Origin of the sequence: Sporolactobacillus spathodeae (assembly GCF_016908935.1) — a bacterium.
GTDB lineage: Bacteria > Bacillota > Bacilli > Bacillales > Sporolactobacillaceae > Sporolactobacillus > Sporolactobacillus spathodeae.
Genome location: NZ_JAFBEV010000021.1, coordinates 1 through 53315 on the forward strand (window position 1 = coordinate 1; position 53315 = coordinate 53315).

At 43.9% G+C, this 53315-nt stretch carries 57 protein-coding genes and 1 riboswitch; of the genes, 17 read left to right on the top strand and 40 right to left on the bottom strand.

Annotation, left to right across the window (positions count from 1 at the left end):
- Positions 1-143: 143 nt before the first annotated feature.
- Complete coding sequence (locus tag JOC27_RS10295; RefSeq protein WP_205007261.1) at positions 144-1037, bottom strand: LysR substrate-binding domain-containing protein; 894 nt, start codon at positions 1035-1037, stop codon at positions 144-146.
- 141 nt (positions 1038-1178) lie between these two features.
- Here JOC27_RS10295 and JOC27_RS10300 point away from each other — a divergent pair, with 141 nt between their 5' ends.
- Both JOC27_RS10300 and JOC27_RS10305 read left to right on the top strand, forming a co-directional pair.
- Positions 1179-1556 (top strand): CidA/LrgA family protein, encoded by a 378-nt coding sequence (locus tag JOC27_RS10300; protein ID WP_205007210.1) that lies wholly within the window; start codon positions 1179-1181, stop codon positions 1554-1556.
- A gap of 3 nt (positions 1557-1559) precedes the next feature.
- The gene (locus tag JOC27_RS10305; protein WP_205007211.1) at positions 1560-2243 is read left to right on the top strand and encodes an LrgB family protein; all 684 of its coding nucleotides are present in this window, start codon (positions 1560-1562) and stop codon (positions 2241-2243) included.
- A gap of 297 nt (positions 2244-2540) precedes the next feature.
- Here JOC27_RS10305 and JOC27_RS10310 read toward each other — a convergent pair whose 3' ends face one another.
- From JOC27_RS10310 to JOC27_RS10320, 3 genes are all read right to left on the bottom strand, one after another.
- On the bottom strand, positions 2541-2810 hold the full coding sequence (locus JOC27_RS10310; protein WP_205007212.1) for a phosphocarrier protein HPr: 270 nt from the start codon (positions 2808-2810) through the stop codon (positions 2541-2543).
- Between the two features lie 477 nt (positions 2811-3287).
- Entirely contained in the window at positions 3288-3647 is a 360-nt protein-coding gene (locus tag JOC27_RS10315) for a 3D domain-containing protein (RefSeq protein ID WP_205007213.1), read from the bottom strand.
- Between the two features lie 236 nt (positions 3648-3883).
- Positions 3884-5728: a glycosyltransferase family 39 protein gene (locus JOC27_RS10320; RefSeq protein WP_205007214.1), complete on the bottom strand. Its 1845-nt coding sequence runs from the start codon at positions 5726-5728 to the stop codon at positions 3884-3886.
- Between the two features lie 496 nt (positions 5729-6224).
- On the opposite strand from JOC27_RS10320, the gene JOC27_RS10325 reads away from it, so the two are divergent.
- Positions 6225-7118, top strand: a complete 894-nt coding sequence (locus tag JOC27_RS10325; protein WP_205007215.1) for an effector binding domain-containing protein — start codon at positions 6225-6227, stop codon at positions 7116-7118.
- Positions 7119-7240: 122 nt separating this feature from the next.
- On the opposite strand, the gene JOC27_RS10330 is transcribed toward JOC27_RS10325, so the two are convergent.
- The 4 genes from JOC27_RS10330 to JOC27_RS10345 form a co-directional block, all read right to left on the bottom strand.
- Positions 7241-8521, bottom strand: coding sequence for an aspartate aminotransferase type Ic (locus JOC27_RS10330; RefSeq protein ID WP_205007216.1), 1281 nt, complete (start codon positions 8519-8521; stop codon positions 7241-7243).
- Between the two features lie 640 nt (positions 8522-9161).
- Entirely contained in the window at positions 9162-9422 is a 261-nt protein-coding gene (locus tag JOC27_RS10335; protein ID WP_205007217.1) for a hypothetical protein, read from the bottom strand.
- Positions 9423-9559: 137 nt separating this feature from the next.
- The gene (locus tag JOC27_RS10340) at positions 9560-10168 is read right to left on the bottom strand and encodes a TetR/AcrR family transcriptional regulator (RefSeq protein WP_205007218.1); all 609 of its coding nucleotides are present in this window, start codon (positions 10166-10168) and stop codon (positions 9560-9562) included.
- Positions 10140-11414: an MFS transporter gene (locus JOC27_RS10345; RefSeq protein WP_205007219.1), complete on the bottom strand. Its 1275-nt coding sequence runs from the start codon at positions 11412-11414 to the stop codon at positions 10140-10142. Before JOC27_RS10345 ends, JOC27_RS10340 begins: the two co-directional genes overlap by 29 nt.
- 338 nt (positions 11415-11752) lie before the next feature.
- Here JOC27_RS10345 and JOC27_RS10350 point away from each other — a divergent pair, with 338 nt between their 5' ends.
- The 3 genes from JOC27_RS10350 to JOC27_RS10360 all read left to right on the top strand — a co-directional run bounded on the left by JOC27_RS10350 (position 11753) and on the right by JOC27_RS10360 (position 12976).
- Positions 11753-12190: a hypothetical protein gene (locus tag JOC27_RS10350; RefSeq protein WP_205007220.1), complete on the top strand. Its 438-nt coding sequence runs from the start codon at positions 11753-11755 to the stop codon at positions 12188-12190.
- Between the two features lie 100 nt (positions 12191-12290).
- Entirely contained in the window at positions 12291-12632 is a 342-nt protein-coding gene (locus JOC27_RS10355) for a gluzincin family metallopeptidase (RefSeq protein ID WP_205007221.1), read from the top strand.
- A 47-nt stretch (positions 12633-12679) separates the two neighbouring features.
- Complete coding sequence (locus JOC27_RS10360; RefSeq protein WP_338062804.1) at positions 12680-12976, top strand: M1 family aminopeptidase; 297 nt, start codon at positions 12680-12682, stop codon at positions 12974-12976.
- 182 nt (positions 12977-13158) lie between these two features.
- Here JOC27_RS10360 and JOC27_RS10365 read toward each other — a convergent pair whose 3' ends face one another.
- Positions 13159-13329 carry a hypothetical protein gene (locus JOC27_RS10365; RefSeq protein ID WP_205007222.1) on the bottom strand — a complete coding sequence of 57 codons (171 nt, stop codon included), beginning with the start codon at positions 13327-13329 and terminating at the stop codon, positions 13159-13161.
- Positions 13330-13403: 74 nt separating this feature from the next.
- On the opposite strand from JOC27_RS10365, the gene JOC27_RS10370 reads away from it, so the two are divergent.
- The 5 genes from JOC27_RS10370 (at position 13404) to JOC27_RS10390 (ending at position 16936) form a co-directional block, all read left to right on the top strand.
- Entirely contained in the window at positions 13404-13637 is a 234-nt protein-coding gene (locus tag JOC27_RS10370) for an HAD family hydrolase (protein WP_205007223.1), read from the top strand.
- Entirely contained in the window at positions 13564-13806 is a 243-nt protein-coding gene (locus JOC27_RS13675; RefSeq protein ID WP_205007224.1) for a hypothetical protein, read from the top strand. The genes JOC27_RS10370 and JOC27_RS13675 overlap by 74 nt, the downstream gene beginning before the upstream one ends.
- 431 nt (positions 13807-14237) lie before the next feature.
- Positions 14238-14897, top strand: a complete 660-nt coding sequence (locus JOC27_RS10380) for a type 1 glutamine amidotransferase domain-containing protein (RefSeq protein ID WP_205007225.1) — start codon at positions 14238-14240, stop codon at positions 14895-14897.
- Positions 14898-14959: 62 nt separating this feature from the next.
- Positions 14960-15997, top strand: a complete 1038-nt coding sequence (locus JOC27_RS10385) for an NADH:flavin oxidoreductase/NADH oxidase (protein ID WP_205007226.1) — start codon at positions 14960-14962, stop codon at positions 15995-15997.
- A 54-nt stretch (positions 15998-16051) separates the two neighbouring features.
- The gene (locus JOC27_RS10390; RefSeq protein WP_205007227.1) at positions 16052-16936 is read left to right on the top strand and encodes a LysR family transcriptional regulator; all 885 of its coding nucleotides are present in this window, start codon (positions 16052-16054) and stop codon (positions 16934-16936) included.
- A gap of 122 nt (positions 16937-17058) precedes the next feature.
- Here JOC27_RS10390 and spo0A read toward each other — a convergent pair whose 3' ends face one another.
- From spo0A to spoIIIAD, 19 genes are all read right to left on the bottom strand, one after another.
- Positions 17059-17892, bottom strand: coding sequence for a sporulation transcription factor Spo0A (spo0A, locus tag JOC27_RS10395; protein WP_205007228.1), 834 nt, complete (start codon positions 17890-17892; stop codon positions 17059-17061).
- Between the two features lie 190 nt (positions 17893-18082).
- Entirely contained in the window at positions 18083-19372 is a 1290-nt protein-coding gene (spoIVB, locus tag JOC27_RS10400; RefSeq protein WP_205007229.1) for a SpoIVB peptidase, read from the bottom strand.
- 149 nt (positions 19373-19521) lie between these two features.
- On the bottom strand, positions 19522-21240 hold the full coding sequence (recN, locus tag JOC27_RS10405; protein WP_205007230.1) for a DNA repair protein RecN: 1719 nt from the start codon (positions 21238-21240) through the stop codon (positions 19522-19524).
- A 337-nt stretch (positions 21241-21577) separates the two neighbouring features.
- Positions 21578-22393 carry a TlyA family RNA methyltransferase gene (locus JOC27_RS10410; protein ID WP_205007231.1) on the bottom strand — a complete coding sequence of 272 codons (816 nt, stop codon included), beginning with the start codon at positions 22391-22393 and terminating at the stop codon, positions 21578-21580.
- Entirely contained in the window at positions 22390-24312 is a 1923-nt protein-coding gene (gene dxs / locus JOC27_RS10415) for a 1-deoxy-D-xylulose-5-phosphate synthase (RefSeq protein WP_205007232.1), read from the bottom strand. Before dxs ends, JOC27_RS10410 begins: the two co-directional genes overlap by 4 nt.
- A 14-nt stretch (positions 24313-24326) precedes the next feature.
- The gene (locus JOC27_RS10420; RefSeq protein ID WP_205007233.1) at positions 24327-24938 is read right to left on the bottom strand and encodes a hypothetical protein; all 612 of its coding nucleotides are present in this window, start codon (positions 24936-24938) and stop codon (positions 24327-24329) included.
- 790 nt (positions 24939-25728) lie between these two features.
- Positions 25729-26616, bottom strand: a complete 888-nt coding sequence (locus JOC27_RS10425; RefSeq protein WP_205007234.1) for a polyprenyl synthetase family protein — start codon at positions 26614-26616, stop codon at positions 25729-25731.
- Positions 26613-26870 carry an exodeoxyribonuclease VII small subunit gene (xseB, locus tag JOC27_RS10430; protein WP_205007235.1) on the bottom strand — a complete coding sequence of 86 codons (258 nt, stop codon included), beginning with the start codon at positions 26868-26870 and terminating at the stop codon, positions 26613-26615. Before xseB ends, JOC27_RS10425 begins: the two co-directional genes overlap by 4 nt.
- Positions 26863-28236: an exodeoxyribonuclease VII large subunit gene (xseA, locus tag JOC27_RS10435; RefSeq protein WP_205007236.1), complete on the bottom strand. Its 1374-nt coding sequence runs from the start codon at positions 28234-28236 to the stop codon at positions 26863-26865. The genes xseB and xseA overlap by 8 nt, the downstream gene beginning before the upstream one ends.
- A complete protein-coding gene (folD, locus tag JOC27_RS10440) occupies positions 28208-29080 on the bottom strand; it encodes a bifunctional methylenetetrahydrofolate dehydrogenase/methenyltetrahydrofolate cyclohydrolase FolD (protein ID WP_205007237.1) in 873 nt (290 codons plus the stop codon). The genes xseA and folD overlap by 29 nt, the downstream gene beginning before the upstream one ends.
- A 94-nt stretch (positions 29081-29174) precedes the next feature.
- A complete protein-coding gene (gene nusB, locus JOC27_RS10445; protein WP_205007238.1) occupies positions 29175-29585 on the bottom strand; it encodes a transcription antitermination factor NusB in 411 nt (136 codons plus the stop codon).
- Positions 29586-29896: 311 nt separating this feature from the next.
- Positions 29897-30313: an Asp23/Gls24 family envelope stress response protein gene (locus JOC27_RS10450; RefSeq protein WP_205007239.1), complete on the bottom strand. Its 417-nt coding sequence runs from the start codon at positions 30311-30313 to the stop codon at positions 29897-29899.
- Positions 30285-31682 carry an acetyl-CoA carboxylase biotin carboxylase subunit gene (accC, locus tag JOC27_RS10455; RefSeq protein WP_205007240.1) on the bottom strand — a complete coding sequence of 466 codons (1398 nt, stop codon included), beginning with the start codon at positions 31680-31682 and terminating at the stop codon, positions 30285-30287. Before accC ends, JOC27_RS10450 begins: the two co-directional genes overlap by 29 nt.
- 14 nt (positions 31683-31696) lie before the next feature.
- Positions 31697-32176 (bottom strand): acetyl-CoA carboxylase biotin carboxyl carrier protein, encoded by a 480-nt coding sequence (gene accB / locus JOC27_RS10460; protein ID WP_205007241.1) that lies wholly within the window; start codon positions 32174-32176, stop codon positions 31697-31699.
- A gap of 229 nt (positions 32177-32405) precedes the next feature.
- Positions 32406-32933 carry a SpoIIIAH-like family protein gene (locus JOC27_RS10465; protein WP_205007242.1) on the bottom strand — a complete coding sequence of 176 codons (528 nt, stop codon included), beginning with the start codon at positions 32931-32933 and terminating at the stop codon, positions 32406-32408.
- 18 nt (positions 32934-32951) lie between these two features.
- Positions 32952-33614: a stage III sporulation protein AG gene (spoIIIAG, locus tag JOC27_RS10470; RefSeq protein WP_338062802.1), complete on the bottom strand. Its 663-nt coding sequence runs from the start codon at positions 33612-33614 to the stop codon at positions 32952-32954.
- Positions 33615-33618: 4 nt separating this feature from the next.
- Entirely contained in the window at positions 33619-34245 is a 627-nt protein-coding gene (spoIIIAF, locus tag JOC27_RS10475; RefSeq protein WP_205007243.1) for a stage III sporulation protein AF, read from the bottom strand.
- Between the two features lie 12 nt (positions 34246-34257).
- Entirely contained in the window at positions 34258-35463 is a 1206-nt protein-coding gene (gene spoIIIAE / locus JOC27_RS10480; RefSeq protein ID WP_205007244.1) for a stage III sporulation protein AE, read from the bottom strand.
- A complete protein-coding gene (gene spoIIIAD / locus JOC27_RS10485; protein ID WP_205007245.1) occupies positions 35464-35865 on the bottom strand; it encodes a stage III sporulation protein AD in 402 nt (133 codons plus the stop codon).
- Between the two features lie 192 nt (positions 35866-36057).
- Between spoIIIAD and JOC27_RS10490 the strand changes: the two genes are divergently transcribed.
- A complete protein-coding gene (locus JOC27_RS10490) occupies positions 36058-36420 on the top strand; it encodes a hypothetical protein (protein ID WP_205007246.1) in 363 nt (120 codons plus the stop codon).
- Between the two features lie 130 nt (positions 36421-36550).
- On the opposite strand, the gene spoIIIAC is transcribed toward JOC27_RS10490, so the two are convergent.
- The 5 genes from spoIIIAC to JOC27_RS10515 all read right to left on the bottom strand — a co-directional run bounded on the left by spoIIIAC (position 36551) and on the right by JOC27_RS10515 (position 39811).
- Positions 36551-36754, bottom strand: a complete 204-nt coding sequence (spoIIIAC, locus tag JOC27_RS10495) for a stage III sporulation protein AC (protein WP_205007247.1) — start codon at positions 36752-36754, stop codon at positions 36551-36553.
- 51 nt (positions 36755-36805) lie between these two features.
- Positions 36806-37321, bottom strand: coding sequence for a stage III sporulation protein SpoIIIAB (spoIIIAB, locus tag JOC27_RS10500; RefSeq protein WP_205007248.1), 516 nt, complete (start codon positions 37319-37321; stop codon positions 36806-36808).
- Positions 37322-37325: 4 nt separating this feature from the next.
- Positions 37326-38267: a stage III sporulation protein AA gene (gene spoIIIAA / locus JOC27_RS10505; protein WP_338062803.1), complete on the bottom strand. Its 942-nt coding sequence runs from the start codon at positions 38265-38267 to the stop codon at positions 37326-37328.
- A gap of 234 nt (positions 38268-38501) precedes the next feature.
- The gene (efp, locus tag JOC27_RS10510) at positions 38502-39059 is read right to left on the bottom strand and encodes an elongation factor P (RefSeq protein WP_205007249.1); all 558 of its coding nucleotides are present in this window, start codon (positions 39057-39059) and stop codon (positions 38502-38504) included.
- A gap of 218 nt (positions 39060-39277) precedes the next feature.
- The gene (locus tag JOC27_RS10515; protein ID WP_205007250.1) at positions 39278-39811 is read right to left on the bottom strand and encodes a YqhR family membrane protein; all 534 of its coding nucleotides are present in this window, start codon (positions 39809-39811) and stop codon (positions 39278-39280) included.
- Between the two features lie 258 nt (positions 39812-40069).
- Between JOC27_RS10515 and JOC27_RS10520 the strand changes: the two genes are divergently transcribed.
- Positions 40070-41032: a DUF1385 domain-containing protein gene (locus tag JOC27_RS10520; RefSeq protein ID WP_205007251.1), complete on the top strand. Its 963-nt coding sequence runs from the start codon at positions 40070-40072 to the stop codon at positions 41030-41032.
- A 21-nt stretch (positions 41033-41053) separates the two neighbouring features.
- A complete protein-coding gene (locus JOC27_RS10525) occupies positions 41054-41446 on the top strand; it encodes an SA1362 family protein (protein ID WP_205007252.1) in 393 nt (130 codons plus the stop codon).
- Positions 41447-41709: 263 nt separating this feature from the next.
- Here JOC27_RS10525 and JOC27_RS10530 read toward each other — a convergent pair whose 3' ends face one another.
- Entirely contained in the window at positions 41710-42597 is an 888-nt protein-coding gene (locus JOC27_RS10530) for a patatin-like phospholipase family protein (protein WP_239530252.1), read from the bottom strand.
- A gap of 330 nt (positions 42598-42927) precedes the next feature.
- Positions 42928-43359 carry a transcriptional regulator MntR gene (gene mntR, locus JOC27_RS10535; protein ID WP_205007253.1) on the bottom strand — a complete coding sequence of 144 codons (432 nt, stop codon included), beginning with the start codon at positions 43357-43359 and terminating at the stop codon, positions 42928-42930.
- Between the two features lie 171 nt (positions 43360-43530).
- Between mntR and JOC27_RS10540 the strand changes: the two genes are divergently transcribed.
- Positions 43531-43911, top strand: coding sequence for a rhodanese-like domain-containing protein (locus tag JOC27_RS10540; protein WP_205007254.1), 381 nt, complete (start codon positions 43531-43533; stop codon positions 43909-43911).
- Positions 43912-44044: 133 nt separating this feature from the next.
- Here the strand turns inward: JOC27_RS10540 and gcvPB are convergent, their stop codons facing one another.
- The 3 genes from gcvPB to gcvT are packed head-to-tail and all read right to left on the bottom strand — an operon-like array spanning position 44045 to position 47981.
- A complete protein-coding gene (gene gcvPB, locus JOC27_RS10545) occupies positions 44045-45523 on the bottom strand; it encodes an aminomethyl-transferring glycine dehydrogenase subunit GcvPB (protein ID WP_205007255.1) in 1479 nt (492 codons plus the stop codon).
- Positions 45516-46871, bottom strand: a complete 1356-nt coding sequence (gene gcvPA / locus JOC27_RS10550) for an aminomethyl-transferring glycine dehydrogenase subunit GcvPA (RefSeq protein WP_205007256.1) — start codon at positions 46869-46871, stop codon at positions 45516-45518. The genes gcvPB and gcvPA overlap by 8 nt, the downstream gene beginning before the upstream one ends.
- Before the next feature lie 12 nt (positions 46872-46883).
- Entirely contained in the window at positions 46884-47981 is a 1098-nt protein-coding gene (gcvT, locus tag JOC27_RS10555) for a glycine cleavage system aminomethyltransferase GcvT (protein ID WP_205007257.1), read from the bottom strand.
- A 183-nt stretch (positions 47982-48164) separates the two neighbouring features.
- Positions 48165-48254, bottom strand: a riboswitch (glycine riboswitch).
- A gap of 132 nt (positions 48255-48386) precedes the next feature.
- Between gcvT and JOC27_RS10560 the strand changes: the two genes are divergently transcribed.
- Positions 48387-50063, top strand: a complete 1677-nt coding sequence (locus tag JOC27_RS10560) for a DEAD/DEAH box helicase (protein WP_205007258.1) — start codon at positions 48387-48389, stop codon at positions 50061-50063.
- Entirely contained in the window at positions 50041-50829 is a 789-nt protein-coding gene (locus JOC27_RS10565) for a YqhG family protein (RefSeq protein ID WP_205007259.1), read from the top strand. The genes JOC27_RS10560 and JOC27_RS10565 overlap by 23 nt, the downstream gene beginning before the upstream one ends.
- On the opposite strand, the gene comGB is transcribed toward JOC27_RS10565, so the two are convergent.
- Together comGB and comGA are read right to left on the bottom strand one after the other, a co-directional pair.
- Positions 50826-51857, bottom strand: coding sequence for a competence type IV pilus assembly protein ComGB (gene comGB, locus JOC27_RS10570; RefSeq protein WP_205007260.1), 1032 nt, complete (start codon positions 51855-51857; stop codon positions 50826-50828). The two genes, JOC27_RS10565 and comGB, sit on opposite strands and share 4 nt — an antisense overlap.
- Positions 51832-52938: a competence type IV pilus ATPase ComGA gene (gene comGA / locus JOC27_RS10575; protein WP_239530253.1), complete on the bottom strand. Its 1107-nt coding sequence runs from the start codon at positions 52936-52938 to the stop codon at positions 51832-51834. Before comGA ends, comGB begins: the two co-directional genes overlap by 26 nt.
- Positions 52939-53315: the final 377 nt, after the last annotated feature.

Genomic DNA, 53315 nt, shown 5'->3' on the forward strand with positions numbered 1-53315 from the left:
GAATAAAGGAACATGGCTGGAAGTAAGAACAGCGTCCCGATCCATCCTCAGGCGCTAATCCGAATTTAATTCTCCGAGAAACATTTTACACATAGTTATAAATTAATCAATCTATTGTTCGATTGAAACTATCAATTTATAACTCAATAATCTTTCGCAGGTAGACGCAAAGACTTTCTCGCCTCGTCAATCCAATTTCTCGCCGCAAATGATAAACAATGATTCTTTTTCCAAATCATCGACAACCGCCACCTTAACGCCTGTTCTTCAAGAGGTAATGAAATAACTCCTGACAAATCCGCCTTTTCCGCAATACCATTCGGTAATAGTGTAATTCCTAAACCTTTAGAAACAAGTTTCACCATCAGATCACGCTGCGAACTTTGTACAATAATATTCGGATGGAAACCTGCACGTTCACAATTCATTACAATCATCGAACGCAGTGAAAATTCTTCTGGAAAAAGAATAAACGATTCATTCTTCAAGTCGCCTAACTTTAGCTTCTTTTTTTCGCTTAAGGCATTGTTTTCAGGAATTATGGCGCTTAGTGGCTCATCGTGAAAAACAAATCCTTCTATTAATTTCTGATCATAAGGCTCCAGTGTCACGCCGACCTCCACTTTGCCTTCTGCAACTAGATCAGCAACCTTCTTCGCTCCGTGCTCAATAATCTGCAAATCAACATCAGGATACTTTAATTTAAAATTACGGATAAGATCCGAAAAAAAGTAAACGCCGATCATCGGCGGTAGACCAAGCTGCAGTTTTCCATTCCCGTTCTTTTTCAATTGATCAAGTGTATCAGAAAGATGATCAAAGGATGAAACAATTTTACAGGCTTGGTCATAAACGATTTTCCCGGCATCTGTGAGCGTCACGGTCTTGGCTGAACGGTCGAGTAAGATCACATTCAACTCTTCTTCTATATCTTTAACGATTTTACTAATTGTCGGCTGTGATACGTAAAGCTGATGTGCTGCCTTTGTAAAACTTCTGTAATTTGCCACTTCGACAAAATAATGGAGATGCTTGATATCCGTAAGCGCTCAGCTCCTATTCATTGTTTGAATAGCTATCATGCTTTATTTCTATTGTACCTTCAGCCGTTCCTTTTGTATAATACATTGTGACAAAAATCACGTCACACTTTTGTAAAAAAGAAGGGTCCATCAGTTTTGAAAAAAATATTTACTTTAGTCATGGAAGTAATGATTCTCTATCTTTTCGCAATCGCCGGCAATTTCATCGCCTGGCTGTTTCACTTGCCAATCTCCGGCAGTATCATTGGCTTATTCATCGTACTTATTCTCCTTCGTTTTCATTTATTGAACTTGTCGTTAATCGAAAATGGGGCTGCGTTCTTAATGTCCGAAATGCTCCTGTTCTTCGTGCCTTCCGCGGTGGCAATCATTCAATACAAAGAGCAAATTCTACAACACGGTTCTCAATTTCTAATCGTGATTGTGCTCAGTACAATCACGGTAATGGTTATAACTGGTTTGGTTGCCCAGTATTACATCCGCAAATGGGCCGTTAAAAAAGGAGAGATTTAATAGATGTTCGCCATTATATCAAGTATTTTTTTAACAATAGTTGTTTATATTCTTTCAAAGAAAATGTATAAAAAAACAAAAATCGCTTTGCTCTCGCCACTGCTTATTGCGCCATGTATTATTTCGTCGCTACTTGTTGGTCTGCATATCGATTATAACGATTATGACCGTGGCGGCCGCTATTTGAGCAATCTACTGCAACCTGCTGTCGTTGGCTTTGCTGTTCCATTGTACAAATATCGGAACGTCCTGAAGAAATACTTGAAAGTCATTGCTGTTAGCATGACAACCGGTGTAGTTGTCGCATTGGTTAGCTGTGGTATTTTCAGTCATATAGTCCGGCTACAGAACACCTATCTGCTTAGCTTACTGCCGCGGTCGATTACGACACCAATCGCCATGGCTGTCTCGTTTGATATTGGTGGCATGCCGACTATGACAGCCATTTTTGTTATCGTCACCGGTCTTTCCGGCTTGATTCTCGGTCCGCTTGTCATTAAATATTTGCGGATTAAGGAAAAACTGGCTCGTGGCTTGCTGCTTGGAATGGGCGCACACGGTGCGGGTACATCAAAAGCGCTTGAATTTGGTACTGAAGAAGGCGCTGCTGCAAGTCTTGCTATGGTTCTCGCAGCCATCTTCACGTTAATCTTTGCGCCGATCCTAACGCCTCTGGTTCTTCTGTAACCACTCGATATGAATATTTGAGCGCTAAATAATCATTGTCTATCTGTTTAAAATTCAGAAAAAGCGTTCATAATGGAAATATTCTCCCATAACCCATTTAAAAGGGCGTCCCAATATCGACTAACGTCGACCTTGAGGCGCCCTTTTCATTTATTCATTTCTCTCCTTACTTACTTTTGGGTTCAGAGCATACGAACCTTCTCAGTATGCTAAACTCGCCTAGACAAAAAGCGAAGGGATTAGCGATAATCGCTAACCCCTTCGCTTTTAAATATAACTGGTTTTCCGAAGGACGACTTATTTTTCCTGGCCAATTCCTTGCGCGCTAATTACATTGCCAATTGCCACAACTGCATCTTCAGCATCTGCACCTTCAGCAGATACAGAGAATTCAGCGCCTTTCATGATTCCCAGGGCCATAACACCCATGATACTCTTCAGGTTGGCTTTTTTGCCGTTATATTCGATCGAAACATTTGATTCGAATTTGCTTGCTTCGCTTACAAGCACGGTAGCCGGACGAGCATGAATACCAGTTTCATCAGTGACAACAAAAGTTTTTTCCATTTGATATCTCTCCATTCAAGACAAAATATTTATACAGAAACAACAATAATGTGCTCCTGAATCTACCTAACAAAATTCGACATACTTTTTATCACCTAATCATTTTAACATTTATCTTCCGCGCTGTCATGAGAAAATGTGAAATAAATGAGAGCGTTTTAGAAAAACTTGGCGAACCAATTCTTTTTTTGTAGGCTTTGTTAAAGTCTATTGTTGTTTTCAATCATATATCTACCCTATGTTCGCTTGCCGCGGGCGTAAAGTGGCCACCAAACACCCCTCGATTGTCAATAACTTATAGAATGGGCAGTTGTAATAACAAATATGTATAGCGACACAAAAAGATTAGAAAAACTTGGCGAGCCAAGTCTTTTGAAAAGTGGTGAAGCCTTAGTTTTTCTTATACTTAATTCCTTTGTAATCTTTATACTTTCTTAACGCACAAAAAAATGCCCGGTTATCCCGGACACTTCGCCTTTAAAATGTGTAGACATTGATCTTAACAGATCTTCTTCCCCATTGGAGTGCTTGATGCTTTGTTTTGAAATGCACATCGATGATCTTCCCTTTAATCCGACCACCTGTGTCCCGAGCAATTGCTTTACCATAGCCAGGGATGACAACTAAAGAAAACATCGGAATAACACGTGGATCAACCGCAATTACTTTCGCACCCGGGTTTTTATTAAAATTAAAGCCAGTAGCAGTGATTCCTTTTTCACAATACGCGGTGGATTGTACCCTAATCGTTTTCACACCTTTTGCAGATGCGTGGGATGCAAAGGGTACGGAAAAAATAAATGTCGCAATGAGCAAGGCAGTAATTAGTCTTTTCATAGTTTGGCATACCTTCTTTCCACAGTCTAATCTAACAGAGAAAGATAACAGGCATGTATCAAACGCATAGCTATTTGATTACAGCAAAATTACATTTTTCTTTTTTTAGCGTCCCTTCGTAGATACGGCGAATCCATTTGCGATAAATACACGGGGAAAATCCCATGATTTCAAAGACGATACTCTTTCGCACATCGCTGCAAGTTCATTGCAGTCCATGACATACCTTGGCTAAATCATTTGCCATGCGACTTAAATCTATCCTTGTTGGCTCTAAGTTGATAGAGGCTTCCCTTTGCTGCGAATCGTCCCGCCCATTGGCGTTTCGGAATCAGCTTGCCATGACTTCTGATCCATCTACTAACCGGTGTATCATTCATCCCCTTGTTCCCGGGGAAAAAGAAGTAACTTATTTTTCCGCTAGCAACATACCTTTTGAAAGAAACGGTGTTCAGTATCGGATCGGTTCCATTAAATCCACCGATTGCCATGACGGGTTTTTGCGTTTTTATAATATAGGGGGCGGCTGTTGGCGCATCAGTCGTCGCAAACAGATAAGCTTTTCTTCCTTCATGTGTCATTAAATAATGAAGCAACTGACCATTCACTTGCGGGATCGGCGCTTTAGAAGTTCTATCCGTATCAGCGAGCTGCGGTCCTGCTTCCGGCATGATATTGTCTCCCCCGTATAAAGCAGGCGTGAATGACCAATAAGCTGGCGCCAATAATAAAAGACAGAACAAGACAATAGGACCAATGCGAAGTGGTCTATCTGCTGCCTTTTGTGGCAAGAGTCGTTTTTCTTTCAAATAAAATGAAACAAACAAAAGAAGTCCGGCGCTTGCAAGGAGCAGTCCAGCCTTCGGATAATAATAGCTGACATAAACACATTCGATAATGAATGTTGCAGTCAATGAAATCGGCAGAACAAAGGGTCTGAAACCCGTCTTTTGTTTATAATTTTGAAACATGGTGTAAAAGCCAACAGCGCAAAGCACAGCGAGCGAAGGTGCCAGCATAATGAAATAGTAACGATGAAAAAAGCCAGCAAAACTAAAGATAATAAAAGATGGGACAAACCAGAAAAACCAAAAAACAAACGATCGTCCGCTCTTTGTTTGAAACCAAAACTTTCCCTCTTTCTTCCGATAGGCGATTAATAACGTCGGAATACTCAATAAACCAAGTGGCATCAGCCAGCCAATTTGCGTGCCGTAGCCGACACGGAACAGGCGTAATGGGCTGACTGTGCTGCTTTCTCCTTGAACAATTTGCGCGTTTCCATTTGCTTGTCCTATTAATCTTTGCGTTCCATTATAACCAAAAGCAAGGTCAGTCACCGAATTCGCTTGACTGCTGCCAACATAAGGACGGTGAATAGGTGAAATGGCATCAACGGTTAAAGCCCAGGCAAGCGATAAGACAACCATCAAAAGAATTGCAGGCATCAGCCGTAACACCTTTTTCCACCATTTCCCCTGAGTGGATAGAAAATAGAAGATCAGAAACGCAGGCAGAACCAAATAGGCTTGCATCATTTTAATGTTAAAACCAAGTCCGATGAACGCAAAGGCAAGCATCAGCCAGATATTCTGCCGTTTCTCATCATTGACGGATTTAAAAAGAAACAAGGTGGCTGTTAATAAAGTAAAAACAAGGATTGAATCCACATTGTTTGTCCGAGAGACCGCAACAGCTACAGGCGTGATTGTCATCAGCAATGCAGCAAGACGCGCAGGAATCACACCGAATGCTGGCTTCACCAAAAAGTAAATCATCAAGACCGAACCTGTTTCTGCGAGTGCTTGAGGTAGAATCAGTGTCCAGCCATGCACGCCGAATAGCTTGGCAAAAAGAATCTGTATCCAAAAAGCAAGCGGCGGTTTATCAATAGAAACAAATCCCGCTGGATCAAAAGACGCAAAAAAGAAGTTATGCGCATTTTTCATCATGCTGATCACAGCAGCCATGTAATATGAATTCACTGTAGAAATCGTCCATATACCTGACAGATCAAGTACAAGTGAGAGAACAACGATTAATATTAAAAAGCCGTCTTTCTTTTTTAATAGTTGTTGCACAATTTATGCCTCGTTCCAGATAGTTTCTCTACTTAATAAACAGCATGCGATCGCATCGAGGCGGTCCAAGATAAGTGTTGCGTGACCGCGTAAGGATCTCTTCATTGCGATCCATTCGCGCGTTGTGCCGATACGAATGACGTACCTTTTAAAGCTGCTGTGATCTGGATAACACCTTAATGCTTCTGATCGACAGTTGTCGCATTCAAATCTAACTATATAAAATCAAGAATAAGCCTGTCATTGGAATCTGATGAATTCTTTATAAATTTACGATGAGAATTTGCTAATGAAAGCCTAGAAACGGAGGTGCTCAGAGATGAAAAGGATTATCGCTCGTATTCAGAGGAAATGCAACAGCCAATGGAAAGTACGATTCTCAGCCTTTTTTCGCTTACATCGTTTCATTCAAATCTGAACATCGCAATTTTGGAACAGCATCGTTGACCATCTCTTGTTACACTTGTTTTACCGAATGGTTGGAGGGAATTGTTCGATGGACATGGTTACTATTTTGCAGGACATTTTGGAATATGTTGACGAACATATCACAGATGCGATTAACCCAGACAGTTTAGCAGCGCATGCTGGCTTTTCCACCTGGCATTTCTGCCGTGTATTCCAATGGGGGGTTGGTTATTCGGTGATGGTCTATGTACGGAACCGCCGGCTTGCCTTTGCGGCACACGAACTCAGTTCCGGCCAGCGTATTGTCGATCTCTCGATGAAATACGGTTTTGAAACGCATTCGGGTTTCAGCAAGGCCTTTCGCCGTTATTACGGCTGTTCCCCAGCGACCTACCGTTTGCATGCACAAGGCGCTCGCCCCCTCCCGCCAGACCTGACGCTCACAAACAAATACTTGATTGGAGGCATTATTTTGGAACCAAAATTTGTGACACAACCCGCAGTGAAACTTGTTGGTTTTGCCCTCAAAACAAACAATTCAAATGGAGAAAACAGTCAGGCCATTCCAGATTTTTGGCAGGACTATATGCATCATGGGAAGATGGAAAGCCTTCACGCCGAACGTTTTATTAAAAATCATGATGAGTATGGCGCGTGCTTTCCGGAAGACCCGGAGACTGGGGAATTTGACTATGTCATCGGTGTTGAACCGAAGGATGGCGCAGCAATCCCGAACAACTATCATGTTTGTGAGCTTCCAGCCGCAAACTATGCAGTATTTTCAACACCTCCCTGCAACGCTGAGAATTTTGTTCCTACTATTCAAGGGACATGGAATTACATATTCAATGAGTGGTTTCCGCAATCTGGTTACGAATATGCGCCAAAGGGTGCCGACTTTGAAAAGTACGATGACCGCTGCATGACAGAAGCCGGGAAAGTATGCGACATCTATATCCCCGTTGTAAAAAAGCAACTATAAAAGCTTCCGGATCAATCCATTGATACAAAAAACGGATACCTCCATTTAGGGGTATCCGTTTTTGCACTTGGTATGGAGCCTTCACATCACATAAAAAGGCTACGCTCTCTTAAAATAAAAAATTAGTTGGTCAACAATTTCTCGACGCTGACCATTTGCACACAGAGACACAAAACGTCGATCGCCATTTTTAATTCAGCGAGTGAAGGAAACGTTGGCGCAATACGAATATTTCTATCTTTTGGATCCTTTCCATAAGGGAAAGTTGCCCCTGCCTTTGTGAGTTTCACACCGACAGCCGCTGCGCGTTTTACTACTTCTGCTGCGCAACCATCAAGCGTGTTTAAGCTGATAAAGTACCCGCCCTTTGGATTGCTCCATGAAGCAATCCTCTGATCGCCTAATTGCGCTTCTAACTCATGCAAAACAAGATCAAATTTAGGTTTAATTAATTTCGCGTGCTTTTTCATGTGTTCGTTGATATGATCCAGATTTTTCAAGAAACGAACATGCCTTAATTGGTTGATCTTATCCGGTCCAATCATTTGCACAGACAGTTGGTCTAAGATAAATTTAATATTCGCTTCACTTGCCGCCATCGCCGCAACGCCAGAACCTGGGAATGTCACTTTCGATGTCGACGCAAAAATGAAGACGCGATCCGCGTGACCCGCTTTGCTGCAGGCCTGGAGTATATTTTTTAAATGCGGCGGGTTATCGGTTAGATGGTGGACAGTATACGCATCGTCCCAGAAAATTTTAAAATCTGCAGCTTTCGTCTCCATCATTGCCAAACGGTCAACGACTTCGTCACTGTAGATAATCCCTCCCGGATTGCTGTATTTCGGCACACACCATATGCCTTTGATCGTATCATCCTTGCGAACTAGTTCTTCAATTTTATCCATATCCGGTCCATCATCCAGCATGTCAATCGGAATCATCTCAATACCGAGCGCTTCGCAAATCGCAAAATGGCGATCATAGCCAGGACTCGGACAAAGAAATTTAATCTGTGGTAATTTGCCCCATGGCAGCTCACTGTCTCTGACACCTTTAAGCAACGCTCTTGAAATCGTGTCATACATCATCGTCAGACTTGAATTGCCGCCAACGATTACTTCTGAAGGACGGACCGCAAAGATTTCAGCAAACAATTCTTTCGCTTCGCGTATCCCATCCACGCCGCCATAATTACGAACATCAATATTATCAGCTGTTTTATTGGTACGCGCATCCAAACTATCGAAAAGGCCAGATGAAAGCTCAAGTTGATCCGGGCTCGGCTTTCCCCGAGACATATTTAACGCAAGATTTTTACTTTTAAAGGCAAGATACTGCTTTTCTAAGCGTGAATAAAGGTTCTCCAATTCCGTTCTGTCTAGAGTTCGCAAGTCAGTCAAATAAATGCCTCCTCATCTCAATAAAAAGAAAGTTATCCGTTATCAAGTCCATTGTATCGCTTTACCATTATATTAAATCGAATCGATCACTTCCATGAGAAAATACCTTTTTTATATGAATAATATTTTTCGACTTAAGTAGACACCTATTAAAAAAACTTGGCGTAGCCAAGTCCTTTGCATACAATGGCAAACCTTAGTTTTTCTGATGCTTAATTCCTTTGAATTCTTTTTATTTTCATAACGTATAAGAAAAATTTGGCTGAGCCAAGTCTTTTTTTGCAAAATTGCGCGTCGGCTGCTCGCTTTTCCCGCAGGCGTATCGCGCCTTCGCTCCATTTTTTATGCGAAATCTGATACATTCTTATCTCTCTTAAAAAAGGCTTATAGATTTTCAGGGGAAGCAACCGTTATTACTTACCCATTGCTCCCCAAAAAAGCTGAAGGTTGGCCGCATTGCCTGTCCAATAATTGCTAGCTATAATGTCCGCAACAAATTATAGATTATTTTCCTGTAGGTAATCGGCTTTCGATATCTTCTGTTTATTGGATTTAATTATGGTTCAGTGTTTCATTTCTACCAGTGGTTGAAATGCCTATGTCTTTACTTCAGAGTAGCATTGTACAAAACATATACTGATCACTGATGCAATTCCTTTTGAATTTTTTCTACGATAACTCTCTGATAATCCGAGTCATTTAAAACGTGTATGACATCGCGTCTTTCACTAATTTCTTTATCAATACAAGTAAATGTGTTGGTATTTAAGTTCCATCGTAGGGTAAAGTTTTCTGAATGATCTTTTGTAAAATCAGTTCTGAATTTTAATTTCGCGTACTCCTTTTTTGAATCTTCCCAATCCCAGCCTTGGAATTGAGTGTAGAAAAAGTACTCATCCATGCGATTCACCTCGTTTATCCCTGATGAATTTACTGCAACCTTACTATAGGGTGATTCAGCAGAACATAGATACAGATGGGTCAATTCTTCGTTTCTGTGCAATTTCCCCGTATTGTGAAGATGAAAGCATAAATTATTCAAGTGATTTGCAAAGTATTTTTCAGATAATACCTAACTGCAGAAAGCTGTCCTTTAACATTTATTGTATCGTCATCGGTTAAATTTGCTTCTAAATATAAGCCATCAAATACATTCATAATAAAACTGGCTATTGTTTCAATCGATTGAGTGGGTTTAAAATCACCACATTTTACACCCTTTTCAAACAAGCGGACCAAGGATGCATGCCCTCTTTGGTATCTTTTTTGAAGATAGACTTTGCGTGTTTCGTTTCTCCAGCCAGTAATAAAGTATTCATAAATCATCATTCCAACTTTGGATGATGTGTCAATATTTTTTTCAACTTCTTCGATATAACGATTTAATGCATCCCACATATTATTATATTCATTAATCAGATTCATAATATATTCATTACCTGCATCCAAGTCACGCTCTAGTATGGCATGCATCATCTCTTCTGTACTTGAGAAATAGCGATAAACACCACCTCTACTAAATCCGCTCGCTTCAACCACATCCGTCATCGTTGCTAATTCAAAACCCTTTTGAAGAAACACATGCAAGGCCGCGTCTAGAATATTATTTTTTTGCTTCTCAAGGTATTCTTTCGGAACTTTTGGCAATTTGATCTACATTCCCTCTTATTATTTTTTTAAATGACAAACTGACTAGGCTAACCATGACTAAGAATATTCCAGAGGCAATGAAAGTCGTTAGGACGCCAAATAATTCAGAAATAATGCCCCCCATTGTAACCCCTATTATTGTTGCAAGATTGGTCACACTATTAATCGTACCAAATACTTTTCCCGTATTTTCACTATCCGTATTCTGTTGGGCAACAACATTAAAAGGTAGTGCAGCCATGCTGAATGAGAATCCGCAAATGAAAAAGATCAACGGATAAACTAAATAGATTAAATAGATTGGAAGACGAATGAATAGCGCAGCAGAAATCAATCCAGAGCCCAAAATTATTGGACTAATTAAAAGCGTGTATAATCTTCGACCCATTTTCTTACCACTCAACAGGATTGTAGCAAGAAGCATACCAGCCCCACTAGCAGCCATACATAGCCCTAAAACATTTATTGATTGTCCAGACAACTTCCGCAACAATACAATCGTTTGTGAGTCTGACAGCTGAAGAGCTAGTAAAAAAGCACTAAAAATAATTAGCCCGTTTAAAATAATCGGAGAGCGTTTAATTAGTGAAAATCCGCTTAAGAGCTCTCTTACCATTTTATATTTTGTCCGATCTCGATTATCTCTAAATCGTCGTGAAGGTTTTACTCTATCCGTTCTGGGCAACGCTAAAATCAATAGAGCAGATATAATAAATGATAGCGCATTAATCCAAAAAGACCAATATATTCCTAATGTTGAAACCAACAATCCACTAATTACAGGACCTGCAATTTTCGCACCGTTATTAATAGCTTCACTATAAGAAACAGCTTTTTGAATGTACTTTTCCTCAACAATCTCTTTAAGTTTTCCTTCTTTTGCTGGTTCAAAAAATGAAGAAGCGATACTTTCCAATACGATGATAACAAAAATCTCCCAAAGCGTATGAGACACCAAAACCAATAAAATAATTATTGCACGGACTATATCAGAAATAATCATTACTTTCTTACGATCAAAAACATCCGTAAAATAACCTGCAAGAGTTCCGAGGAATATTGCTGGTAATACCATACACAGCATAAGTCCTGTCATTGCAATTGGCTGGGCATTCCATTTTATAGCGACTAAAGAATATAAAGCCAATATATATACCCAGTCTCCTAAATTTGAAATTATTTGAGAAGATAATAAATAAACATAATTCTTGTTGCTGAATGGGAAGTCTTTTAATGAACGCATAGCTACACCTTCCTAACCAAATTTAATAGCGCCTGAAATAAATAATTCACCAACAAACCTGCATCATCTTCATCATCTTCCAAACAAATAAGTGACACTTTTGTCACTTTATCCTTGTGAACAGCATAATCAATAATGACACAGATGTCACTATTCAATACGAATTTTTATGAAAATTGGTATTGAAAATTTTTATTGCGATTTAATGGCATTTTCAAATTTCCATGATTAGTGAAACATGATCTTTATTATTTTTCGACTGAAGTAGACGTCTATCAACAAAGGTTTATGGATGCCTACATAGAATAGATAAAGCGAGGAAATAATAGGGGGTTTATATGCTGAAAAATAAAATAATCATCCTAATTTCTTGTTTCATTTTGTTACTCACCGTGTCCTTGTTGGTTTATTTGAATTATGGAGACACGTTAACCCATGATAAAACCAAAGATAAAGCAGGAATGTTGGTAAAAAAATTCATCCCTAAATATGTACTGTCTGGGAATGAAAGCAAATATTCCATCAAAATTAATCTAGATGCAAATGGAAAGTTTTCTATCGACACGACAACTCGCATAAAAAATACATCCTCTGATTCATGGGACAAGCTCATTTTTTATTTCATTCCTAATATGTTTACAAAGAATAACTCACCACAGTTACGGCACCCAGCCACTATCCATCTCAATCAGATACTCGTAAATGGTAAAACAAATGACTATCATTTAGCGAAAGATACATTGAGCATCCCACTGAATGCGAAACTTAAGCCCTAAGGTAATTACTGTTCACTTCAGCTATGACTTAACGCTCCCTGAAAAGGGTTTGCGACTCACAGAATCAGACGGGAACTATTACCTCGCGGAGTTCTATCCAATGATTGCTACTTTTAGAAATCATAAATGGAATAAAGAGCCTTATTTATTTCACGGAGAAACGTATCACACGGCTTTTAGTGATTTTACTGTCACTTATAATATTCCTAAGTCATATACCCTTGCTTCTACGAGTGAAAATGATCGATTTCCTAGTCAAAATAGAGGATCATTTTCGGTTAATCGTGTCAAAGAGATATTTATCACACTTCTGAAGAAGCCGCGGTTTGCGACCGCTGAGCAGGACGGCACATCGATTCGCGTTTTTGGAAGTAATAAAAAAGTAAGCCATGAAGTTTTACAAGAAGCGGAAAAATCCTTTTCTTTCTATCAAAAGAAATAGGATCCTATCCATTTAAACAACTGGATATTGTGCTTGACACAATGGGTATGGAATATCCAGGAATTGTGACTGCAAGAAGCATCAGAAATACAGGCCCGGTGAACTTAGAGGATCTAAAGTATATGATCGATCACGAAATTGCGCATCAATGGTTCTATGGTGTTGTCAGCAATGATCCCTATAATGATGCTTGGCTAGATGAAGGTTTCGCAAATTTCTCAGAAGCAGTGTATGTATATTCTAGTAATAAACTGTCACCACCCTATCCGTATTATCCTGATCGATTAAAAGACACAAAACAATATCCAATAAATTATCAAGATCCAGATGATATCCCTTGTTAAATGACATAGTGTCCGGGAATCAGATCATCTATTAAATTGCAATGAACGGCGAGTGTGTCAATAACGATTTCTGGCTAAGGTGATCCATACCTTCTCCCTGTACATTTGTGTCGATACAAAACTCGGCAATGTAAAAATTCCAACCGGCATAATTCATTTTACTGAATTGGGGATAACACCTATTAATTGATCCTCTTCCCCAAGGCGAAACCGAGAAAGCTTGGCGTATGAATCATACCAAGTAATCGCTGACGATCGGCTGCATGTTTCCACAATTCGTTCCATGGTGAATTTCTAACAACGTTAAGATACAATTCAATATAATCTTCTAAACGTTCAACATCCATCAGCACTTATTTTCATCTGTTTTTCTCCTTACGCCCACTTAACGAGTGTTATAATAGAGTGCAAAAAAGGTGGGCACCACATGCAACCCAATCGGTCAATCCGTGCGCTTGTCTTTGATTTAGACGGCACACTGCTTAATTCACAAAAAAAGGTAAAGGAACGAACACAGCAAGCACTGATACAATGTGCTGAAATGGGCTTGGGACTTGTTTATTGCGACTGCGCGCCCGCCGCGGTCGGTGAAGGCTTTGATCCCCTTCAATATCCTGCGGCTTATGTCGGCAGTCTATTACAATGGCGCTTATGGTCGTGATTTTAATGGGGAAACGTTCAGCCGCACCATTCCTGCTGCTTTATCAGCAAAAATTATTGATACTATTTGCCGGCTGGGCAAAAGAAACACGCTGTCCATCGAGTCTGAGGACACCCTTTACGCGCTCACAAACGAGATTTACGAGCAAAATCTCGTACCCCATCTCTGAATGGATGGTTGCTTGATGAAGGCATCATTAGAAACGCTACCATAGGATTTATTTGATGTGTCAATGAGTCGATTATCGAGTGCTGAGTTATGTGTCGTGGATCACGCTTGTTTAAGGATGGAAGGTTTGTAAATGCTCTGGCGCATGACCGTAAACAGTTGTTTTTCTTCCTTTGATTTTGCTGCGGAAGAATAAACATTAAGGACTTTGCGTGTCTTAACGACAACGACATCTTCTTGCGTCCCGTTGTCGAAACCTGTCGTGGATCACTCCTTTTTGCAATCCTTCGCGATATTGCCATTGAAAAGTGGTCGCGGTCAACTTTATTTATAAATATATTTATAGTTTAGGCATTATTTCATAATTTGTTTTATAGATATTTCAGGATTAGAATAACCTTGTACTAAAGAGCAATTGAGGAGGAAAAGAACATGTCTAAAAAAGTCTTAATGGTTGTCACCAATCATACGAAGCTTACAGAAGGAAAAACAACGGGTATTTGGTTATCCGAATTCGCGGAAGCGTATCTTGAATTTACAAAGAACGGCTACAGTGTCACGGTTGCTAGCCCACTTGGTGGATTAAGCGCGCCTGATCCGGGCAGCATCGCTGAGGATACACCGCAGGAATTTCTGGATACAAAAAAACAGTTACAGAACACGGTCAAGCTTGATACGGTCACACACGATGCTTACGATGCGATTTTCCTTCCAGGCGGACATGGCGCGATGTTCGATCTTCCGGAGAACAAAAAACTTCAGATGCTGCTTCGCAATTTTTATGAAGCTGATAAGATTGTCGCTGCTGTTTGCCACGGACCTGCAGGCTTGGTTGGCGCCACTTTGTCCAATGGACAACCGCTTGTCGCCGGAAAGCGAGTCAACGCGTTTACGAATTCGGAAGAAGAACAAACGGGGCTGAAACCGATACTGCCGTTCTTGCTGGAAAGTAAGCTACGCGATCTGGGTGCTATTTTTGTTGCCGCGCCAAACTGGACTTCGCATGTTGAGACAGACGGCCATTTAATAACCGGTCAGAATCCTCAGTCAACGGTGGCCGTTGCTCAGGCAGTAATCAAAAAATTGGGTTAATCAACGAAAAGCTGGTATCTTATAGGATATCAGCTTTTCACTACAGAAATGGAGGGCACGAAATGATACATTTATTTACACCCTATCAATTGAAGGGATTAGCGTTAAAAAACCGTGTCGTTATGCCGCCGATGTGCCAGTATTCAGTAGCGAACAAAGACGGAATTGCAACAGACTGGCACTATGTCCATTATGTGAGCCGGGCAATTGGCGGTGCTGGACTGATCATTATTGAAATGACCGACGTGGAACCGGATGGCCGTATAACCGACTTTGATCTGGGCTTATGGTCAGATGAACAAATTCCGGCCCTCGCCCGTATCGTGGATGCCTGCCATCACTATGGCGCGAAAGTGGGTATTCAGATTGCCCATGCGGGACGTAAAGCGGAGGATGCTACTGTTCCTGTTGCCCCTTCAGCAGTCTCCTTTAACCAAGAGTCAAAAATCCCGCGAGCATTGTCAACTGATGAAGTGAAACAAATGGTGGAGAAATTTCGTCAGGCGGTGCAACGTGCTATAAAAGCAGGTGTGGATACGATTGAACTTCATGGGGCGCACGGCTACCTCATTCACCAATTCCACTCACCGTTAACCAATCACCGAACGGATGCGTATGGGACAGATTTAACGAAGTTTGGCAAAGAAATCATTCAGGCAGCGAAAAGCGAGATGCCTGAAGAAATGCCATTGATCTTTCGTCTCTCAGCGAAAGAATATGTGGCCGGTGGTTATGGGATTAAGGAAAGCATCGCCATGTCGAGAGACTACCAACAAGCGGGTGTCGATATGTTTCATGTCAGCGCGGGAGGCGAAGGACCAATTGCCGCCGATGGAAGACCGGGAACGCACGCTGCCTATCAGGTGCCTTTAGCCAGAGAAATAAAGCAAGCGCTTAACACGCCAGTCATCGCGGTCGGACGATTAGACGAACCGCAGCTCGCCAATGCTGTGGTCGGCAACGAAGAGGCGGACCTCGTTGCAATCGGCAGAGGGATGCTCCGAAACCCTTATTGGACGCTGGAAGCTGCAATTAAACTCCATAAAGAAACAGCAATACCGGTGCAGTATGACCGCGGATTTCCAAGAAATCGGAATTGACCCGCTATTCTTCCCTTATTCTCGGATTGTTTTTATCAAGAGGTGATTTGACATTTGGTCGATTTTGAATGGTATCGAAGCTTTGTTGCGATCTATAAATATAATTCTGTGTCTGAAGCTGCTAAGATCCGCATCATGACCCAACCGGCAATGAGCCAGCATTTGTCCTCTTTAGAAGCTGAGGTCGGCGAACGTTTATTCATGAGAACAGCTAGAAAAATGATGCCCACAGAACGGGGAAAGCAATTATATTCACAGGTTGCGCCCCTCGTTGAATCATTAGAGGAAACCACGCTAAGTTTCAAGGCAGCTTGCCTACCGACACTTTCAACGATTAGAATCGGATCCGCTATCGAATACTTTTCTGAAAATATTCTCGATCAGCTTCAGAACTTTAAGACATGCACCATTTCCTATTTTGGAGAAGCTGATCACTTGCTGGACCGATTGAAGGAAGATAAAGTAGATCTCATTATTACATCGCAAAAATGCCAGATACCTGGCATTGACTGTATCAAATTATGCACTGAGCAATTTGTCATTTCTGCTCCCAAGCACTTGCAGATACCGCCAGTTGACGATTTGAAGGCAAAAGAAGAATGGCTACTCGCGCAGGATTGGATCAGTTATGGCTTAGAGTTGCCAATCATCCGGCGATTTTGGCGGGAACATTTTAAAAAACGTCCGATCATAAAGCCGATTCATACCATTCCAAATTTGCATCTCATTCTACGGGCTATTGAAAATGGGGCGGGTATTAGCTTAATCCCAACCTATATTTTAAAAAATTCAATGGATCAGACAAAGGCCAAAGTGATATTTGATGCGTTAAATGTACAAAATGTCATCTATCTAGCTTATAAAAGCAAGAATAAACATGTACCCGCGCTTAATGATATATTGGAAGCAATCATGCAAAAAAATAAGCGCATCGAATGAATTGCTATACAATTGATATAATACAACGACGACTTGCTAAAAAAAGCATGGACACTCAGTCCATGCTTTTTTTATGATTTAAAACCACCCTAGAATGATGCACAAGCAGTTTCCAATTTTTCCTACCTCGTTACCCCGCTCTCATCAAGGTCTTCTGCTCGATTTTCGATCCGCAGCTTGTCGGCGACCATGGCAATGAACTCGCTGTTCGTCGGTTTTGCCTTGGAGTTGGAAACTGTGTAGCCAAACAAGCCAGAGATCGCTTCAACATCGCCGCGGCTCCAGGCCACTTCAATTGCATGACGAATTGCACGCTCGACGCGGCTCGGCGTGGTCTTATATTTCTTCGCTATATCTGGATAAAGTACTTTCGTGATTGATCCAAGCAGTTCAATATCTTTATAGACCATCGTGATCGCTTCTCGTAAATACATATAACCCTTGATATGTGCTGGCACGCCAATTTCATGAATAATACCAGTAATACTGGCATTTAGATCGTGTGCTGTCGTAATCGGGCTCGATACAACCGACCCGCTGGTCATTCGCTGATTACCAAAAAGCAACGGTTTCTTATCTGGCTTTCCGACAACCTGACGAATCTGATTCGCCAAATTCTCCATATCAAACGGTTTCAGAATAAAATAAGACGCACCGAGCTCAAGGGCTTTCTTCGTCACATCTTCCTGACCAAAAGCAGTCAGCATAATAATTTTCAGGCTGGATGCAGATTGCCGCTTTCTCAATTCATCCAACACACCCAAACCATCGAGATGCGGCATAATTATATCAAGCAGAAGCACGTCAGGCAACACAGTCTGAATATGATCGAGACATTCCTGTCCATTTCTAGCTGTGCCAACGACTTCCATATCATTTTGTGTTTTCAAATACTCAATTATTAAATGAACCAATTCCTGATTATCATCCGTCAGAAATATTTTTATCTTTGGCAAAATAAATCCCCCTCGCGAATAGTTCTAATTTAGAATTTCGACAAAGGGGGCTGCAATCCTTTTTTTAGCTATCGTTAAATCATCTATTTTTTTCTTACATTTTTTGCTTTTTTCATGGATATCTTTCATTTTTCGACTTGTTCCGTTCTTATTCGACAATACTCTTCTTTTTCTTGTTACATCTTAACAATCAACTGGCAAAATCTCGTTTATGGTTCTTCTGATAAATGTCAATTCCTGCTTCGTGAAGCATCCATTCAATGTGAACACCGTAACCGCATGTCGGATCATTGACAAAAACATGTGTGACGGCTCCGACCAGTTTGCCATTCTGAATAATCGGACTCCCGCTCATCCCTTGAATAATACCACCAGTTGCCATAAGAAGCTTTGGATCTGTAATCTTAATGACCAAACCCTTAGTCGCTGGGTACTTCTGCGGAATCGAATTTAAAATTTGAATATCAAAAGTCTGGATCTTGTCTCCATTTAAAACAGTGAGAATCTGTGCCGGGCCTTCTTTTACTTCACTTGCGAGCGCGACTGGCAAAGTTCTGTTCAGATCAATCGGTCTAAATCTGAATTGCTGCAAATGCCCATAAATACCGAATGGTGTGTTCTTCTCCACAGTTCCGATACTCGCCGCATTTTCAGGGAAAAAAGCAATCTTCTCGCCAGGTTTTCCTTCCGCGCCCTTATCAATCGCCTGCACAGATGAACGAACAATACGTCCTTCGTTAACAAGAAGCGGTTGACCTGTATCTCGATCCGAAATCACATGGCCCAACGCGCCGTAGCTACCGGATTGTGGATCATAAAAAGTCATTGTCCCAATACCTGACGCCGAATCACGAATGTATAAACCTAATTGATAGTGATGATCACTGCGATCCTGAACAGGAATCAGTTTTTTTACCATCACCGTTTTCTGTCTCAGAACATCCAATTTCAATGTCTGGTTCGATTGAGAAACCGTGCGAATCTGCTCACGGACGTCGGTAATATTATGAACCGTTTGATTATTGATTTTTGTAATCACATCGCCGATTCGGATGCCAGCTGTTTCCCCAGGAGAAGCCTGACCACGTATTCCGTCAATCAAATGATAACCGACGACAAGAACGCCCTTTGTCGTGACTTTGACACCAATCGATTGTCCGCCAGGAACAAGACGAATGGTTTTAGACAACCGGACATCGGTTTGTTCCGTTTTTCGATTGAAGAAAGACAGAACCTCGGCGCTTTGTTCCAGATTTCTCTGCTGCACTGCTTTGGTCTTTAGCTTTCGGTTTTCCATAGTTATTGGTGACATGGCGCCCAGTAAATGCATCAGTGGCGCTTTCTCGATCTGTAGCGCTTGTTCATTGTGTCCGGCGGTTTTATTTATAATCTCACTGGTCCTCACCCCGCAGAAAATGACGAGGCAGCCGAGAAGAAGCAAACCTGTTACAATGACATACCAATCAGCCTTTCTTTTCATCATTCACGCTCCTCGCTCCTAAGCCGCACCCTTTCTCTTGCAGTGCATTATTTAAAGTGCACCGTAGAGGCGGTTTTATGAGTGGAAAATGGGAGTGAATAATGCCATTAAAGGATACTGATGGCAAGTCCTGAAACTGCAGGCATTTCTCAATGAGCCAGACTGCCTTCCAATTTAATTTTGTCTGCTTGCTGCAGCAGTTCCTTTGCATGTTGGCGCGTGAGATCAGTCATTTTAACCCCGGAAATCATCCGTCCAATCTCTTGCGCTTTGTCGTTTTCATCCAGTTGCTTCACAATGGTTTTTGTCCGTTTTTCTGCCGTAACTTTTTTCTCAATCAAGTAATGCTGATCCGCCATCGCCGCGACTTGCGGCAAATGCGTAATGCAAAGAATTTGCGATCGAGCGGATAGCCGATAAATTTTCTCCGCCATTGCCTGTGCAGCGCGCCCGCTCACTCCGGTGTCCACTTCGTCAAAAATGATTGACGTGACACCGAGAACATCTTTGAAATTGGATTTAATGGCAAGCATTACCCGTGACAGTTCACCGCCTGAGGCAATTTTATCGAGCGGCTTCATCGGTTCGCCTGGGTTGGTTGCGATGAAAAATTCAGCCTTATCAATCCCGTTGGTCCGATAATTTTTAAACGACGCCAAATCCTCAGCGTTGGTTAATTTCACGTCGAATTGGGCATGCTCCATACAAAGATCCTTTAATTCCCGATTCACTGCATTGGCTAAACGAACCGCTGTTTTATGACGCAGCACGGAGATGACAACTGCTGTTCTACGCAAATGTTCCAATTGCCGGCGCAAATCATCAGCCAGTGTTTCATAGCGATCATCATGATGAAGCAAATCATCGTATTCCTTTTTTATCGACTGCGCGTAATCAAGAATTTCTTTAATATCCGATCCATACTTCTTTTTCAACAGATGCAGTTGATCGAGTCGCGCTTCGATTGCGTCAAGCCGAGCCGGGCTATATTCCATTTCTTCAAGATGATCACGCAATTGGGTCGCCTGTTCTTCAAGAGCGTAAAAACTTCCGGACATCGCTTCTGCACTGTTTTTCAAATCAGAATCGAGATCCTGGACGGACTCAAGACTGGTTGACGCTTGGCGGAGCCAATCAAGACCGCGATTCTCCCCCTCCAGTGCTTCATATGCTGTTTTAATGGCTTGAAACACTTTTTCAAAATTAACAAGCTTTCGTTTTTCTTCAAGCAAAGCCTCTTCCTCATTAAGCTCAAGGTCGGCGTTTTCAATTTCTTTGATTTGATACTGCAACAAATCAATTCTCTGCGCAATTTCTTTCTCATTTTTATTGAATGCGCGGCATTCGGCGTCAAGCTTTGCTGTTTGTCTATATTGATCGGCGTAAAGCCGAAGTAGCTTGTCCATTTTCTCACCGCCAAATGAATCAAGAAGCGGCAGATGTTGCTCGGAACTCATTAATAGCTGGTGCTCATGCTGTCCGTGAAAATCGATCAGACGTTGTCCTATTTTTTCAAGAGCAGTCAGAGTTACCATTTTTCCGTTAACTCGGCAAATGCTTTTTCCTTTTGCAGAAATCTCGCGGCGAATAATAATCTGACCGTCTGGACGCTCAATGCCCAAGCTGTCCAATACTGGAAGGACTTCGTGCGCATCGCCTATTTCAAAAAGTCCTTCGATTTCCGCTTTTTTCTCGCCATATCGGACGAATTCAGCGGAGGCTCTCCCGCCAACAAGAAGAGCTATAGCGTCAATAATTATGGACTTTCCGGATCCTGTTTCTCCGGTAAACACGGTCAGTCCTTCATCAAAAGTCAAGGTTAGTCGGTCAATAATGGCAAAATTGACAATTTGAAGTTCTATTAACATCGATAACGGACGCTCCTCTAAAAAATCGAACATAAGTTCTGACTCTATTTTGCCCTGTTTTTTTAAATTCGTCAATAAAAGAACTGGAAAGTATTGGGCGATGACCAGATAGAAAGCATATGACTTTTTTTCGTTACGTGGTGCAGACGCTCTGGCGCTTGCGGGAGTAGTGTGCCTAACGGTCCTCGCATATTCTATCCATCCTGAGGCTCACGGATCGCCCGCGGCAAGCATGCGACCGGAGCGCAATTTTTGTAAAAAAAAGAATTAGCTAAGACATAACTGAAGCTCTTAGCGTATCAAAAAAGAGCGGAAATCCGCTCCTTGTTTTATCAATTTATTTAAGTGATTGATGTGCCAGAGCCACTACTTCCGGTATTGCTTTTTCCCAGTTGAATTGAACGGTTTCGTCCAAACCATTTTTCAACCAAGCGAGAAATTCAATATTGCCATCACCGCCTGTAATCGGCGAATAATCGAGCCCGCAAACACAGAAGCCATGACCTTCAGCAAACTCCAAGATCGAATGCAGAACGGCCTCGTGAATAGCTGGATCACGTACGATTCCTTTTTTGCCTACTTCGTCCTTCCCGGCTTCAAATTGTGGCTTGATCAATGCGATCGTATCGCCACCAATTTTCAGAATATCGCGCAACGCAGGCAGTATTTTTGTTAATGAAATAAAAGAAACATCAATGGTTGCAAAATCAGGCGGTCCCTCTGAGAAATCGTCAAGCGTCGCGTAGCGAAAATTCATTCGCTCCATCACGATCACACGCGGATCGCTGCGCAACTTCCACGCGAGCTGATTATAGCCGACGTCAAGCGCGTACACAGCCCGCGCACCATTTTGCAGCGCACAATCTGTAAATCCACCAGTCGATGCGCCGATATCGAGCATAAACCGATCACGTACCGTGATTGGAAAACAACGCAGCGCTTTTTCAAGCTTAAATCCACCACGGCCAACATAGGGCATCTTTTTCCCTCTGAATTCAAGTGTTGTTTCCTGGTCGATTTTGCTGCCTGGTTTATCCACACGCTGATCGCCAATAAAAATTTCACCTGCCATCACCGCGCGTTGTGCTTGCTCTCGTGAAACAAATAGTCCCTGTTTAACTAAAAGTAGATCGACACGTTCCCTGTCCTTCATCGTGACGTCACCCGCTGCCAATTACCACCGGTTTTCTGATCCTGTTCATGGACCATTTGGCGAAGCCTGTCAGCGACTTTTTCACTCGTAAGGCCAAGCTCTTCCAGCAGCTCTTTCACGCTGCCGTGCGCCACAAATTGATCCGGAATGCCCATTAAATCAATGATGATCTCGCGAGTTTTTTGTTCCGCATAGTATTCCAAAACGCTTGAGCCGAAACCTCCGGCAAGCACGCCTTCTTCTAATGTTAGGATCGGGCATTGGCGAGCAGCAAGCTGGTTAAGCAGCGCTGTATCGAGAGGTTTGAGATAGCGCGCGTTAATTACCGAGACATGTAGGCCCTCGTTATCAAGCACTTTTGCTGCTTCAAGGGCCGTCTGCAACATCGGGCCGAAGGAGAGAATCGCAGCATCAGCGCCTTCTCTCAGGATTTCCCAAGACCCAATCGGAATCTCGTGCAGATCGTTGTCTATTGGCACACCGAGCCCATTCCCGCGCGGATAGCGGACCGCAATCGGTCCATTATTATAGTTTAACGCCGTATACATCAAATCTCTTAGTTCTTCCTCGTCTTTTCCCATCGCAATAATCATATTGGGTAAAGCGCGCAGAAAACTGATGTCAAAGACACCTTGGTGTGTTTCGCCATCCGCTCCAACCAATCCAGCTCGATCAACGGCAATTGTCACATTCAGATTCTGTCGACAAATATCGTGAACGAGCTGATCATAGGCGCGCTGCATGAATGTCGAATAAATCGACAGGACTGGCTTCATCTGCTGTGTGGCAAGACCGGCTGCAAAAGTCGCTGCATGCTGTTCCGCAATGCCGACGTCAAATAAACGATTCGGAAATTCCTTTGCGAAGCCTTCCAATTTTGAACCAACGACCATCGCCGGTGAAATCACACAAATCCGTTCATCGGTACGCGCCATTTGCTGTAGAACATCATTGACAACCTTGCTGTAAGCGGGCGCGCTTGTTGCTGGCTTAATAAAATCGCCCGATTCGATCTTGTAGGGACCCGGTCCATGCCAAGTTCCTATTGAATCCATTTCTGCCGGTTTATAGCCCTTACCTTTCTGTGTCAGCACATGAATCAGCACAGGACCTTTCCGTTTGCGGGCTCTATTGAGTGTATCGATCAGCGCCTCGATATTGTGTCCATCGACAGGCCCAACGTAAGTGATACCCAATTCCTCAAAGAAGACACCTGAAACGAGTAAATACTTCAGACGATCCTTTATCCGTTCCGCTACAGAAGCAAGTTTTCCGCCGAACGCCGGGATTTTTTTCATTAAGTACTCGAGATCTTCTTTGGCTTTGTTGTATTTATCACCAGAGCGGATACGGTCTAACATATTGTGCATTGCACCAACATTTGGCGCGATAGACATTTCATTATCATTCAAAATAATAATCATATCTTTTTTTAGATGACCAATATCATTAAGCGCTTCCATCGCCATTCCGCCAGTCAGTGCGCCGTCACCGATAACTGCGACTACTTGATTATTTTCTTTTTTCAAATCTCTGGCGACAGCCATTCCAAGCGCTGCGGACAAGGACGTAGAACTATGTCCCGTCTCCCATACATCATGTTCACTCTCACTTCGCTTTGGAAAACCGCAGAGCCCGTGAAACTGCCGCAGGGAATCAAACTGATCGCCTCTGCCCGTCAGTATTTTGTGAACATATGTCTGATGGCCAACATCCCAAATCAATTTGTCTTTAGGACTATTAAAAACGCGGTGCAAAGCAAGCGTCAATTCAACCACACCCAGATTGGGTCCTAAATGCCCGCCTGTTTTTGACAACTTGTGAATCAGAAAAGAACGGATATCTGCCGCCAGGCGGTTCATCTGTTCAATCGACAGCTTCTTTAAAAATTTGGGATTTTTAATACGCGCGACGTCCATTTGGCTCAGTCCTCCTATTTTCTTATTTTGCCTTTTGTCCTGCTGTTCTTCCTGTCAAAAAGGCTCAAAATCGGAAGATGAAGACGATTTTCAGCAAAGAAAATCACAAAGCCGACATGATAAATAATCGTCGTTGCGTTCTTAATTGCAAACGATTTGCCGAGCGCTTTGACAAAAACAGTCAGGCCCGCAACCATACAAGTGATGCAAACGGACAACACATATTCCACTGCGTCACCTGAATCGTGCAGAATTGCCAAAGTCTCAACAACGACGACTGACGCAGCTGTCCCGCTGATGATCGCACTGATGTCGCCGATCACATCGGTACAGAACGTATTCACACGGTCTGCATTCTTCGACAGCCATACTGCATATTTAGCTCCGCGCATTCCTTTTGAAGCCATTGCATGAAAAGGGGCTTCACTGGAAGCTGTCGCGGCTACTCCTATAATATCAAAAAAGAGCGCCAAGAATATAATAACAAGCACCACTAAAATGCCGGTAATAACACCGGATTGATTCAAGATGGCTGTTGAAATAATTGAAAAAATAGCCGCTAACACCAGGGTGATAACGGCCAATGGCAACGCCCAACGCATAGACTCTTTGAACTGTCTTTTCATTTAAAAAAGTGGCTTTAATGCCCAAGAGATATACCGGACAGCGGAAAGCCAACGTTTCACATCCTTGTGGAGGATCTGCATGCCTCTGCATTCCAGTAACACTAGCATATTCAGAAAAATAAATAATTATGTAAAACAGGGGCCTGTTGAAGAGTAAACATTGCGGCTTAGGTCCAGTAGGTTTTCCCACCAAGCAACCTAATGTTGCCATTTAGGCAGTTTCCTATTAAAGCCTGGCCGATGCCGTCGCCGGACACCGAACTGGAACGCCACTCAGGCCGCACTATAATCCTCTTCAAGAGCCGCAAAGCGGACAGTCTAGGAGATTTCCTCAGGCATTCTTTTACTTTATTCTAGCCTCTTTTGCAGAATTGATTTCAGGAAGACACACGCCCATGATGCCGGCCAAGCAAGTCATGGGTTACGTGCTTCCATCCCCTCTTTTCCACTCAAGGCAGGCTACGCTGCTTGCTTTTCCTTTAAAAAAGTACTACGCAATACAGGTTTTCCACATCGTCCATTTGCAAAAAGCAAACAACGTACGTGTCTCCACGGACGCAGGGTCTTCGCCCACATGCCGTTGCGGATCGCCCTACGCCCTTTACTCCCAGTACCAACCCAAAGCTGGGCGCCTTAAGCCGGCACCAGGAACTTCATCGATGTGCCCTTTGACGGATTTTTAGCCCCGTCTTCAAATAAAGTGGAATGACTAGAATACTGCGCCACCTGCAAGATACAAAAAAGATTGTAACATAAAAATAAAAATTGCTCAATAATCGTTTAAAAGCAATTAATGGGTTCGGTGCAACAAGTAGTTCGCTAGCTGAGCCAAAACGCTTTGGCCAAGTCCAATCTCGTTAAGACAGCCAATCGCCCGATCAATTTGCTTTGCCAATTCCTCTCGCGCACCATCGAGAGTAAGTAAACTGACGTAGGTATTCTTGTGATTATCCAAATCGCTACCAATGGGTTTGCCCAGTTCATTTTGGTTTCCGGTAATATCCAAAATATCATCACCAATCTGAAAGGCAAGTCCAATGTTATCCGCGTACGCTGACAATTGCATCTGCTCAGCTTCAGAAGCGCCAGCAATCCGAGCGGCGGCTTCGATTGGAAATTTGATCAGTCGCCCCGTTTTGCGGCGATGCACCGAAATAAGCTGATCCAGATTTAGTACTTTTTCTTCCGCTTCGAGATCATCCTCTTGACCGCCAACCATACCTTCCGGCCCAGCTGCGCTGGCGAGCATAGCGATTAACTGAACTTTCAGCGTTTCACTGAGCAATGGATCTTCGGCAAGTACTTGAAAAGCCGCAGTTAAAAGGCCGTCCCCGGCGAGCACCGCGGTGCCCTCGCCATAAACGATGTGATTCGTTGCGCGTCCTCTTCTCAGCTCATCATCATCCATTGCCGGTAAATCATCGTGGATCAGCGAATACGTATGTATCATTTCGATAGCGATAGCGACAGACAATCCTTGATCCGGTTTTCCACCTAATTCTTCGAGCGTCGCGAAGAGCAAAATCGGACGGATCCGCTTACCGCCAGCCATCAGAGAATAGAGCATCGATTCGCGCAGTTTCTCGGTTATCGGTAGTTTCCGCAAGAAAGTGTCCAATCGCTTTTCGAACCATTCCTTACGCGTCTGCATATAGTCATTTAGTGTTTGATCGGTCATTGACCCTCATCTCCTGAAATGGAAAAGGGTTCCGAATCACCTTCTGTATGCATCAATCGATCCATTTTATCGCTAACTTTCTCTAATTTATCGTGACAAAGTTTAGAGTATGCCATGCCCTTCTGAAACAAATCAATTGCTTTCTCAAGTGGGACATCATTGGTTTCAAGCTGCTTGACGATCGATTCCAGTTCAACCATCGCTTCTTCAAAAGAAACAGCCTGTTCGCCAGCTTTTTCCGCTTTTTCACTCATCTGTCTTCTCCTCCTCAATTCCCCAGACTTGACAGTCCACCCGTCCATCGTGCATTCGCAGAACAAGCGGGTCGCCAGGAACAACATCGTGTACCGATTTTAATAACTGATCGGCATCATTATAAGCCAAGCTATAACCCCTTGCCATGACCTTGAGCGGACTCAGCGCATTCAGTTGAACCATCAGTCGCTCACAATCGGTTTCTTTGTTTCGCAGAAGCTGTTGCAATTTCTGTTTCAATTTGTCAACTGTTTCGATCAGTGTGCGCTTTGATTGTTCAAGCAGTGCAGATGGATCAGAGCGAACCAGCAACCTGTCCAGACTAGCCAGCCGTTCACTTTTTTGCTGGATGAGCTGTTGCATGGCACGTCGGCCTTGTTCCCGTAGCTGATCGAATTGTTGCTCTTTCTGCAGAACGAGCTGCCGTGGATAACGAAAAGCATAGGCACCGTCAAAACCAGCGAGGCGATCGCCTTGTTGCTTGATTTGCGAACGGATTGCGCGAACCGCTCGTGCGCGCAGTTCATCAATTTGCCGATTCAAATCACGGAAATCAGGCACAGCAAATTCGCCTGCCGCAGTCGGAGTCGCCGCCCGCTTATCAGCTACAAAATCGGCAATCGTAAAATCTGTTTCATGGCCCACTGCGGAAATCACAGGCAAAACGGATTGAAAGATGGCTGAGGCAACCGTTTCTTCGTTAAAAGCCCATAAATCTTCAATCGAACCACCGCCCCGTCCGACGACGAGTAAGTCTAGCGTTCCGAGGTTGTTTGCTTGCTGTATTGCCCGGACAATTGAAGGCGCAGCTTCAGCGCCTTGGACAAGCACGGGAAACAAAGTGATCCGTGCGGCAGGAAAACGCCGTTTTATGGTTACAAAAAGGTCACGGATGACTGCGCCTGTCGGCGATGTCACAATACCGATTTCGTAAGAAACCTTTGGAATTTCCTTTTTTTGTGCCGGATCAAACCAGCCTTTCGCCTGCAATTTCTTTTTCAATGCTTCATAGGCGAGAAAGAGTTGTCCCAAACCATCCTGTTCCATGCTACGAATATAAATCTGGTACTCACCATAAGGTTCGTACAAGGCAATCGACCCTTGTACGAGTACTTTCATACCGTCCGTAGGTGCAAACGTCAGATTTCGCGCGCTGCTGGCGAACATCACCGCTTTGATGCGCGCATTGTTGTCTTTCAATGTCAAATAGAGATGGCCGCGGGAATGTCTTTTGAAGTTAGAGATTTCTCCTTTCAGCCAGACATTCTGCAGTGCTTGGTCCGTCTCCATTCTCTGTTTAATATAACGCGTCAGCCGAGTGACGCTGACATAGCGGTCAGCGGGATTCCGATTGTAGTCGTCCATCACTTGCCAGCGCCGCCTTCACTGTATTTTCCAGCAGCATCACGCGCGTCATCGGTCCAACCCCGCCTGGCACAGGTGTGATGAAACTAGCTTTTTGACTGACTTCAGGAAATTCTACATCGCCGACCAATTTGCCATCAGCATTGCGATTCATACCGACATCGACCACGATTGCTCCTGGCTTAATATCTTCCGCACCAATTAGTCCGGCATGGCCGACAGCGACGACAAGAATGTCAGCCTGTTTGGTATATTCTGCAAGTGGCGTGGTCCTTGAATGACAGATTGTCACGGTCGCGTCGTGATTCAAAAAAAGTTGAGAAGCTGGTTTGCCGACAATATGGCTTCTTCCGACGATAATCACATGCTTGCCGGCAATCCGGATCTTGCACGCATGCAGCATTTCGATAATCCCAGCGGGTGTGCATGGTTCGAAGCAATCCTGACCAATCATCATTTTTCCGAGATTAACTGGGTGAAAGCCATCGACATCTTTTTCCGGCGCAATGGTCTCGATCACTTTATCTTCCGAAATTTGTTTCGGCAATGGCAGCTGAACGAGAATGCCATGGATTGACGGTGCGCGGTTCAGTCGGACGACTTCAGCTAACAATTCTTCTTCTGTAACGGTTTCCGGAAGCCGGATCAATTCGGAATGAATACCCACTTCTTTGCAATCACGAATTTTCCCTTTGACATAAGACTGTGAGGCCGGATTTTCACCGACAAGAATCACTGCAAGACCAGGTACCAAGCCTTTCTCCGCCAATTCCTGAACCTTGACTTTAATCTGTTGGCGTTTATCTGCTGCAATTTGTTTCCCATCGATCAGTTTAGCGGGCATGAATCAGCATCCTCTCAAATTTTTGACTCTGATAGAGCCTCGTATCGTTCCTATTCGTTTCAAATTATCACTGTGCAGCGGGTAGCCGCGAAAATCAATCCTGTTTTCCATTTTCAATTTGATTTTTTGCAATACTTGAGAGAACTCCATTAACAAAAATACGGGATTGTTCGTCACTAAATAGCCGGCATAATTCAACGGCTTCATTAATGCTGACCGTCGCGGGTATCTCACCAAAATAAAGCATTTCACATACAGCTAACCGCAGGATGGTTTTATCAATATTGCCGATCCGGCTAAGTGACCAGTTTTTTAGATATTTGCTGATTTGATCGTCAATTTCTTTCTGATTCTCTAACACTTTATCCAATAGTTGGTCGACAAAAGGGTCTAGCGGTTCCCCACTCTCCATTACTGCCGCAACTGCGGTTTCGCGATCGGTTTTGCTGAGTGTCATCTGAAACAAAACCTGCAAGGCAATCTTTCTGGCCTCTCTTCGATTCATTGGCTTATTCCCTTCTGTTTTGCATTTGACTTCTACAATAGTTAGTAATTCATTTCGTCATGGCTTCGGTCGGTCGCTCGCTATACGTGAACACGCCGTGCGTCATCCATCTCATTCATTGTTTACTGGCAAGTAAGATAAACTTGGCGTAGCAAAGTCTTTTTTTACAAAAGTTGCGCTGCAGAGGCTCACTTTGCTCTGTTTTCCCGCAAGGCGCCAGAACGCCTTCTCTGCATTTTTCACGCAAATTTTTTATATTTTCTTATCTCTTGTAAAAAAACAAAGGGAGAGAGTACCCGCCCTTTGTTTCTTTACTCGGCCTCATCTTCAAAAAAGCCCTTTTTTTCTTTTAGGTCGAAACGAACACCGACGACATGAATATTGATTTGTAGCACGTCGAGTGCGGTCATCCGCTTCAATGTCTGCGCAATATGATCTTGTACTTCCTCAGCAACTTCGGGTATTGAAACCCCGAATTTGACCGTTAGATGCACATCAATCACGATACCTTCAGGCGTCAAGTCAACTTTGACGCCGCGGCGCATTTTACGATTGCCTAGCTTTTCAGCTGCGCCGGTCAGAAAATTGCCGTGCTTGTCGCCAACACCAACAATTTCGGAAGCAGCAATCGCTGCAATGACTTCGATGACGTTCGGTGAAATTTCAATTTTTCCAAGGTCTTCCTGCAGTTCGTCGACTTCAACCGATTGATTTTCCTTTTCCGGCATGAGTCGCACCTCCCGATTCGTCCGTCTCGTTGAGCGGATAAGTTTCAAGAAATTTCGTGTTAAAATTGCCGCTTACAAATACGGGGTGCTGCAACAATTTCTGGTGAAATGGAATGGTTGTGTGAATCCCCTCAATCACATACTCGCCAAGTGCGCGTTTCATCGTCGCAATCGCATCTTCCCGAGTCTTGCCGAACGTAATGACTTTAGCCACCATCGAATCGTAATAAGGCGGAATAAAATAGTCCTGATAGACTGCGGAGTCCACTCGGACACTTGGACCACCCGGCGGTAAGTAGGTCACAACTCGTCCGCATGACGGCATGAAATTCTTCTCAGGATCTTCCGCGTTAATTCGGCATTCAATCGCGTGGCCATTTAGATGGACTTCTGATTGCTCCACAGACAGTTCAAGTCCAGAAGCGACTCGTAGTTGTTCTTTAATCAAGTCGATACCGGTCACATACTCGGTCACGCCGTGTTCTACCTGGATGCGGGTATTCATTTCCATGAAGTAGAATGATCCATTCGGTTCATAAATGAATTCGATCGTCCCTGCCCCAACATAGTCCACTGCTTTTGCGGCGCGTACAGCCGCCATACCCATTTCTTGTCTTTTTTCTTCATTCAGCGCAGGTGAAGGCGATTCTTCGAGAAGTTTCTGCAGTCGGCGCTGAATCGTACAATCACGCTCACCTAGATGGATGACATGCCCGTGTTTGTCTGCAAGTACCTGAATTTCCACATGCCTGAAGTTTTCGATGTATTTCTCAATATATACGCCTGGATTGCCGAAAGAAGTGCTTGCCTCTTGTTGCGTAATTTGGATCCCATGGCGCAGTTCTTCTTCATTTCGTGCCACGCGGATGCCTTTTCCCCCGCCTCCGGCTGTGGCTTTGATCAATACTGGATAGCCGATGGCTGATGCGATTCGCACACCATCTGCAGCGTTATCGATAATCCCATCTGAACCCGGAACAACAGGAACACCCGCGTTTTTCATCGTTTGCTTTGCCACGTCTTTGATGCCCATTTTGCTGATCGCATCAGAAGGAGGACCGACAAAAATCAAATTACATTCCTCGCACATTTCGGCAAAGTCAGCGTTTTCGGACAGAAAGCCATAACCGGGATGAACCGCATCACAACCTCTGGCAGTGGCGACACTGATCAGATTTGTATAGTTTAAGTAACTGTCTTTCGATGCATTCGGACCGATGCAGAACGCTTCATCCGCGAGTTGGACATGAAGCGCCTCTTTGTCCGCCTGTGAGTAGACAGCCACCGTTTCAATTCCTAATTCTTTGCACGCACGGATAATCCGAACGGCAATTTCCCCTCGATTTGCAACTAAAACTTTTTTTATCATAAATAGAAAACCCCTTAATCTTCCTTGACCAGGAACAATGGCTGACCAAATTCGACTAACTGGCCATCCGCTGCAAGTACCTCAACAATCGTTCCTTTGCAGTCCGCTTCGATTTCGTTAAATAGTTTCATTGCCTCAAGTGTGCAGACAATCGTCTTCTTATCTACTTTCGATCCATTTTTGACATAGGGTTCGGCGTCCGGTGATGGTGTCGAATAAAAGGTGCCAACCATTGGTGCTGTGACTTTATGGAGCGCATCCGTATCTTGAGATCCTGTTGCAGCTTTCTTTTTTTCAGCTGGCACAGCTTGAACCGGCGCAGGGGATGCGACTGGAGCAGCAACTGTGGCAACTGGCTGTGCCGTAGCCTTCACGGAGAATGCGTCGGATTTCCGCAAGGTTATTTTCGTACCCTCTTCCTCGAATTTAAACTCACTGATGGAGGAAGAATCCATTTCCTTCATTAATGTCTTAATTTCTTCAAAGCTTAACACGTCGAGCACTCCTTTGTAACAACCGCTTTTCAACTTATTATAGCATATCGTCCATTCATTTCTCGAATGTACTTACACGCTGTTTTCTACGGCTGAATAAATTCAATGATCAAACATTATAATTTTGCATTTACAGCTAAAGCCGCAAAAAAGAAACCACCTGTTTTTCGCAGGCAGTTTCTATTGTACCTAATTTTGTTAAAAAAATCTTCAAATAATGAATGAATGCTTATTTTTGATTCAATGCATAAGTAACACTGACGATTTTGCCTACACCTAAATATTGATCCGTCAAACGAATGACTTCATTCGCTTGTTTCTGAGTCAGTTTCTCCGAATCCACGAAGACCTGTACATTATTACCCGTCGTTTTTACAACCGCGTTTTTGAATCCTTTCGACTGGATCACATCTTCAAGCATTGTCTCATTATTCGCCAGTGTCTGCATCGCTTCCATTTGATCATAGGCGGCACTGACTTCTTTGGCGGAGCTTTTCTTTGAAGCAATCACACTTTGATATTTTTGCTGCAGCTGACTACGTTCATCCGCCTTATCAAGTTCAATTTGACCCAATTTATTATCCGCCTTGCTGACTGCTTGCGTCTTCTGATTATTGCCGCTGACTTGTTGTGCCTGTTTTGCGCCTTGATCCGCCACATTTTTTGCATTTTGATTCTGTGCAGTCAGTGCATAAACGGATAGAACCACAATCAAACTCAGCATAGTGAGCAGCCAAACTGTCTGTTTTTTTAACATCTGAAACAGCCCCCTTAATTATTCTTTTGGTAGAACTTTGACCTTATAATTGGGAATATCCAGTACAGTTGCGACAGCATCCATAATCTCTGCGCGCGTCGCAGGTTGATCGGCACCGCGTACGACGACAATTACGCCACGGACGGTCGGCTGCTGTTTGCCGATTACAACGGGTTCTTTGGAACCATTTTTTTCAACCATAACCACCTGGGTATTTTGATCCCGCTCATTGACTTGGCGGGTCCCGCCCTTCTGATCGCTTTCCACAGTCTGGTTATCCTGAGTTTGTATATTATTCTGATAGATGGCCTTCTCAGTTGATGAAAAAGTGATCATCACCGAAGCGTCTGAAACACCCTGCATCTGATCAAGAATATTCTCTAAGCTCTGGCTTGCGTATGTCTCATAGCTTTCGATGGAACCCGTGGATTCCTTTTTAATTTTCTTTTGGACTGCAGAAAGTTTCTGTGAATTATTGACGTTGAACACATTCTGAGTCGTTTTTTGATTGTTTGGCGCGTTTGAGAAAATTCTTCCGACCCCAAGTAGCAGAATGCCGGCCATTGCTAGTAAGAGCAGACGCGTTATCAATTGACGCTGCGTGCTTACCGGTTTGTCCCCTTTTTTCTCCGCCTGATTGCCAAAAAACTTGTCTTTCAGCCAATCCATCCATCGTCTCACAGTTTCAGCCCCCCCCTTCGATTTGAATGGCGATGATCTGCTTATTCACTTGCCACTGCCCCGCGAGGAAGGAACGAATCTGCTCCGTCTGTCCGGATTGGTCGTCTTTTTTTGTGTCGGAGTCATTGTGCGTTCCAACGCTGATTGATACGGGCTGGATCGGTTGGATCTTTGTCACCGTACGGTCGCTGGAATTATCCGTCTCAGAAAGAATGAGCATCACTTTCTGAAGCTTTACGTCCTGCGAGTTGTCCTGTTTTGCGGTAAGATTCATTTGTTCAATCTGCAGTCCGTATCGTTTCGCCAACGCCTCCTTCACTTTATTTTTCATTTGGACAGCCACCTGTTCTTGAATATATGCATGCTGTTGTTTTTCTATTTCTATTTTTTCTTGGTTTGTTTGATTTTGCAGCGCGATCCCGCCTTTATTGAAGGGGACACCGTTGATGATCGCACGTGGGTCCATATGGAACAGCTTGATGACCGGTCCAAGCAAAGCAACGATTAGTACGAGTCCGATCACCAGCTTGACATATTTCTGAAAACCACCTGATGGCAATAGCAGTTCCAGAATAACCGCGAACAGAACAAGAACCACCAGTTGAGAAACCCAACTTTCGATATAACTCATTGTATCTGCCTCCTATCGAACCATCATCGACACATTGCCTGAAGTGATAATGATCGTCAGTGCGAGGAAAAACATCAATGAAACAATTGCCAATGCTGAAAACAAATAGAACATACACTTAGCCATAATACCGAGACAATCGATTACTGGCCCGCCGCCCAGCGGTTGGAGAATGGCCGAAGCGACATTATAGATAAAGGCAAGGGAGAGTACTTTTAGAAGCGGAAATGTGGTAATGCAGAATAAAATAATCAATCCGGCAATACCGACAGTGTTTTTCAGCAGTACAGAAGCGCCAAGCACTGTATCCGCTGCTTCCGTAAACATACGCCCGACTACCGGAAGAAAGTTTGCTGTAAAGAATTTAGCCGATTTGACAAGAAGTCCGTCTGATAAAGATACAGCCACACCTTGGACAGACATGACGCCGAGAAAGACAGCAAAGAAAGCCGCCATTGTGAACAAGGCAACCGTCTGCATCAATTTGCTGAGTCTCGTGAGCTTATAATTTTCCGACAGCGTGCTGACAATCGCGAGCAGAGCTGAGAGAAATAGCAACGGCATGATAAACAGCGACACAAGCCAACCGGACATATTGACCAAAAAAATAATCATCGGGTGGAAAAAGGCAACGGACGTCACTCCCCCGGCCGCTGCAGTCAAGCCAAAAATAAGCGGAAGCAAAGCGAGCATAAAATGTCCCATTTGATCGACAGTATCCTTTGTAAAATCAATAGCGACATTAAAGCTGTTTAGAAGCAGGATGAGGAGTGCAAGCATCACAACAAATTCAGCAACCTTTGCGACTGCTTTTTGTTCAAAAGCCGATTGGATCGCCTGGAGCACTGTAGCAAATACCGAAAGCAGGATCAGCGTTCCAAGCAGCTTACTGCTGACGATCAGCTCATTTAAAAAGTAATGTAACATTCCTTGCAAGGTCTTTTGAAAGAAGCCTTGCTTGTTTGATTGAACAAAGCTTTTGAAACTCGGGTCGCTGTTGGGAATAAAGCCGTTATAATCATTGACGAGCTTATCCCAATACTTGTCAATTTGACTCGTATCGAGCTGTTGTAGCTGCTCTTTGGAGGTACTTTGTGGATTGTTGTTACTTGCTGAAGTTTCTGCAAATGCTGGGCGCTGGTCAAAAAGAATCACAAAACAAAAAATAATCAGCGCAAGCAGCAACATTTTTTTATATTGACCCTTTGTATGACGCATTTAGCCCCCTCCCATTTGCGGCATCAATTGCAACACGGTTTCAACAATCGCCGTCAAGATCGGTATCGCCATGACAAGAATAATCACTTTCCCCGCCATTTCAATTTTTCCAGCAAGATTCGCTTGTCCACCATCTTTGGCTATTTGGGCGCCAAATTCCGCGATATAAGCGATGCCTATAATCTTCAAAACGGTTGCCACATAGATAGTGTTCAAATGCGCAGTGACTGCAATTTGGCGCAGCATGTCCATCACCAGTTTAATTTGGTCGACAAGCGTGATGAAAATCAGTGTGCCGACGACTAAAGTCAGAAGTGAAGCAAATACAGGACTCTTTTCTTTTAATAAAAGCGCCAGGAAGGTGGCGGCAAGACCAATCCCAACGATTTGTATAATGTCCATAGCGCTCGTCCCTTTTCCTCCGAATGCTTCCGCGGGTGCTAGTCCTTTTTAAATCAACTTATGCAGGTCGATTGCCCGATATGCTGACCAGCCCGGACGTCACGAACGAAAGCAACGTTGGCGCGTCAAGTTTATGCTAGAATGAATGAGGAAATAGGCGCATCTCACCCAAGAAGTTATGGAGGCTTTACATTGAATCGAAAAACAGAATTTATATTGATTGTCATTCCCGCTGTGTGGCAGACGCTTATTCTCGCTCTGCTAGCTATCGTCCCGGTCCTGACTCGTCATTATTACAGCTTCACTTATCAGCCAACGCTATGGCTTGTCATGATTCATCTCTTTACTGCACTGTTTCTTTGGATTGCTGCCTTTGAAGTGAAAAGAGACAAGAGAGTCTGGGGATTATTCGTTCTGGCTGTCGGCGTCCTTTTATCCGTCTATGATTATTTCAATTTTGTGGTAAACATTTTGCTTGTGATTGCTGGCGTGATGGTTCTGTTCCATCATGCAAAGCCACAAATCAACTCTGAAAGGGGAAAATCGGGTGAATAAGCGATACCGTCTCCGAACAACAGAAACATCGTGCTCGCTAGCAGGCGGTATTTGAGGAGACGCGTGGTGCCTCGGCAAGCGAGCAGTCGCGCGCATGGTCAAAAATGAGTTGGACTAAGCTTTTCTCGCATCAGAAAAAAAGGAAAACATTTTTAATTTTCTGAAATAAATCATCAATTAATGTTGCCGCCATCGCCAAAATAACAACAAAGCCGATCAGCGTCACCCATTGTGCCCAATCCTCTTTTCCCATTTGTTTCAACACCGTCTGAATCATCGCGACAATAATCCCGATTCCAGCAATTTGAAAAATAGTATTAACATCAAGTGACATGGTTTTCTCCTCTCTCCACGCATTTCCTAGCAAATCCAAATTACCAATCCTTTAGATCAGCAGCAGAACCACCAAGAGACCTGCCAGAAAACCAAGACTTCGCATCATTTTTTCATGTGTTGCTTGATCCCGGCGGGCCTCATTCTCTTCAGCTTCGAGCTGCGCGAGCGCAAGTTGAATATGCTTCTTTTGATTCGCCACATCCCCCGTACCGAGGGTTGTTCCAAATTGAAGAACGACTTCACGTTCGGCAGTCTTCATCGCGGTTTGCGGCCAATAGTGAAGCACAGCTTGACGCCAAGCATCTTGCAGTGGATAGCCTTCTTTAAACAACGCATCCTGCAAATATTGAAAAAAGCAGGATATCGGCTGCGGTAATTGCTTCTCCAGATGAACCGCTAACTCGCCAACGGGTATTCGTCCATAGATAATTTCCGCTTCCATAGATTGAAGCGCTGAACGCCACTGGCGAATTTGCCGCGGCCTTTGATTATATCGTGAGGCCAGAACAAAACCGATCAGCGTTGATGCGGCAATAATACACAAAGCGCCGAGAAACTCTATCATGCGATCAGCCCTCTCCAGAAAAAAGTATCCGTCCCGACTGGTTCAATACACGAATGTGAGCAGCCCCACCAAAACGATTTCGCGACACAATAATAAATCGTTGGAAAAAGGCCGACTCAAACAACGGAGTAAGTGCAGGGCGCCGTCTTACTTGATCGAGTTGATAGCCATGAGCGGTCGCCATCACAGATACGCCAGCGTTTAACGCCTCAAGTAATGCTTCAGTATCCTCTTTCCGACCAATCTCATCGACAATCAGCACTTCGGGACTCATCGAACGAATCATCATCATCATCCCCTCTGCCTTCGGACAGGCATCTAGCACATCAGTTCGTGGACCGACTCGATTCTGAGGAACGCCGGAAACACATCCTGCGATTTCAGAACGTTCATCAACGATCCCCGTCTTTCGTCCGCCTATCTTGCGCGCGGCAATCCCTTCACTGATTTGACGCGCAAGATCGCGCAGCATGGTTGTTTTCCCAGTGAGTGGTGCGCCAATAATTAATGTGCTTAGCCAGCGGCCCTCGTAATAGAGCTGAGGCACAATTGAATTGGCAGCCCCGATAATTTGTTTCGCCAGCCGGATGTTGAAAAAGGTTACGTCACGCAGCCGGAGTACACGTCCATTTTCTGTAAGGACATGCCCGGCAAGACCAATTCGATGGCCGCCGCGAACCGTGATGTAGCCTCTTCTCAGCTCTTCTTCTAGTGTATAGAGTGAATAATGGCTGATCTTCTGCAGCATTTCCTGGGCTTCTTGGCTCGTGAACGCCGCAACAACTTGCTCGGTTTGATTATAGACACCTTGCGACGTAATCAACTCGGGCGGATAGCCCGTCCGGCAGCGGATTTCTTCTATATCTTGCCGAACGCCTTCTGGCAGGGTACGGATGGTTTGACTGAGTCTTGCCGGCAGAAACGAAAGAATTTGATTGATTATCACGTGAATCACCTGTTTGTATCAGATTGATTCTTTCAAAGATAGACCCAGCGCGATCTGAAGTCCTGTGACAAGGTGCATTCTCTAACACAATATATGCCCGCTTCCCCGCAATATGAACAAGCTGTCAGAGATCCGCATACTTTGTTTTCTTTAAAAAAAAAAAGAGGATGGCTCAAAGCTAAAAAATCAGCTTCGAGTCATCCTCTTGTCGGTACAATAAAATTAAGAAGATAATTAAGCGCGTGAAACGTACAATCCGGAACGCGTATCAATCACCAGTTTGTCACCTTCATTAACGAAAAACGGAACGCTGACAACATAACCGGTTTCCAACTTCGCCGGTTTGGATCCGCCCGAGGCCGTATCGCCTTTAATTCCAGGTTCTGTTTCTGCAACTTCGAGAATAACTGTGTTTGGCAGAACAACACCAAGCGTCTCACCTTGGTAGGACTGAATATTAACTTCCATATTTTCTTTCAAAAAGTTCAATTGTTGTGTAATCTGGCTGGCATCGAGATCCATCTGTTCAAAGGATTCCATATCCATAAATGTGTACGCATTGCCGCTTGCGTATAAATACTGCATTTTGCGGTTATCGATACGGGCTGGATTCACCTTTTCACCGCCGCGGAACGTTTTTTCCTGTATGGCACCCGTACGCAAATTGCGTAATTTCGAACGAACAAAAGCGGCGCCTTTTCCTGGCTTAACGTGCTGGAATTCAATGACAGAGAGAATGTCTCCGTCTACTTCGATAGTCAATCCCGTTTTAAAATCATTTACAGAAATCATTATTTTCCTCCTTTATGTAAGCCGTCATCCGAACCGCGCGGTAGTTTGTCCGTATTGGGGGCAAGAAAACCGCGCATCAAAACGATCACTTGCGGCCTTACCTGGTTAGCGTATCCTTTTCGAGGAGATCCGCAGGCAATATGGCAAATGATGAGTTCTATCGATGATCAGGATGATTCATGCAGACAAAAACCAACTTTACACATTTTACCACAGTCTCATTCGTTTGAATAGCTTCCAGAGCTTTGTTTTCCCTCTTCAAGTTCAAAAGAAATGGAATAGCCGATAAACAGTCCATAAAGCAGGAATAAACAAAATGTAGTTGATGCTGTGTTCCAGCCAAGACGTGTAAGATAGGGCAGACCGGGAATAAGCGGTTGTAAGGCATAGAATACCAATCCCCAGAGTACAAACCCGAAAATAAGGCTTATCCAGAAATTCTTAAATCTTCCAAGTGTGAATTGATAAAGCAAAGCAATGGGCAATGATAAAATGGTTAGTCCGACGATCGCGAGAAATTGTCCGCCGACACCCGTTTTCCATGAGGGCAACGGAATCGGTGCAAGCAGTAATTCTGGACCGTATTTAGTAAAGTTGATTAGCTGACAAACCATCCCAATTAAGCTCCAGAAGAGTCCCCCGAATAAACCAATCACTGCCGTTCGCCCAAACGACTTGACCTGCTTTTTTCTTTCTGTGCCCCTTGTATCTGCTGATTTCTTCTTTTTTTTGATGATTAATTTTCTTGCCATAAATACCCTCACTTCTCCGGCTACCTGTTTACTGCTTATTATGCCCAATCTCTCGGTTAAAATTTCCATACAGAATCGGAAAAGCTGGCACGCAGATAAAAGGAAAAATGAAGAAGAAATGATCATGTCTCTAGAGGTTTTGTTTCCATTCAGGTAGAATAGATATTAGGAGAGAATTTTTTCCTGACTCATTCCTATGGATCAATCATTAGAGATAATTACGAAATAATTTTTCATGAAACGGGTTGACTAAAGACAATGACGAAACAACTTCCGATATACGGTGGCCAGGCAGTTATTGAAGGCGTCATGATGGGCGGACAATTTGTGACAGTGACCGCTGTCCGCAGAAACGATCAATCAGTAACCTATTACGAGTGCCTGAAAAACACGAATGCTTCTTTAAAACTTCTAAAAAAGATTCCATTGTTACGTGGCATTATTGCCATTTTAGAAGCAAGTGCGCTTGGTAGCAAACATCTACAATATGCATCTGATGTGTACGAGGAGAATCCGGAAACAGATCAGGAGCGGGAAAAACAGAGGAATGAAACAAACAGTTCTGGTCGCATCAAATCAATTCTCGGGCTGACGACTGTCGGGATTCTTTCTTTCCTATTTGCAAAATTTATTTTTGATCTTGTGCCTGCGCTCGCAGCAAGTACCCTCGAACCGTTCATTGCCAATCATTTTGGCCAAATTCTAATTGAGGGTCTAATTAAAGTTTTCTTACTGATCGGCTATATTCTGCTGATTTCCCAGACACCGCTTATAAAAAGATTGTTTCAATATCACGGTGCAGAGCATAAAGTAATTAATACATTCGAAAGCGGAACACCCTTGACGGTAGAAAACGTCCGCAAACACAGCAGGCTGCATTACCGCTGTGGATCGAGTTTTATCGTTTTTACAGCTATTATCAGTGTTTTCCTTTATATGTTCTTTCCAACTGATCCACTCTGGCTGCGCCTCGTCAGCCGCTTGATCCTGATTCCGATTGATCTCGGTCTCGCTTATGAACTCCTACGATTTACGAATAAGGTTCGGTATATACCTTTTTTACGTTGGCTCGGTTATCCAGGCCTCTGGGTTCAATATCTGACAACAAAAGAACCGTCAGATGATCAAATTGAAATCGGCATTCGGTCGTTCGAACGGATGCGCATCCGTGATCAACAGTTAACAAACAATGGGCAGGCGCTTGTCAATCACGTACTCTGACCCTCATGGAGGTGAAAGTCAGTGAAACACATCGTTCACTCAATTATTTTTATTGCATTAATTTGCCTTGGTGTTTTTGGTTTGTTTTCATTATTCTTTGCGCACCCGATGGCGCTTTTCATACAGATAGCGATTGTCGGAATCATTGTCCTTATTGGCTTGTTCTTCTTCCAACGGCTTTTGGAAGGCCCAGACCACAGGCGCTATAAACATGCAGCGAAACAATCGAGGAAACATCATCGTTTCGCTGCCTACAAGCGACTACGTGGTATGCGCGCCTCACGCCTTAAAGTTATTTCGAATCGTAAGCCTAATCCCTTAAAGGTCTTTAACCACCAATCGTCCAAAGATCAGAATCATCTTACAGTGATTGAGGGCAAAAAAAACAAAAAAAAGAAGCGTGTTCTTTTTTAAAAATCCGCGCCAACAAGCTGTTCTTGTATTGTTTTCTCCAAAATATTTCTAAAGATTGGCTGAGGCCAGTCTTTTTCTATGCATGAATGTATTAAATTTAACGAGACAAGTCAGCCCCCGCAGATTCCAGCTGTCTGAGGAGACGCGCGGCGCCCACGACAAGCGAGCAGCCGGGCTCGGCTTAGCCGAATTTTTCTGATGCGTATGCGCTTGATATTAGTGAATGGTCAGGATCATTGCATCTAACAAGAATTCATATGGAATTAATAAGACCACTTCTTCAGAAAGACCTCGGTTTCGTCTTCACCAAGCGCATACAAACGATCGCGTTCACCGACTGAGATATTGAAGTCTTCGGTTGCGACATTAGCAACCGGAATGACAATAATATTTGAATCTTTTAGTTTTTTAATTGTTTTTTCATCGTAAGCCTCGCGCATCGCCGTAAATATTCCTCGAAATAATTCAACCGCATTCTGAATCGGGGCAGGCGATTGGTAAGCTAGGCTTTTCACTGTCTGAATGCCCAGGTAAGGACGCGGCGGATTTTGACCCCCTTGATCAAACAACCATAACGGGAAATTGCTTAGCAGCCCGCCGTCGACGATTAATGATTTTTCTCCACTCTCGGCAACAAGCGGTAGTGGCTCAAAGAAAAAAGGAAGTCCGGCACTCATTCTCACCGCACGAGCAACCGAAAATAGTGCCGGATCAATCCCGTAATCCGATAAATCGTCCGGGATCACAATCATTCGCCCGCGTGAGGCATCAGTGACGATGATCTTCAACGCGCCGGGTTCAAGATCCGAAAAAGTGTGCACATTCTTCGCAGCTAGAACATCGATCAGCCATTTTTCGAGACCGTCTCCTTTGTACAAACCCATCCGAAAATAAACACGCAACCATTTGAATAAAGGGAAAGAAACCGGTGACCGCGGATCAATCAAGTGACTTGTGTCCATCTGCTCCATCAACTTCTTCATTTCCGCCGCCTTATATCCGGCGGCAAGTAAAGCAGCAACAATCGCACCGGCACTCGTTCCAGCAGTTCGTTTGAATTGGAAACCATTTTGTTCAAGTTTGTTCAAAGCGCCGATAAACGCAAATCCCTTGACTCCACCGCCAGAAAAAACAATATCAATCCACATCATGATGCCTCCTCTTTACTGCCGCAAGCGGTCAATCATAAAGTCGGACAACTGTAACAAAGTATGGCAAACTGCCTACTAACTTTTACTACTATATTCCGTCATTGCCCATACTTGCCCCCGGAACTTTGAAAAACCTTTAAAGCTAACACCAGATTCATTGTTTCGAAAATTGCTCTGAACATGGTACTGGAATCGAACGTTTCCCGCAAGGCCCCAGAGCCCCTCGCTCCATTTTTTGTGCAAAATCTTCTACATTCTTATCTTATAAAGAAAAAAGATGCCCCAAGTTGACTTTGGGGCATCCTCTTTTCGTCTATTTAATTCAATTCATTAATCCTCAAACTCTTCGCTTCGCTCCTTAATTTCAAAGAACTGTTCAACTCGTTTCGGATCCTCTTCAAAATATTGAACGACATCGCCTATTCGGTCTATCGAATCCCAGCTCAAATGGTGTTCGATGCCTTCAACATCTTTATAAACATTTTCTTCGTGAACGCCAATCAATTTCAGAAAATCTTCAAGCAATTCATGCCGATAAACAAGCCGTTTGCCCATTTTCTTACCTTTAGGTGTCAAAATAAATCCGCGATATTTCTCATAAATTAAGTATTGATCTTTATCCAGCTTCTGAACCATTTTCGTCACCGAAGAAGAGTGAACATCCAATGCTTCAGCAATATCTGAAACTCTTGCATAACCTTTATCTTGAATCAGCCAATAAATCCGTTCAATGTAGTCTTCCATACTTGGAGTAGGCGACATCATGTCTCCCCCTAACCAAACCAATAGTCATCTTATTAATCATACTATAAGGTCCTTTAAAAAACAAGATAATGCGGTTTCATTCCGATCGATTTGATGACATTGCTCTTTGTAAAAATTACGATAAATCGCTATAATTAAGGAAGAGATGCTTTGGAGGGAAGAATACATATGGGATGGGTAAGTCTAATAATTGTTGGGGTTGTCTATTTAGGATTTACGTTTGGCGCGCGATGGATGCAAAAGCGCTATCTGACTACATTAAGCGACGACGAATTTCGCGCTGGTTGCCGCAAGGCGCAGCTGATTGACGTCCGGGAACTGGACGAGTTTAAGAAGGGGCATATTCTCGGTGCGCGAAATATCCCACTGACACAAATGAAATTACGCAAAACAGAAATTCGCCATGATATGCCGATCTATCTGTACGATGCAAATGGTGTCCGCAGCGCCCGGGCAGCTTCACTTCTGAAAAAAATGGGCTTCAAGAATCTCTACCATCTGCAAGGCGGCTTTAAGAAGTGGAGCGGAAAGATCAAGACAGGCGCCTGAACACAAAAACATCAATAGTGAAAGAAAACTCAGCCTAGAACTAGCTGAGTTTTTTTGATGCCTATGATAGTAAAATGGCGCGCGTCCTTCTGAACGCGCGCCGTTTTACTAATGGAATACCAACCTGTTTACCTTATTGCTGTTCCCGATCATTTTTACGATAACGCAGAATCGGATGGCGAGCCGCTCGCGTCTCATCTAAGCGTTTGATTACTGTTTGATGCGGCGCTTCCTGAACAATTTCTGGGTTGCTTTCTGCTTCACGTGCAATTTCAAGCAGGTGATCAGCAAAAGCATCGAGCGTCTCTTTCGATTCAGTCTCCGTCGGTTCAATCATCATCGCTTCATCAACAAGCAGCGGGAAATAGATTGTCGGTGGATAGTAACCAAAATCAAGTAAACGCTTGGCCATATCTAATGTCCGCACACCTAAAGCTTTTTGGCGGCTGCCCGATAAGACAAATTCATGTTTACACAGTTGCTTGAACGGCGTGTCGAATGCACCCGACAACCGTTTCAGCAGATAATTGGCATTCAGGACCGCATCTTTAGACACCTGGTTCAATCCTTTGCCGCCCATTGTGCGAATGTACGCATAGGCGCGGACATTAATCGCAAAATTACCGTAGTAGGACTTAACGCGACCGATGGATTGCGGTCGGTTATAATCCAAACCGTAGCTGCCATCTTCTTTCTGGATAATCAGCGGTTTCGGCAGAAAAGCAGCCAATTCCTTCTTCACGCCGACTGGTCCGGAACCCGGACCGCCACCACCGTGCGGACCTGTAAATGTTTTATGCAAATTGAGATGAACGACATCATAGCCCATATCACCTGGACGGGTTACACCCATAATTGCGTTCATATTGGCGCCGTCATAATAAACTTTCCCGCCAGCCGCATGGATAATCTCAGCAATTTCTTGAATATGTGTTTCAAACAGGCCGAGTGTGTTGGGGTTGGTCAGCATTAAAGCGGCAGTAGTCTCGTCAGCGACCCGTCTTAAATCATCCAAATCAACGAGTCCATTCGCATTAGATTTTACCGTGACGGTTTCAAAACCAGCGACTGAAGCCGACGCCGGATTGGTTCCATGAGCCGTATCTGGAATAATGACTTTCGTACGCTTGCTGTCATGATTGGCTTCGTGGAACGCACGGATAGTCATCAATCCCGTCCATTCACCATGTGCGCCCGCTGCTGGCTGCAAGGTCATCGCATCCATGCCGGTGATTTCCTCAAGATTGGTCTGCAATCGATAAAGAAGTTCAAGAGCGCCTTGAACACTTTGCGGATCTTGATAAGGATGGATATGAGTCAGTCCATCTAGCCGAGCGAGTACTTCATTGACTTTCGGGTTATATTTCATTGTGCACGAACCTAGCGGGTAAAAGCCGTTGTCCACGCCAAAATTACGTCTTGATAGTGCCATATAGTGACGAACGAGTTGCAATTCCGACACTTCCGGAAGTTCTGGTTTTTTCCGTCGGATATAGTCACTCGCGATCAACGTTTCCGTAGGCTGCGCTGGCACATCTAACGCACTCAGACTATAGGCTGTGCGTCCCGTCTTAGATTGTTCAAAAATGAGCGGTTGATTCGAATTAGCCATGGATGATTTCCTCCAATGCCTCTGCAAATTGATCAATGTCTTCTTTTGTACGCATTTCTGTGACCGCAACAAGCATCTGGCCTTTTCGTTCCGGATTGAATCTACCTAAATCACAGCCGCCGATAAAGCCTTTTTCCAGTAATTTGCGGTTTACATCAGGAACAGAAGCGCCGCAATCAATCACAAATTCATTAAAGAAGGCACCCTCGGTCACAAGACGCGCGCCGCTGTTTTTCAATTTTTCTGCAGCATAATGCGCTTTTTGCAAATTCTGATCGGCAAGCTCCGTGATCCCTGCTTTGCCGAAAGCGGTCATTGCGACTGCAGAAGCGAGCGCATTCAATGCTTGATTGGAGCAAATATTCGAGGTCGCCTTATCCCGTCGAATATGTTGTTCGCGCGCTTGAAGTGTCAACACATAACCACGTTGCCCTTCTTCATCAACGGTTTGACCGACCAGTCTGCCTGGAACTTTGCGGACGAGTTTCTCTGTTACGGCAAAATAGCCGCAATGCGGACCGCCGAAAGAACTGCTGATTCCTAGCGGTTGGCAATCACCGGTAACAATGTCAGCATGGAAATCACCTGGCGGAGTCAGCAGACCGAGTGCGAGCGGATTGCTCGAGACAATAAAATGCGCTTTACCACAGCCATGAACAAGTGCTTCAATTTCTTTTAAGGGCTCAATCTGTCCATAGAAGTTAGGATATTGGACCACAACGCAAGCCGTATCGCTATCCACAAGCTGTCGCAAAGCCTGCAGATCGACAACGCCGTTTGCGGACGGAATAGTCACTAATTCGAGATGTCTGCCATGCGCATAGGTTTGAACAACCTCACGATATTCTGGATGGACCGACTCTGCAATCAAAATTTTATTTTTTCTTGTTGTGCCGGCACTCAGCAGAGCCGCTTCAGCCAAAGCTGTCGAGCCGTCATACATTGAGGAGTTGGCAACATCCATTCCGGTCAGTTCGCAGATTAATGTTTGAAATTCGAAAATCGCCTGCAGCTCGCCTTGAGAAACTTCTGCCTGATACGGTGTGTAGGCCGTATAGAATTCGCCGCGAGACAGCACGCTGTCGACGACGGAAGGAATATAGTGGTCGTAAACACCCGCGCCGAGAAAAGACGGGTATTCCGTCGTCGTTGCATTTTTCTTGGCCATTTCTTGGAACAAGCGAATTAATTCAGGTTCCGACAGGGCTTTTTCAACCGAGAGTTCTCCTTTAAAACGAATTCCCGATGGCACATCGCTAAAAAGTTCTTCCTCGCTGGTGATGCCGATCGCTTGTAGCATCTCCTGCCGATCCGTTTCTGTCACCGGCAGATAGCGAAATTCTCCCATGATTTTTCCTCCTCAACCTTTCTTGTAAAAAGGCGCTTTGATGACCTTAGCCAGTTTTTTCTTGCCACGTACATCGACTTCAACTTCAGTACCCAGATCAGCGAAAGAGGATGCAACAAGTGCCAGTCCAAGGTTCTTTCCGAGTGTCGGTGAATGGGTTCCTGTTGTAATTTCTCCAATTTGTCGCCCTTCAGCATAAACCGGATAGTGAGCCCGTGGAATCGCACGATCAATCATTTCAATACCAACCACTCGCCGTTTGAGTCCTTCTGTCTTTTGACGTTTCAATGCCGCTTTGCCAATAAAGTCTGCTGTTTTATTCAACTTGACCGCAAAGCCAATACCTGCTTCTAGTGGCGAAATGGTCTTGCTTAATTCATGACCGTATAGCGGCAGACGTGCTTCAAAACGCAGTGTATCACGGGCACCGAGTCCGCAAGGAATAAGTCCCGTATCCTTGCCTGCTTCAAGGACTGCATCCCATATAACGCGAGCTGAATCAGCCGCACAATATATTTCAAATCCATCTTCGCCAGTGTACCCTGTTCGCGAAAGCAACACAGGAACACCGCTCAATAGAATCTTTTCTTTAAAAGTAAATGTCTTAATTGCTTGTAAATCTGTTTCGGTCAGCTGCTGCAGCACCTGCTTTGCTTTCGGACCTTGAACAGCGAGCAGTGCGGTTGTCTCTGAATGATTTTCGAGGACCGCCTGATCGTTTAGATGACTTTTGAGCCAATCAAAATCTTTGGCAATATTTGCCGCATTGACCACAAGCATAAAATGCGTGTCTTCAAGTCGATAGATCAGTAGATCATCCACTGTTCCACCATCCTCGTAGCACATTGCTGTGTACATTGCTTCTCCGGGATGTATTCTACTAACATCGTTGGTCACCATTTTTTGCAGGTAAGCTTCAGATCCTGCACCTTCCAGGAAAAATTCACCCATATGCGACACATCAAAAATACCTGCTCCCGTTCGGACTGCCTGATGCTCCTGTGTGATGCCCGAAATCTGTACAGGAAGCAAATAGCCGCCAAAATCAATCAGTTTTGCACCTATCTCTTGATAATAACCATACAGCGGCGTTGTTTTTTGTTCAGACATTTATCCGGATTTCCCTCCTCAAAAGATGGATAACAGATTTAAGAGAAGCAAACAAAAAAGGACAGAGAAAGACACATAAAGTGTTTTCTCTGTCCTTAGACCTGAAAGTTTATCGCTTATCGAGCAACTCGTTTAAGCGGTATCCCCTTTGGTGGCCGAATTCTTCAGCACTCTCCAGAGGCGCGTCCGTCACAAGTCTTTTTGCCTGAGAGATTCACTCACCATTTGCTCCTTCGGCCACGCGTCTTCCGCGTTCTCTCCTCATGACGTCATCCGCAATCTATTCAGTTGCCGCGTTTAACTCGTCTCAAATTCGTCTATACTAACATCATTATCCTACCAATATTTCTGCCTGTTCGCAAGAGTATGTTCACAAAATTTTAACAAAAAACAAGGATGTTTCCGATGGAACCGATCATTCAATTTAGCCATTCATGGGAGGAAGAATTTTTAAAGCGGATCCAAAACGACGGTCCGTGGGCCAAACCAGAATTGTTTCAACTCGCCTATGAGGCCGAGTCCGCCCGACTGGTCCCCTCTTTTCATGGTTTGATCGCACCGAACCAGCTACCCGATCTCAATCTTCATCCACACCAGATTGAAACAGCCCGTACCGTTATTGAAGACATGCATGGCAAAGCGATTCTCGCGGATGAAGTTGGTCTTGGAAAGACGATTGAGGCAGGCTTAATCATCAAAGAATATATGATCCGCGGTCTGGTGAAAAAGGTGTTGATCCTTGTCCCCGCTTCTCTTGTCCTGCAATGGGTATCCGAGCTAAATGGTAAATTTTCGATTCCGGCAGTTCCGCAACGCAAAACCTATGTCTGGAGCCAATGCGACGTCGTTGTCTCATCGATAGACACGGCAAAACGCGATCCACATCGCAGTCTCGTGTTGGAACAGAACTATGACCTAGTCATTATTGACGAAGCGCATAAGTTGAAAAATCATAAAACGAAAAACTATCAATTTGTCCAATTATTGAAAAAGAAATTCTGTTTGTTACTTACAGCGACACCTATTCAAAACCGTTTGAGCGAAATTTTCTACCTCGTTTCGCTGTTGAAACCAGGCTATTTAGGCGATCAAGCTTCCTTTTCGCAAAATTACCAGAAAGGGAATCGTTCTGTAAAAAACGAGGAAAAATTGAAAGAGCTTGTTAATCAGGTAATGGTTCGTAATCGCCGCATTGATACAAAACTCCAATGGCCAAAACGAATCATCACCTCATTGGATATTACTTTTTCCAAAGAGGAACAGGAGTTTTATGAAGCGCTTTCCAATTTGAAAGACGTCGGATTAATACAAGGCTTTTCTTTACTGACACTTCAACGTGAAGCCTGCAGCAGCCGTGAAGCAGCCTTTCAAACGCTCAGCAAAATATATAAGAAAACCATTTCTCCGCACTATGAACGCTTATGGCATCTTCTTTTCGCAAAGCTGAATGCTGTGCAACGAAATGCAAAGGCTGAAAAAGCATTAGAGTTGATCCGGCAGATTAACGATAAAGTGATTATCTTCACTGAATATCGTGCCTCACAGCTCTATCTGCAATGGTATCTGAAAAAAAATGATATTTCATCAGTCCCGTTCAATGGCGGTTTTAAGCGTAATAAAAAAGACTGGATGCGCGCCCTATTTCAAAATCACGTACAGGTGCTCATAGCCACTGAAGCTGGCGGCGAAGGGATCAATCTCCAATTCGCTAGCCATATGATTAATTACGACCTACCTTGGAATCCGATGCGTATTGAACAGCGTATCGGACGTATCCATCGTCTCGGTCAAGAAAATGACGTGCATATTTATAATTTTGCGATTCGCGATACCGTTGAAAGCCATATCCTGAATTTGCTTTACAATAAAATCAATCTTTTTGAACAGGTGATTGGCGAGCTGGACACAATACTTGGCCGTATTGACTTGAACGATGTGGATCGCGAGGTAAGCCGGATTTTCGAGGAATCTGAATCGAGTGGCGAGTTGAAAATTAAATTGGATAATCTAAGCAGTGTCATTAACTCAGCACGGAAGCAGTTTGAGGAGGGAAAAACGGATGCAGCAAGCGGCGATCTATAATTATTTGTCTCGATTCTTTTCCGCTTCCGGCTGCGCGCTGCAGGCGGATAGCCATACTGGCCAACTCAAAGTTAAGCTCACTGAAGAGATGGACCAAATGCTGATGAACCGTCCCTTTTACTGGCACTATATCAAGCAAACCGGTGGCATTGCGGAAACCGCCACCCTGGATTTCCGTACCCATACTCGCGGCGACCAAGCCGAACTGATCTATTTTGGTGCCCCACGTCTACATCAGATTTTTAATGTTGCAGAAAAAATGGGCACGTTTATCCGGCTGTTTCAGAATCTGCCAGAAGACGCGCCTGCCGCCCTTGAACCTTGGATCGGCTTAAATATGAAAATCAGCTACCAATGCGATTTGAAACGTGATCGTATCTGTTCGGTCGGGCTTCAACTCATCAACGGCACACTGATTGAGGGCTTTGAAGAGATGCTGTCCGGTCTAAAGTTAATTCCAAAGATGCCTGACTATCTCTATACGCTCAGTCCGCTGATTACTGTTCCTAGCGGCATCAAACGCATTACTGCTTTTATTGAACGTGAATTGATCAACGAGCCTACGGATTGGGCAAATGAAGCAGGGCAGCGATGGCTTCGTGATCAAGCGCTTTTGGATGCTTTTTATGAGCAGCAAGATACAAAGCCGGAATGCTATTTTCAGGAAAAAGAGGCGCTTAAAGAGCAATACCAGCCTCGTATTTCGATTCAATTGATTAATGCTGGCCTTTTCTATCTTCGTTCCGCATCATTTCTCCCAGGCTAAAGACCATTTACAATATGAAAAATCGGGAGCAGAACAGCTGAGAACAGACCAAGTACAAGACCGCCGACAAAAATCAGAATCGCTGGCTGAACGTAAGAAAGTAGTTGCTCCATTTTTTCCTCAAAGTCAACAAGAATGGCATCACTATAGCGTGCGAGCGATTCCCCGAGGATACCGCCAAGTTCGCCTTGACGAATGACCGATACCATGTCTGGAAGGAAATAGCCGACGCGGTCGATCGCTTCAGTAAACCGTCTTCCCTCGTCAAAGCATTGGCGTAATCGTTCCGCTTCATAATTCAGAAATGGTGTCGCTCCGGTATCTTTAAGGGCATCAACCGCTTGACGAATCGACAAGCCGGAGCGCAGCATACTTCCGAAATAAAAGGAAAATTTCTGTGTCAGTAAATGACGGAGAAAATGTCTCAGAATTGGCAGATGCAGCGCAATCTGTATCTTTTTTTCAACTGGCAAGCGACGACTATAAATCCAGAGAAGCAAGCCTGCTGTAATAACGGCCAAGAGGAGAGCAGCCAAGAGAAATGCGTGATTCGACAAAATAAGAAGCACGCGGGTGATCAGCGGTAAATCAATTTGCAGTGAATGATAGAGTTGAAGAAAATTAGGCAATAGAAAGTGCCCGATGATATATAACATCAAGAGGAGCAGCCAAAGAAGGAAAAGCGGATAACGAAGCAGCCGCCCGAGTCTTCGTCGATTCTCTTCTTGACGCTGCAGCATATGACCGCACGCTGTTAGCCCCCTGAATAAATCGCCACTCTTCTCTGAAAAATAAATCGAACAGACAATGGCTTCGGGAAAATGAAATGCGCGGAGAATCTCATGAACTTTCCAACCTTCTTCGAGAGCAGCGATCATTTTCTCAATATCATTTCGAAGCATCTGATTTCGGTGAAAAAATTGAAAGCGCATGGCTACTAAAAGTGTATATCCTTCTCCAAGGCACTGACCCAGATGCACGAGAAACAAGGCTTGTTCCGTCTTAGTCCAATTTTTTCTGATACGCATGAGAAACGACGCCTCTTTCCCGGATATCTTCCTCGATCCATCCCCTGGAAACGCCTTCTTCAATAAAATCCTCAATGGTTTTGTAACCCGGATGAACCGAACTAAATGTTTGATTCGCCAGCAGATCATGAAGCGGCATTCCGGCAAGAATTTCAAAAATACCCGTTCGCTTCGGATGGTGGCGATTTGGACAATCCGGTTTACAAACGGCTCCGCAGTTCGGACATTGTATTGACACCAGACGCTCGCCAATGACGCCGATCAGTGTTTCACGTAAATCAAAGCGTGAAACACCAAGTTCTGACATACGCTGAATCGTACTGGCGGCATGCGCAGCATGCACCGTTGATAAGACAAGATGACCGCTCAATGAAGCTTTGAGTGCAATACGTGCGGTTTCTTCGTCACGGATTTCACCAATCATAATGATATCCGGGTCATGGCGAAGGATCGCTTTGAATCCTCTGGCATAGGTGAAATTTGCTCGTTCATTGACTTCCATCTGAACAAACGTATCATTACGCTTCTCTATTGGATCTTCGAGGGTAATCACGCGGGCATTGTATTTCTTTTGCAATGCGGCGAGCAGCGTATACAAAGTTGTGGTCTTTCCTGATCCAGTCGGTCCTGAAACGAGGATAAGACCGTTCTGATAATTGAGCAGACAGTTTAGTCCATTCACTGATTCTTCAAAAACAGACAGATCTTCTATCGCAGGATTTTTTCTTTGGGGAAGGATTCGAATAACCATACTTTCGCCGCTTGGGGTCGGCAAAGTCGAAAAACGCAGGGAAGCGTGATCATGAGCGAAGACAGTCGGCATTGCACTACTTTGTGGCAGCCGTGTTTCGCCGATATCCATGCCAGACAGAAATTTAAAATGATTGATCATCCGTTCTGCTTCATCAGCGGCAATAATCGCCATTTGGTATAAATAACCGTGAATCCGCAGCTCAATCAGCGTTTCTTCAGCTCGGGGGATAAAATGAACATCCGATGCGTCGGCGGAATAAGCATCGGCCAGAAGTTCCTGACAACGTTCGCGAATTAGCTCCGCTTTCTCTTGTTCCTGTTCATTCAAATTGCATAACCTTCTCTCCTATAAATTCAGAGATCGGGTGAAGCGTACTGATCAGACAACACAATATACTAATTCGCCAACTGTTTTGCTTTCTCCTTCAAGACAAGTGACTATTTTAATATAATTTTTTTTTATTAAATTCTCCTATTGTTAGTAATTATTGATCTACCATGTGGTCATTTCCGGGGCGCAAACCTTTGGAATTCTTAAGCAAAAACAGACAGACGCGAAGTCTCCAAATTGCGCGCCTGTCTGTCACAATTGATTATTTTGTATTACCGGATTACTAGCGTTGCATAAAAATTAAAGTCTTAAATATGTGAATAATCAGAATTAGTTTGGGCCTTCTTGAATTAAAAAACTCAATAACCACTCAA

Coding starts and splice junctions, on each gene's coding strand:
- JOC27_RS10305 (WP_205007211.1), top strand. CDS start 1,560: ATGTTCGCCATTATATCAAGTATTTTTTTAACAATAGTTGTTTATATT.
- JOC27_RS10310 (WP_205007212.1), bottom strand. CDS start 2,810: ATGGAAAAAACTTTTGTTGTCACTGATGAAACTGGTATTCATGCTCGT.
- JOC27_RS10315 (WP_205007213.1), bottom strand. CDS start 3,647: ATGAAAAGACTAATTACTGCCTTGCTCATTGCGACATTTATTTTTTCC.
- JOC27_RS10325 (WP_205007215.1), top strand. CDS start 6,225: ATGGACATGGTTACTATTTTGCAGGACATTTTGGAATATGTTGACGAA.
- JOC27_RS10335 (WP_205007217.1), bottom strand. CDS start 9,422: ATGGATGAGTACTTTTTCTACACTCAATTCCAAGGCTGGGATTGGGAA.
- JOC27_RS10345 (WP_205007219.1), bottom strand. CDS start 11,414: ATGCGTTCATTAAAAGACTTCCCATTCAGCAACAAGAATTATGTTTAT.
- JOC27_RS10350 (WP_205007220.1), top strand. CDS start 11,753: ATGCTGAAAAATAAAATAATCATCCTAATTTCTTGTTTCATTTTGTTA.
- JOC27_RS10355 (WP_205007221.1), top strand. CDS start 12,291: ATGATTGCTACTTTTAGAAATCATAAATGGAATAAAGAGCCTTATTTA.
- JOC27_RS10360 (WP_338062804.1), top strand. CDS start 12,680: ATGGAATATCCAGGAATTGTGACTGCAAGAAGCATCAGAAATACAGGC.
- JOC27_RS10370 (WP_205007223.1), top strand. CDS start 13,404: ATGCAACCCAATCGGTCAATCCGTGCGCTTGTCTTTGATTTAGACGGC.
- JOC27_RS10380 (WP_205007225.1), top strand. CDS start 14,238: ATGTCTAAAAAAGTCTTAATGGTTGTCACCAATCATACGAAGCTTACA.
- JOC27_RS10385 (WP_205007226.1), top strand. CDS start 14,960: ATGATACATTTATTTACACCCTATCAATTGAAGGGATTAGCGTTAAAA.
- spoIVB (WP_205007229.1), bottom strand. CDS start 19,372: ATGAAAAGAAAGGCTGATTGGTATGTCATTGTAACAGGTTTGCTTCTT.
- recN (WP_205007230.1), bottom strand. CDS start 21,240: ATGTTAATAGAACTTCAAATTGTCAATTTTGCCATTATTGACCGACTA.
- JOC27_RS10410 (WP_205007231.1), bottom strand. CDS start 22,393: ATGAAGGACAGGGAACGTGTCGATCTACTTTTAGTTAAACAGGGACTA.
- dxs (WP_205007232.1), bottom strand. CDS start 24,312: ATGGACGTCGCGCGTATTAAAAATCCCAAATTTTTAAAGAAGCTGTCG.
- JOC27_RS10420 (WP_205007233.1), bottom strand. CDS start 24,938: ATGAAAAGACAGTTCAAAGAGTCTATGCGTTGGGCGTTGCCATTGGCC.
- JOC27_RS10425 (WP_205007234.1), bottom strand. CDS start 26,616: ATGACCGATCAAACACTAAATGACTATATGCAGACGCGTAAGGAATGG.
- xseB (WP_205007235.1), bottom strand. CDS start 26,870: ATGAGTGAAAAAGCGGAAAAAGCTGGCGAACAGGCTGTTTCTTTTGAA.
- xseA (WP_205007236.1), bottom strand. CDS start 28,236: ATGGACGACTACAATCGGAATCCCGCTGACCGCTATGTCAGCGTCACT.
- folD (WP_205007237.1), bottom strand. CDS start 29,080: ATGCCCGCTAAACTGATCGATGGGAAACAAATTGCAGCAGATAAACGC.
- nusB (WP_205007238.1), bottom strand. CDS start 29,585: ATGAATCGAAGAGAGGCCAGAAAGATTGCCTTGCAGGTTTTGTTTCAG.
- JOC27_RS10450 (WP_205007239.1), bottom strand. CDS start 30,313: ATGCCGGAAAAGGAAAATCAATCGGTTGAAGTCGACGAACTGCAGGAA.
- accC (WP_205007240.1), bottom strand. CDS start 31,682: ATGATAAAAAAAGTTTTAGTTGCAAATCGAGGGGAAATTGCCGTTCGG.
- JOC27_RS10465 (WP_205007242.1), bottom strand. CDS start 32,933: ATGTTAAAAAAACAGACAGTTTGGCTGCTCACTATGCTGAGTTTGATT.
- spoIIIAF (WP_205007243.1), bottom strand. CDS start 34,245: ATGAGTTATATCGAAAGTTGGGTTTCTCAACTGGTGGTTCTTGTTCTG.
- spoIIIAE (WP_205007244.1), bottom strand. CDS start 35,463: ATGCGTCATACAAAGGGTCAATATAAAAAAATGTTGCTGCTTGCGCTG.
- spoIIIAD (WP_205007245.1), bottom strand. CDS start 35,865: ATGGACATTATACAAATCGTTGGGATTGGTCTTGCCGCCACCTTCCTG.
- spoIIIAC (WP_205007247.1), bottom strand. CDS start 36,754: ATGTCACTTGATGTTAATACTATTTTTCAAATTGCTGGAATCGGGATT.
- spoIIIAB (WP_205007248.1), bottom strand. CDS start 37,321: ATGATAGAGTTTCTCGGCGCTTTGTGTATTATTGCCGCATCAACGCTG.
- efp (WP_205007249.1), bottom strand. CDS start 39,059: ATGATTTCTGTAAATGATTTTAAAACGGGATTGACTATCGAAGTAGAC.
- JOC27_RS10515 (WP_205007250.1), bottom strand. CDS start 39,811: ATGGCAAGAAAATTAATCATCAAAAAAAAGAAGAAATCAGCAGATACA.
- JOC27_RS10520 (WP_205007251.1), top strand. CDS start 40,070: ATGACGAAACAACTTCCGATATACGGTGGCCAGGCAGTTATTGAAGGC.
- JOC27_RS10530 (WP_239530252.1), bottom strand. CDS start 42,597: ATGATGTGGATTGATATTGTTTTTTCTGGCGGTGGAGTCAAGGGATTT.
- mntR (WP_205007253.1), bottom strand. CDS start 43,359: ATGTCGCCTACTCCAAGTATGGAAGACTACATTGAACGGATTTATTGG.
- JOC27_RS10540 (WP_205007254.1), top strand. CDS start 43,531: ATGGGATGGGTAAGTCTAATAATTGTTGGGGTTGTCTATTTAGGATTT.
- gcvPB (WP_205007255.1), bottom strand. CDS start 45,523: ATGGCTAATTCGAATCAACCGCTCATTTTTGAACAATCTAAGACGGGA.
- gcvPA (WP_205007256.1), bottom strand. CDS start 46,871: ATGGGAGAATTTCGCTATCTGCCGGTGACAGAAACGGATCGGCAGGAG.
- gcvT (WP_205007257.1), bottom strand. CDS start 47,981: ATGTCTGAACAAAAAACAACGCCGCTGTATGGTTATTATCAAGAGATA.
- JOC27_RS10560 (WP_205007258.1), top strand. CDS start 48,387: ATGGAACCGATCATTCAATTTAGCCATTCATGGGAGGAAGAATTTTTA.
- JOC27_RS10565 (WP_205007259.1), top strand. CDS start 50,041: ATGCAGCAAGCGGCGATCTATAATTATTTGTCTCGATTCTTTTCCGCT.
- comGB (WP_205007260.1), bottom strand. CDS start 51,857: ATGCGTATCAGAAAAAATTGGACTAAGACGGAACAAGCCTTGTTTCTC.